Genomic DNA, 57,671 nt, shown 5'->3' with positions numbered 1-57,671 from the left:
CGTTGACGGTGATCTGGCCGCCCGCCATCACACCGCAGACCACCATGTCGCCGACGGTCATCTGGAAGCTCATGGCCACGTCGGCGACCGCGTCGCCGCGGAAGCAGGAGCGCAGGGACATGACCAGGCCGTTGACGGTGAAGACCTCGTCGGGCCGCGGCGCGCTGAGCGAGCGGGCGCCCCAGCGGCCGAAGGCGCGCATGACCTCGTCCAGCTCCTGGCCGTAGTCGGTCAGCTCGTAGCGCACGACGCTCTCCTCCGTGGTGGAGGCGACCGCCTGCACGACCCCGAAGTGCTGCATCTCCTTGAGCCGCGCGCTGAGGATGTCCGGCGACAGCAGGGGAAGGCCCTCGCTCAGCTCCCCGAAGCGCTTCGGCCCGACGAGCAGGTCGCGGATGATCAGCATCCCCCACCGCTCTCCGACCATCTCGGCGGCGTTGGACAGCCCGCAGTACTGGCCGTAGGTGCGGCGGTTGAGGTGCTGGAGCTCGCTGATGATCCCGTCGATCGCGGCCGGGTCCATCATGGCCACGTCCGCCTGCCCGTCGAGCAGGTCGGCGTCCCCGGCGCCGCCGGTGGCCGCGGTGAGCTGAAACTTGTCCCCGGTGATCGTGACGCCCTGCCGGTCCACGACCAACTTCCATTTGCTCTCAGTCATGCCAGCGTCCAATCCTCTCGTCCGCATTCCCGGCGCGCAGGCGGACTGCGACCAGGCGCTTTGCTCCTCCATACTCCCGGCAGGACGGTTCCGGACGCATCTCCCCGATTGCCTCGGCCCATTTCCCACGCAGGTCGGAGGCCATTTCTGGGGCCACGACAACACATTCCCGCAGTGCGCGTGAGCCATTCACGGACAGACCATGACGTCGTCATAAATCGGACAGAACACTGTAGTCCGCTCCCTTGTTCACAATGGCGGGAGCGGTTCTCGCCGCGCGGATCAGTTGGCGTCGGCCAAATCGAGCCAGCGCTCGGCCAGGGCGATCCGCGCCGCCGTCGTCGCCCGCCAGTTCGGCTCCTGCACCCGGTGCGGCCCCGTCGCCAGGGAGAGGACGACCGCGGCCGTGCGGCGGGCCAGGGCCACGCCGTCCATCTCGGCGGTGAAGCGGTCGAGCAGCGCCACGCCGAGGCCGCCGACGGCGTCGGCGCGGTCCGGGTGGATCTCGGCGAGGACGCTGAGGTGGGCCAGCAGGCACGCGGCGTCGTCCAGGCGCTCGCCGCGGCCCGCGGTGTCGATGTCGAGCAGGCCGGTCACCACGCCGCCCGCGACGAGCAGTTGGCTCTCGTAGAAGTCGCCGTGGACGGCGGCGTCGGGTGCCTGCGGGGCGGTGTGGCCGACGGCGGCGGCCACCCGCTTGGCGCGGACCCCGATGCCGGGGTCGGCGGCGGCGATGACGGCGGCGTAGTGGTCGGCCTTCTGGCCCCAGGTGCGCCTGCGCGCCCCGGTGGCCAGTTCGGCGGGCAGGCTCGTCAGGGCGGCGGCGATGCTCTCCACCAGCGGACCGGGCTCGCGCAGCGGGTCGTCGGCGCCCGGCCGCACGATGTGGCGGCGCAGGGTCCGGCCGGGCAGGCCCGCCAGCACCACCAGGCCGTCCTCCGACCAGCCCAGCGGCGGCGGCACCGGGCACCCGGCGGCCAGCGCCACCCGGTGCCGCCGGTGCAGGCCGCGCGCCCGGTCGGGGCGCACCGCCTTGACGTAGAGCGTCCCTCCCGAGGTGTCCACCCGCACCACCGCGCGCCGCCGGGGCCGGTAGGCCACGACCCTGGTCGCCACTCCCCCGTCCGCGGGCCAGCCGATGCCCGCGCAGACCCGCCGCATCCGCTCCGGGTCGGCGGCGACCGCCAGTCCCGGCAGGTCGGGGTCGTTCGGGAAGCGCCACAGGCCCACCTCGCCGATGCGCACCACGCCCCGCGGCAGCGGCGAGGGCAGCGTCCGCGACGTCGCGCCGAGGACCTCGTCGGCGGTGGACCCGTCCGCCCGGCGCAGCCGCGCCGAGTAGCCGACGGTGGTGCCCCGGCCGGGCTGGTGGTCGACCTGGGTGGCGGTCCAGCCGAGCAGGTCCATGCCGGAGCCGCGCAGCGCGGCGGTGATCAGCTCACCCGCCGCCGGTCCGGTGAGCAGCGCCAGGTCGGAGGTCACCTCACCAGCATGACGGGTCGCCGACCGCGCCGCCGGAAGTCCCGCCGTTTCGCAACCCGTCGCAAGGCGTTGCAACAAGTGGGCCTTGCGAGGTGCCCGCTGACGTGATTATGTGCACCAGCCTGCCGCATCTCCCCTGCAAGGTCTTGCGAGCAGCGCCCCCTGGCAGTACCACCCTTGCAGCACGACGAGGAGGTCGGCATGGGTCGACGCCTGATGGCCGCGGTGACCGCTCTGCTGGTCGGGACCGGGGTGATCGTCCCGGCCGCGGGCATCGCCGCCGCGCAGGCCCCCGCCGCCGACCGGCTGGCCGTGGGCGCGGTCACCGACATCGGCGCGGGCACCCGCCCCGGAGACGCCGCCCTGGCCAGGGACGCGCTGCGCGGCGACCTGTCCGGCGAGCGGTTCTACTTCGTCATGCCGGATCGCTTCGCCAACGGCGACCGGGCCAACGACCGCGGCGGCTCGCCCTCGCGCGACCGGCTCGTGCACGGCTTCGACCCGGCCGACAAGAGCTTCTACCACGGCGGCGACCTCAAGGGCCTGCGCCAGAAGCTCGGCTACCTCGACGGCATGGGCGTCACCGCGATCTGGATGACGCCGATGTTCGCCAACCGCTGGGTGCAGGGCGAGGGCGCGGACGTCTCCGCGGGCTACCACGGCTACTGGACCACCGACTTCACCCGCTTCGACCCGCACTTCGGCACCACCCAGGACATGAAGGCGCTGATCGCCGACGCGCACCGCCTCGGCGTCAAGGTCTTCTTCGACATCGTCGCCAACCACACCGCCGACGTCATCGACTACGCCGAGAAGAAGTACGACTACATCGGCACCGGCGCCCAGCCCTACCTCGACGCCGAGGGCAACCCGGTCGACATCGCCGCCGCCGCGGGCCGCCCGGACTTCCCCGAGCTGGACCCGGCGACGTCCTTCCCCTACACCCCGGTCTTCGACAATGACGCCGACCGCACGGTGAAGGTGCCCTCCTGGCTCAACGACCCGGTGCTCTACCACAACCGCGGCGACTCGACCTTCAGCGGCGAGTCCACCGAGTACGGCGACTTCGTCGGCCTGGACGACCTGATGACCGAGCACCCGGTCGTGGTCGAGGGCATGAAGGACATCTTCACCTCCTGGATCGACACCCTCGACATCGACGGCTACCGCGTCGACACGGTCAAGCACGTCAACATGGAGTTCTGGCAGGCGTTGGCCCCGCACGTGAAGCGGTACGCGGCGAGCAAGGGCAACAAGGACTTCTTCGTCTTCGGCGAGGTCTTCAGCTCCGACACCAGCCTCACCTCCAGCTACACCACCACCGGCCAGATGCAGTCCACACTGGACTTCCCCTTCCAGTCCGGCGCGCTGAGCTTCCTGTCCGGCAAGGGCGCCGAGCGCCTCGGCGAGGTCCTGGTCGAGGACGACCGCTACACCGACGCCGACTCCAACGCCAACTCGCTGCCGACCTTCCTCGGCAACCACGACATGGGCCGCATCGCCTGGCAGATCCGCCAGGAGCGGCCAGGCATCACCGACGCCGAGCTGCTGGAGCGGCTGCGCCTGGGCAACGCGCTGATGTACTTCTGGCGCGGCAACCCGGTCGTCTACTACGGCGACGAGCAGGGCATGGCAGGCGGTGGCGGCGACAAGCTGGCGCGCCAGAGCATGTTCGCCAGCAAGACCCCGGAGTTCGCGGGCGAGACGTTCGTCGGCGCCGGCCGCACGGGCGCGCAGGACAACTTCCGGCCGCAGCACCCGCTCTACAAGCAGCTGGCCTCGCTGGCCGACTTCGTCGACCGCGACACCGTGTGGCGCACCGGCAACCAGGTGCTGCGCGTGGCCGACGGCGACCTGATCGCCTTCAGCCGCATCGACCGCAAGGACTTGCAGGAGTTCGTCGTGGTGGCCAACTCGGGCACCGAGGCGAAGTCGGTCGACGTGCCGGTGGCCGCGCGCAACCTGCGCTACGACACCGTGTTCCCGGCCAAGGGCGCGGGCCCGACGTCTTCGGCCGACGCCACGGTGCGCGTCGAGGTGCCGCCGATGTCGGTGCTGGTGCTGGAGTCGGTCAACCGCGTGCCGTCCGGGCAGGTCGTCCCGACGCTGGTAGCGCCCGCCACCGGCACCGTGCTCGACAAGCGCGTCGAGCTGCGCGCCGACGGCGTCACCGCGCCGTTCGCCCAGGCCACCTTCGCCGCGAAGGCGCAGGGCCAGGCCGACTGGACCGTGCTGGGCACCGACGACGCCGCGCCGTACCGGGTGGAGGTCGACGTCGCCGGGCTGCCGGGCGCGGCCGACGGCAAGCGCGTGGAGTTCCGCGTGGTGGTCAAGGACGGGCACGGCGCGCTCGGCGCCGACGGCGCGGCGATCGGCCTGGTGCCCGCGCCGCCGTCGGGGGGCCCGCAGACGGGCAGCCCGGACTGGCTGGTCGTGCACTACCGGCGTCCGGCGGGCGACTACGACGGCTGGACCCTGCACACCTGGGGCGACGTCGAGCAGCCGACCGAGTGGTCGGGCGGGCACCCGTTCTCCGGCGAGACCGCCTACGGCCGCTTCGCGTGGGTGAAGCTGAAGCCGGGCGCGCGCAGCGTGGGGACGGTCGTGCACAAGGGCGACGAGAAGGACGGCGGGGACCGGGTCATCGACCCGGCGCTCACCCCGCAGGTGTGGGTGGACCAAGGGGACCAGGCCACCCACCCGACCGAGGTCGCCGCGACCGGACGGGTCACCGTGCACTACCAGCGCGGTGACGGGGACTACTCGGGCGCGGCCGTCAAGGTCGCGGGGCAGCCCGACGTCCCGCTGTCCGGTCGCGACGGCTTCGGCGCGGTCGCCGAGGTGCCCGCCGACGCCCTGCCGCTGGAGTTCTCGGTGGTCAAGGGCGGCGCTGCGGTCGCGGCGGGCCGGGCGAACAGCGGTTCGGCGTGGGTGAAGGAGGACAAGGTCTTCGCCAGCCGTGCGGCGGCGGAGAACAGGGCCGTCATCCACTACCACCGCCCGGACGGCGACTACACCGACTGGGTCCTCTACCACTGGACGGGCTCGCTGAACCCGAGCCCCGGCTGGACCCAGTCCCGGCCCAAGGACGGCGAGGACGGATTCGGCATCTCCTGGTCGGTCGAGCTGGCGGAGGGCGCACCCGGACTCAGCAACATCATCCACAAGGGCGACACCAAGGACCCCGGCGCCGACCAGTTCCTCGACGTGGGCAGCACCGGGTACGAGGTGTGGTTCGTCTCGGGCTCGGCCCGCCAGGACGGACAGGCCTCCTACGTGCTGCCCTCCTCCAGCGCGCCCGCCGCCGACGCCGACCTCGGCCAAGCGAAGGCCGTGTGGGTGAGCAAGGACAAGCTGGTCTGGGACGTGCCGGTGGCCGCGACCGACGGCTACCACGTGCGCTACGACGCCGCGGGCGGCATCAAGCTGGAGAACGGCGCGGTCGTCGGCGGAAAGCACCTGCGGCTGGTCCCGGCCGGTCGCCTCTCCGGCGACCTCGCGGCGAAGTTCCCGCACCTGGCCGACAAGCCGGTGTTCGGCGTCCGCGACACCGACCGCATCGATGAGGCGCTGGGCGCGCAGCAGGCCGCCGTGCACGTCGACTCCGGCGGCGCGCTGCGCCACGCGACCGGCACGCAGATCGCGGGCGCGCTGGACGACCGCTACCGGGGCGCGACCGCGCTGGACTACCGGCCGACGGTGTCCGGGGCGAACGCCACGGCCCGGCTGTGGGCGCCCACGGCGACCTCGGTCAAGCTGCGCCTGTTCGGCACCGCCGCGCCCGCGGCGGACGCCGCTCCGGAGCAGGTCGTGGCGCTGACCCGCGACGCGGCGACCGGCGCGTGGTCGGGCACGGGCGCGTGGAAGGACCGCTACTACCAGTACGAGGTGAGCGGCTACTCGCCCACCGAGCGCAAGGTCCGCACCGTCGTGGTGACCGACCCGTACTCGGTGTCGCTGGCGGTCGGCTCCACCCACTCCCAGTTCGCCGACCTGGGAGCGGCGGCCCCCGGCGGCTGGTCCGGCGAGGTGGCCCGGGGTCTGGGCGCCGACCCGACCGAGCACGGGATCACCGAGCTGCACGTGCGCGACTTCTCCATCGGCGACGCCTCGGTGCCCGAGGCCGAGCGCGGCACGTACAAGGCGTTCACCCGCCGCGACTCGGTGGGCATGACCCACCTGCGCGACCTGGCCGAGGCGGGCCTGGACACCGTGCACCTGCTGCCGACCTTCGACATCGCCAGCATCCCCGAGCGCCGCGCCGAGCAGCGCACGCCGGACTGCGACCTGGCGGCGATGGCCCCGGACTCCGAGGAGCAGCAGGCGTGCGTGGACGCCGTCCGCGACGCCGACGGCTTCAACTGGGGCTACGACCCGCTGCACTTCGACGTGCCCGAGGGCTCCTACGCCACCGACGACGCCCAGTCCGGCCCGGCGCGCGTGCGCCAGTACCGGGAGATGGTGCAGGCGCTGCACGCCAACGGGAACAAGGTCGTCGTGGACGTGGTCTACAACCACACCACGTCCTCGGGTGACGCGGCGTCGTCGGTGCTGGACAAGGTCGTCCCCGGCTACTACCAGCGCCTGGACGCCAACGGCGCGATCGCCACCTCGACCTGCTGCGCCAACACCGCGCCCGAGAACGCGATGATGGGCAAGCTGGTCGTGGATTCGGTGGTGCACTGGGCCAAGACGTTCAAGGTCGACGGGTTCCGCTTCGACCTCATGGGCCACCACCCGAAGGCGAACATGCTCGCCGTGCGGGCCGCGCTGGACAAGCTCACCGTCGCCGCCGACGGCGTGGACGGGCGCAAGATCCGCGTCTACGGCGAGGGCTGGAACTTCGGCGAGGTCGCCGACGACGCCCGCTTCGAGCAGGCCACGCAGGCGAACATGGCGGGCACGGGCATCGGCACCTTCAGCGACCGCCAGCGCGACGCCGTGCGCGGCGGCGGGCCCTTCGACACCGACCCGCGCGTGCAGGGCCTGGCCTCCGGTCTGGCGGGCGACCCCAACGGCGCTCCGGCCAACGGCACGCCGAGCGAGCAGCGGTCCCGGCTGGTCAACTACACCGACCTGGTGAAGCTGGGCATGGCGGGCAACCTGGCCGACTACCGCTTCGACGGCACCGGCGGCTCCCCGGTCACCGGCCGCGAGGTCGACTACAACGGCTCCCCCGCCGGCTACGCCGCCCAGCCGGGCGAGATCGTCAACTACTCCGACGCGCACGACAACGAGACGCTCTACGACGCGCTGGCGATGAAGCTGCCCCAGGGCACCGCGATGGCCGACCGGGTGCGGATGCAGAAGATCGCGCACGCCCCGGTGGTCCTCGGCCAGGGCCAGCCGTTCCTGCACGCGGGCGCGGAGTTCCTGCGCTCGAAGTCGCTGGACCGCAACAGCTACAACTCCGGCGACTGGTTCAACCGCTACGACCCGACGCTGACCGACAACGGCTTCGGGCGCGGACTGGCGCACGCCGTCGACAACCGCGACAAGTGGCCCTTCCACGGCCCGCTGCTGGCCGACCCGGCCCTCAAGCCCGCCCGCGAGCACATGCGGACGGCGGTGGACGACACGCTGGAGCTGTTCGGCCTGCGCGCGTCCTCCCCGCTGTTCACCCTCGGCGACGCGGACGCGATCCAGACCAAGCTCTCGTTCCCGCCCGCCGAGGCCGGGGTGGTGGTCGCGCACCTGGACGACACGGCGGGCGCCGACGTCGACCCGGCCAGGGACGGCCTGCTGGTGGTCGTCAACCCGTATCCGCAGGCCAGGACCGTCACCGCCCCGGCGTCGGGCTGGAGCGCCCACCCCCTGTCGGCCGACGCGGCCGAGGCGAGCATCGACGGTGTGTCGGTGACCGTCCCGGCCAGGTCAGTGGTGGTTCTGAGCAGGTAGCACCGCACGAGAGAAGGCCGCGCCCCCGCCCGGGTGCGGCCTTCTCTCGCGTTTGACCTGGGGCCGCTCTTCCTACGACCGCACCAGCCTGGCGATCGCCGCTGACGCCTCCTTGACCTTCTGGTCGGCCTCCGGGCCGCCCGCGGCGGCGGCGTGCACGACGCAGGTGGCCAGGTGCTCGTCGAGGAGTTCGAGGGAGAAGGACTGCAGCGCCTTCGTGGCGGCCGACACCTGGGTCAGGATGTCGATGCAGTACTTGTCCTCCTGGACCATCCGCTGAAGCCCGCGGACCTGCCCTTCGATGCGTCGGAGTCTTTTCAGGTAGGCGTCTCGGTTGTCGTTGTCGATGGCCACGGCCGTTCCTCCTAGGGTCCCACCAGCAAGGATACCGTGGTGGGGTACCTCGGGCGGGCCGCAGGCGGGTGACCACGCTCCGTGATTGTTCCCGCGTCCAACAATCATTGGTCTAGACCTTGACTCGTCCAGACCACTCCTGGTTCAGTAGCCGGGAGGCCTCTCCTGCGTACCCCTGCTCACGACAGGAGCCAACACATGTCCCGAAAGCTGGCCGCGTACCTGCTCGCGGCGGCCACCGCGATAGCGGTCGTGATCCCCATGTCCACATCCGCTTCCGCCGCGTCCTGCGTCGCGGGCTGGAGTTCGGGCACCGTCTACACCGGAGGCCAGACCGCCTCCCACAACGGCCGCAACTGGGCCGCGAAGTGGTGGACCCAGGGCGAGACCCCCGGTTCCTCCGACGTGTGGGCCGATCGAGGCGCCTGCGACGGCGGCGGGACGACTCCCCCGCCAGGCAACACCTGCAACGCCCCCAACTGGGTCGCGGGCCAGTTCTACCGCGCGGGCGCCATCGTCAAGTACACCGACGGCCGCTACTACATCGCCGAGCACGACAACCCGGGCTACGACCCGGTGATCAGCACCTGGTACTGGAACCCGCACACCTGCGGCGGCACCAACCCGCCGCAGCCCGGCGGCTTCGTCGTCAGCGAATCCCAGTTCAACCAGATGTTCCCCAGCCGCAACCCCTTCTACACCTACGCGGGCCTGACCGCCGCCCTCAGCTCCTACCCCGGCTTCGCCAACACCGGCTCCGACACCATCAAGCGCCAGGAAGCCGCCGCGTTCCTCGCCAACGCCTATCACGAGACCGGCGGCCTGGTGCACATTGTGGAGCAGAACCAGAACAACTACCCCCACTACTGCGACCCCGGCCAGCCCTACGGCTGCCCCGCGGGCCAAGCCGCCTACTACGGCCGCGGCCCGATCCAGCTCAGCTGGAACTTCAACTACAAGGCAGCAGGCGACGCCCTCGGCCTCCCCTTGCTGACCAACCCCTGGCTGGTCCAGCAGGACCCGGCAGTCGCCTGGCGAACCGCCCTCTGGTACTGGAACACCCAACGCGGCCCCGGCACCATGACCCCCCACGACGCCATGATCAACAGCCGCGGCTTCGGCGAGACGATCCGCAGCATCAACGGCTCCATCGAATGCAACGGCGGCAACCCCGCCCAGGTCCAGAGCCGAGTCACCCGCTACCAGCAGTTCACCTCAATCCTGGGCGTCAGCCCGGGCGGCAACCTGTACTGCTGACCCCCTCCCCCACAGCGGCCTCGTCCCCAGGACGGGGCCGCTGTTCCGCACCGGCCACAGCTCCCACCCACCCTCCCGACGCCAGACCCGCCTTCGAGCAGAGCCGGTGGCGCCACGCCTCGCCCGCGGCACCACCGGCTCATGCCCGGACGGCCGACCGGCACCGTCCCCGGTCAACCCCACTCCGGGTCACCACACGTCGCCCCCGGCCTCGACCACCGCACGACCTCTCCCCCAGAGTCGCGCGCGCGGCCACCCGCGTTAGGGCGAACCGCGAAACCGGAAACCCCGGGAGGGCCTGCGCGGCCCCGGCCCGCCGTAAGAGCCGGGGACGCGCAGGGGATCACGTGCCCGAGTCGCGCGCCGCGGCGTAGCGCGAGCGCACCTCGGGCGTGGGGTCGGCCTCATGGCGGGTCGTTCCCGCCAGGTGCCATGAGGGTGGGGTCGGGCCGCCCGCGAGGCACCAAGCTGCCTGGCGGGCGGCCCCGTCCGCGGCGTACTCGCCGGGTTCGGGGACCAGGACGGGACGGCCGAACACGGCGGGGGCGATCTCGCGGACCGCTCGGGAGCGGGCGCCGCCGCCGACCAGGATGACCCGGTCGGCGCGGGCGCCCGCGGCGACCAGGGCGTCAACGCCGTCGGCCAGGCCGCAGAGGACGCCTTCGACGGCGGCTCTGGCGAGGTTGGCCGGGGTGGTGCTGGTGAGGGTGAGTCCGTGCAGGGTGCCGGTGGCGTCGGGGCGGTTGGGGGTGCGCTCGCCCTGCAGGTACGGGATGAACACGACGCCGCCCGCGCCCGGGTCGGCCGAGAGCGCCAGGTCGCCGAGGCGGTCCAGGGACACGCCGAGGAGGGTCGCCGTCGTGGTCAGCACCAAGGCGGCGTTGAGGGTGCAGACCAGCGGCAGGTAGGCGCCCGCCGCGTCGGCGAAGCCCGCGACCAGGCCGGACGCGTCGGCGGCCGGGGTCGAGCTGGGGGTGAACGCCGTGCCCGACGTGCCGATCGAGACCACCACGTCGCCTTGGGCCGCTCCCACGCCGAGGGCCACGGCGGCGTTGTCGCCCGCGCCCGGCCCCAGCTGCGTGCGGCCGAACGCGCCGACGGTCTCGCTCGGACCGGCGACGCGCGGCAGGGCCGCCCGGTGTCCGAGCGCGGCTTCCAGCAGGTCGAGCCGGTACTCCCCGGTCGCGGGCGAGTAGTAGCCGGTGCCGCTGGCGTCGCTGCGGTCGGTGGTCAGCTCGCCGCGGCCGAGCTGCCAGGTCAGCCAGTCGTGCGGCAGCGCGACCGAGGCGGTGCGCGCGGCGTTCTGCGGCTCGTGGGCGGCCAGCCAGCGCAGCTTGGAGACCGTCAGCGAGGCCATCGGCACGGTGCCGACCGCGTCGGCCCAGGCGCGCGGGCCGCCGAGTTCGGACACCAGGTCGGCCGCCGCTGCCGCCGACCTGGTGTCGTTCCACAGCAGCGCGTCCCGCACGACCGCGCCCCTGTCGTCCAGGCAGACCATGCCGTGCTGCTGGCCGCCGACCGACAGCGCCGCGACGTCGTCGAGCCCGCCCGCCGCCTGAACCGCCGCGGTGAGCGCGGTCAGCCAGTGGGCGGGGTCGACCGCGGTGCCGTCGGGGTGCGGGGCCGACCCGGACCGCACCAGCGCGCCGGTCTCCGCGTCGCGGACGACCACCTTGCACGACTGGGTGGAGGAGTCGACTCCCGCGACGAGGGTCATGCCCGCGCCCCGAGCAGGTGCTCGACGGCGAGCTGGTTGAGCGCGACGAAGCCGTAGCCGCGCTCGGCGGCCTTGTCGGCGTCGAAGTCCTCGAAGGCGGCCCGGTCGGCGAGCAGGTCGGCCAGGGACTCGCCCGCGCCGAGGGTCGGGGCGCGCAGCTCGTCCAGGCCGGAGACCGCGAGCGCCTCCTGCACGCGCGGGTCGGCCCGGAAGGCCTGGGCGCGCTCGCGCAGCAGCAGGTAGGTGCTCATGTTGGCCGCCGCGCTGGCCCAGACGCCCGCGCCGTCCTCGGTGCGCGCCGGCTTGTAGTCGAAGTGGCGCGGGCCGGTGTAGCCGCCGTGCTCCAGCAGGTCGACCAGGAAGAACGCGGAGAGCAGGTCGCCGTGGCCGAAGACCATGTCCTGGTCGAAGCGCGGCCCCTTCTGCCCGTTGAGGTCGATGTGGAAGAGCTTGCCCGCCCACAGCGCCTGCGCGACGCCGTGCACGAAGTTCAGGCCCGCCATCTGCTCGTGCCCGACCTCGGGGTTCACCCCGACGATGTCGCCGTGCTCCAGCTCGGCGATGAACGCCAGCGCGTGGCCGATGGTGGGCAGGAAGATGTCGCCGCGCGGCTCGTTGGGCTTGGGCTCCAGCGCCAGGCGCAGGTCGTAGCCCTTCTCCTTGACGTAGGCGGCGACGGTGTCGATGCCCTCCCGGTACCGGTCGAGGGCGGCGGCGACATCCTTGGCCGCGTCGCTCTCGCTGCCCTCGCGACCGCCCCAGAGCACGTAGGTCGACGCGCCCAACTCGGCGGCCAGGTCGACGTTGCGCAGGACCTTGCGCAGGGCGTAACGGCGGATGGAGCGGTCGTTGTTGGTGAAGCCGCCGTCCTTGAACACCGGGTGGGTGAACAGGTTCGTCGTGGCCATGGGCACGACGATGCCGGTCTCCTCCAGCGCGGCCTTGAACCCGCTGACCGTGTCGGCGCGCGCGGCGTCGTCGGAGCCGAAGGGGATCAGGTCGTCGTCGTGGAAGGTGACCCCCCACGCGCCCAGCTCGGCGAGCCGGTGCACGGACTCGACCGGGTCGATGGCGGGCCGGGTGGCGTCGCCGAACGGGTCGGCCGCCCGCCAGCCCACCGTCCACAGGCCGAAGCTGAAGCGGTCCGCCTTGGTCGGCTGCGGTGCCACGGGAGCCTCCTCGGATATTTTGGTTCGGCCACTGAACTTAATCGCGTGCCCGGCCCCCGTCAAGCACTAGAGTCACCGGCGTGCAGCCGACCTCACCAGCGGGCAACAGCGACGTGCGCAGGCACAACACGGCCATCGTCCTCGCCGAGGCCACCCGAGGACCCGGCCGCTCGCGCGCGGAGATCGCCGCGGCGACCGGCCTGGCCAAGGCCACCGTCTCCAGCCTCGTCGACCGGCTGGTCGCCGCCCGCCTGCTGGACGAGACCGGGCCCCAGTCCGCCACCGGGCGGGGCAGGCGCGGCACCGCCCTGATCCCGTCACCCCGCGGACCGCACGGCCTCGGCGTGGAGATCGGCGTCGACTACATCGCCACCTGCCTGGTCGACCCGACGGGCGGCGAACACGCCCACCGCGTCCACCCCGCCGACAACCGCGACCGCGCCCCGGCCGACGTCCTCGCCTCGGTCTCCGCCGCGATCACCGATGCCGAGTCCGACGCGGCCCGCCGGGAGGCCCCCATCGGGGGGCTGGCCGTCGCCGTGCCCGGCCTGGTGGACCACGACACCGGCATCGTCCGCGCCGCACCGAACCTCAATTGGTCCGATGTGGACGTGCCGGCCGCCTTGGGGCGCCAGGCACTGGTGGACAACGAGGCGAACCTCGCCGCCGTCGGCGAACTGACCGTCGGACTGGACACCCGCGACTTCCTCCTGGTCTCCGCCGAGATCGGCGTGGGCGCGGGTCTGGTCCTGGACGGCCAGGTGCGCCGGGGGACCAACGGATTCAGCGGCGAGATCGGCCATGCCTGTGTGGACGCCGCCGGGCCGCTCTGCTCCTGCGGCGCACGAGGCTGCCTGGAACGGATGGCGGGCCCCGCCGCGATCCTGGCCGACGCGGGCGTGCGGACGCGCGCCCCACTGGACCTGGCGATCACCGAACTGGTCGACCGACTGTCCACAGGAGATGCCCGCGCCGTGGCGGCCGTCGCTTCGGCGGGCACCCGACTGGGCCTGGCCCTCGCGGGCGCAGTGAACGTGCTGGATGTTCCGGTGGTGGTGCTGGGCGGCGGCTACGCCAAGCTGCACCCCTGGCTGGCCGAGTCGGTGGCGGCGGAGCTGACCTCCCGCGTGGTGGCGAACCGCTGGTCCCCCACCCGCGTGGTCCCCTCAGCCCTCGGCGCCAAGGCCGCCGTCCGCGGCGCGGGCCAAGCCGCCCTCCACCAGATCCTCGGCGACCCGGACACCTACATCCGCGGCATCCTCCACTAGGTCCACACCATGCGGTCCACACCATGCAGTCCACACCATGCAGTCCACACCGTGCAGTCCACACCGTGCGGAAACGACCGAGGACCGACACGCACCTCGACCCTAGAAGCGACCCCGGCCCTCAAGGAAGTCCGCCAGCAGCTTGTCCACAGCGACCATCCCGGCAGCCCCCTCCACCGCCAGCGGCGCGGCCACGACCTCCCACCCCGCGATCCGCCCGGTCACGGCCTGCACTCCCCCACCCCGGCGCGACACCGGCGGCAGCGCGGCGTCCTGCGCCTTGCCCACAGCCTCATACACCGCCCGCATGACCGTCCCGTGGATCGACACCGCGACGCCGTCCAGCAGCCACCCCCGCACCTCTCCCGGCACCTCGACAAGCTCGAACCGCACCACGTGCCCGGAGCCCAGCGTCACCCGACGGGCCCTGGGCAGCTTCTCCACCCGTTCCAGCGGCAGCGGCACGGGCAGCACCGACGCCGCGTAAGCCGAGACGGGGAACTCCCGGACAGCCCTGTCGACCCTGTCCACACGGTCGGGATCGGTCGTCTCGGCCTCCCGTCGCTGCAGGTCGTACCGCGCCAGGAGATGCGCCTGCCGGGCAGCTTGATCCAGTGGCGCGTCCGCACCCATCGACATGGTCCACATCGTACTTCCACCCGGTCGGGTTAATCGCAGTGCGGGCACCTGTCCGAGGTCGGACGATGTTGGGAACCGGACGCGAGGAGCCGACCATGATCCAGGATTTGGCCCGCCGGTGGCCGCTCGTCACCGCCCGTGGAGCGGTGGCGATCCTGTTCGGGGTGATCGCGCTCGTCTGGCCCGGGGTCACCCTGCTCACGCTCGTGCTGCTCTGGGCCGCCTACACCGTGGCCGACGGGGTGATCGCGCTCGTCGTCGCGGCGCGGGGGGCGACCGACCACCGGGTGGCGATGGGGCTGGTCGGGCTGCTGGGCGTCGGGGCGGGGCTGGTCGCGTTCCTCTGGCCCGGCATCACCGCGCTCGTGCTCCTCGTGGTCATCGCGGCATGGGCGATCACCGTGGGGGTGCTCCAGGTGGTCGCCGCCGTCCGGCTGCGCAAGACGATCACCGACGAGTGGTTCCTCGCGGTCAGCGGCCTGCTCGCCATCGCACTCGGGGTGCTGCTGCTCTTCCGGCCCGAGGACGGCGCCGTGGCGCTGGTCGTGACGATCGCGATGTTCGCCCTGCTGTGGGGCGTGGCCCTCGTGCTCTTCGGGCTCCGGCTGCGCAAGGTCAACCGCGACGGAGTGTACGCACCCTGAGCAATTTTACCCACTGGGCACATTGATGTGGCCGACTGCGTGATCGCCTGGCTACAGTGGGTGGTGAGGGTCAATCACCACTGACGAGTAGGGGAACCTCACATGACTGGGGCGACAGCCACCCAGCAGGAAGCCACCCAGCAGGAAGCCACTCAGCAGGAAGCCACCCAGCAGGCAGCCGCCCGACAGGAACCAGCCCACACCGAGCAGGCCTCGTTCCGGCTCCCGCTCCCGAGCGGGTTCTTCCAGCGCCGCAACCCCTTCGACCCGGCCGCCGCGCTCATGGAGCAGGCCGGGCGCGGGCCCGTCAACAAGATCGAGTACGCGGGCAAGACCACCTGGCTCGTCACCGGGCACGCCGAGGCGCGGGCCGTGCTCAGCGACACCCGCTTCAGCTCCGACTTCCGCAGGCTCGTCGCCCGCATGGACAAACTCACCGACGAGCAGCGCGCCGAGTTCACCTCGCGCAAGTCCACCGCGGGCTCGTTCATCTCCATGGACCCGCCCGAGCACACCCGCTACCGCAAGCTGCTGACCGGCCAGTTCACCGTCCGGCGCATGCGGGCGCTGGAACCGCGCGTCGAGAAGATCGTCGACGACCACATCGACGCCATGCTCGCCGCGGGCACATCCGCCGACCTGGTGCCCGCCTTCGCGCTGCCGGTGCCGTCGCTGGTGATCTGCGAGCTGCTCGGCGTGCCGTACGAGTCCCGCGAGGAGTTCCAGGAGACGACGGCGACGCTGCTGCGCCTCGACGTCGGCTTCGACGAGGTGATGCGCCAGCGCACGCGGCTCCAGGAGTTCATGCGCGGCCTGATCACCGCCAAGCGCGCCGAACCGGGCGAGGACCTGCTCTCCGGGCTGATCACCGACTCCGACCTCACCGACGACGAGCTGGTCAACATCGCCAACCTGCTGCTCATCGCCGGGCACGAGACCACGGCCAACATGCTCGCCCTCGGCACGTTCGCGCTGCTGGAGCACCCCGACGAGCTGGCCGCGCTGCGCCGCGACCCGGGCCTGGCCGACCGCGCCGTCGAGGAACTGCTGCGGCACCTGTCGATCATCCACGCGGGTCCGACCCGCACCGCCACCGAGGACATCGAGGTCGGCGGCACCCGCATCCCCGCGGGCTCGGCGGTGATGGTCTGCGTGCCGACGGCCAACCGCGACGAGGGGCACTGGCCGGACCCGGACGTGCTCGACCTCTCCCGCGAGCGCGGCCCGCACCTGGCCTTCGGACACGGCGTGCACCAGTGCCTCGGCCAGCAGCTGGCCAGGGTCGAGATGACGATCGGCTTCACCAGGCTGCTGGCGAGGCTGCCCGGCCTGCGCCTGGACACCGCGGCCTCCGCCGTGCCGCTGCGCACCGACATGGGGATCTACGGGGTCCACAGCCTCCCGGTCGCCTGGGACGCGCGATGAGCGTCAGGGCGGACGCGGACATCTGCATCGGAGCGGGCCTGTGCGCCCTGCGCGCCCCCCGGGTGTTCGATCAGGACGAGAACGACGGCACCGTGGTGCTTCTGGAGCAACCGGACGCGGCCGATCTTCCCGCTGTGCGGGAAGCCGTGGACCAATGTCCCTCGGGGGCGATCGGGCTCGACGCCGGTTGACCTACGATCCCACGGGTGGAACCCGGTGGAGGCTTGCGCGAGCGCAAGAAGGCGGCGACGCGGCGCGCGTTGCACGAGGCGGCTGTCGCCCTGACCCTCGAACACGGCCTCGACCGGGTCACCGTGGAGGCAATCGCCGACGCGGCGATGGTCTCGCGGCGCACCTTCTCCAACTACTTCGGCGGCAAGGAGCAGGCGCTCCTCTACGACGACCGCTGCCAGATGGACCGCCTGGTGGGCATGGTGCGGGCCCGCCCCGAGACCGACTCGGCCTGGCAGGCCCTCACCGCCGCCGCTGTCGAGCTGTGCGCCGACCTCGGCGACCCGGAGCGGCTGGCCCGCATGCGCGCGATGCGCAGGCACCCGTCCCTGCTCTCCGAGCAGATCGCCCTGTTCGCCGCCACGGAGGCCGACCTGGCCGAGGCGGTCGCCGCCCGCCTCCCCGACCCGGACCCGCTGCGCGCCCGCCTCATGGCCGCCGCCTACATGGCCGCCCTGCGCGTGGCCAGCCACCGCTGGCTGGAGGAGCACCCCGACATCCCGCTGACCGACGAGGTCACCGCCGCCCTCGCCACGATGGCCGAGCCATTCGAGTCAGGACCGCCCGAGCCGGGACCGCCCAGATCCAGCCCATCCGGGTCCGGGTCATTCGAGTAGGACCGTTCGCAGGTCCAGCCGCCGCAGTACCCGGTCGGCGGCCTCGGGGTCGACGCCGGGCTCGCGGCGGGCGGCCAGCACCTCGGCCCTGGCCGCGGCGAGCGCGGCGGCCTGGACGTCGCGCACCACCTCGCGGCCCTGGCGCAGCGCCGCCAGTCGGTCGCGGTCCTCGGCGGACTCCGGCTCGCCCTGCAGGACCGCGGCGAGCCTGCCGAGGCGCTCGCGCACGACGGCCGCCATCTCCTCGGGCAGGTCGTGCTGGGCCACGGTGCGCATCGCCGCCTTCTTGGCGCGTACGGCGACCACGCGCTCGGCGGCCTCCTCGGCGTCGCACTCGTCGGCCACGCCGACGAGCTTGACCAGCGTCGGCAGGGTCAGCCCGGCGAACAGCAGCGTGACCACCAGGACCGAGCAGGCGATGACCGTCAGCTCCGCGCGCGCCGGGAACGGCGCGCCCGACGCGGTGGTGGCGGGCAGCGACAGCGCCAGGGCGAGCGTGGCCAGGCCGCGCATGCCGCACCAACTGAACACCACGACCTCGCGCCCCGTGCGCGGCGCGGCGTCGGGGTCACCGCGCCTGCGCAGGCCGCGCCAGGCCAGCAGCATCCACAGCACGCGCACGGCGACGACGACCGCGCACACCACCGCGGCGTCGGCGAGCATCCCGCCCAGCGCGGGTCCGGCCTCGGCCACCACGGTGCGGATCTCCAGGCCCACCAAGCCGAACGCGACGCCGGTGACGAGCAGCTCGACCACGTCCCAGAAGGACCGCTGCACCAACCGTTCCGCGGCGGCGTCGGCCTCGCTGCGCGAGCGCAGTTGCAGCGCGAGCACGACGACGGCGACCACACCGGACGCCCCGACCTCCTCAGCGAAGACATACACCGCGAACGGCAGCACCAGCGTCAGCGCGCTGCGGCCGGTGGTGTCGGTGAACCGGGCCAGCACCCTGCCCCCGACCCACGCCACCCCGAGTCCGATGAGGACAGCGGCCGCCGCGCCTGCGACGAACCGCAGCAGCAGCCCGCCGAACTCCAGGTCCTCCCCCGCCACCGTCGCGGCGATGGCCACCTGGAAGATGACCAGCGCGGCCGCGTCGTTGAACAGCCCCTCGCTCTGCAACACCGAGAGCATCCGGCGGGGGATCTTCACCCGTCCGGCCACGGACTCCACCGCGACCGGGTCCGGCGGCGACACCATCGCCCCGAGGGCGACCGCCGCCGTCAGGGTGATGCCGGGGATCAGCAGGTACGCAGCCGCCGCCGTCGCCGCGACCGTCGCCACCACCAGCGCGACAGCGAACGCGAGGATGGCTCGCCACCGGGCCCGGAACAGCGCCCACGACGTGCGCTGCGCCGTCGCGTAGAGCAGCGGCGGCAGGAACAGCGGGAGGATCAGCTCGGGGTCGACGTGCACGCCGTGCGGCAGCGGCACCAGCGCCACCGCGCCGCCGAGCAGCACCATCAGCGCGGGCCACGGCAACCGCAGGCGGTCACCGACCCCGACCAGCACAACGGCGCCGAGCATCAGCCCCAGTCCGACGAGGAGGGTTTCCACCCGCCCAGCATGGACCAGCGCGCGGGATTACTCGAACCGGGACGGATCACCCGCGCCGACGCGCAGGATCTGCGGCTCGTCGTCGGCGAAGTCCACCACGGTGGTCGGCTCGGTGCCGCACTCGCCGGAGTCCACGACCGCGTCGAGCACGTGGTCGAGGGCTTCCTTGATCTCCCAGCCCTGCGTCATCGGCTCGGGCTCGTTCGGCAGCAGCAGGGTGGTCGACAGCAGCGGCTCGCCCAGCTCGGCCAGGATGGCCTGCGCGACGACGTGCTCGGGGATGCGCGCGCCCACCGTCTTCTTCTTCGGGTGCATCAGCCTGCGCGGCACTTCCTTGGTGGCGGGCAGGATGAACGTGTACTGGCCGGGCGTCGCGGCCTTGATCGCGCGGAACACCGTGTTGCCCACGTGGACGAATTGCCCGAGCTGGGCGAAGTCGCGACACATCAGGGTGAAGTGGTGACGGTCGTCGAGGTTGCGGATGGACCGGATGCGGTCGATGCCGTCCTTGTTGCCCAGCGCGCAGCCGAAGGCGTAGCAGGAGTCCGTCGGATAGGCGATGAGCCCGTCGTTGCGCAGCAGATCGACCACCTGCCCGATGGCCCGCTTCTGGGGGTTCTCCGGGTGCACGTCGAAGTACTTCGCCATGTGGGCAGCTTACGGACCATGACACGTTCGTGCGCCCGACCCGCCGGGATCGTCGGAAGCGACTACCCAAGGTTGATCAATTAGGCGGTTCGGGTGGCGGGGAGACATCCGATCCGGCGACTACTCCCCGCAGTCACCCGCTGCTAGCTTCGTAACGGTTCGAGCGGCCAGCGCAGCCGCGACCCTCCAACCCGCACGCGTCCCCACCGCACAGCGGTGGCTGAGCCGTGTGCCGACGACCACGCAGAATTGGCGGAATCCCCTGTGACCGACACGGTGAACCCACCGCAGCTCGACGCCCGGCAGAGCCTGAGCACGCAAGCCGCCCGCAATCTCGCGACGACCACCAAGTCGGTCCCGCAGATGCAGGAGATCAGCTCCCGCTGGCTGCTGCGGGCCCTGCCCTGGGTGCAGGTCAGGGGCGGCGCCTACCGGGTCAACCAGCGGCGCACCTACACCGTCGGCGACGGCCGCATCGCCGTGGACGGCGCCCGTGTCGTGTCCGGCGACCTCAGGGAACTGGCCTGCCTGCGCGAGTTCGCCGACGACGACACCCTCGCCGAGCTGGCGGGCCTGTTCGCCGAGGAGCAGGTCTCCGCGGGCGAGACGATCGTGGAGTGGGGGCACGCGGAGGACCGCTTCGTCGTGGTCGCGCACGGCCGCGTCGAGCAGCGCGCCGCGGGCCGCTACGGCGACGAGCAGGTCGTCGGCGTGCTCACCGGCGGCGACCACTTCGACCAGTGGGGCCTGCTGGAAGAGCGGATCTGGGACTTCACCGCCACGGCCGCCACCGCCTGCACCCTGCTCACCCTCTCCCGCGCGGAGTTCCAGCGCTTCGTCGAGCGCAACCCGGTCCTCCAGGCCCACATCGAGGACTTCGCGGGCAGCGGCGCGCGCCCGGACGCCGACGCCGCCCCGATCAACCTGTCCGCGGGCCACGAGGGCGAGGTCGCCCTGCCGGGCACCTACGTGGACTACGAGCTGCACCCGCGCGAGTACGAGCTGAGCGTCGCCCAGACCGTCCTCAAGGTCCACAGCCGCGTCGCCGACCTCTACAACGAGCCGATGGACCAGGTCCAGCAGCAGCTGCGCCTGACCATCGAGGCGCTGCGCGAGCGCCAGGAGCACGAGCTGGTCAACAACCGCTCCTTCGGTCTGCTGCACAACACCGCCAGCAGCCAGCGCATCCACGCGCGCGAGGGCGTGCCGACCCCCGACGACATGGACGAGCTGCTGTCGAAGGTGTGGAAGGACCCGTCGGTGCTGATCGCGCACCCGCGCGCGATCGCCGCCTTCGGCCGCGAGTGCAACAAGCGCGGCATCTACCCGGACACCGTCGACCTCGGCGGGCACCGGGTGCCGTCCTGGCGGGGCATCCCGCTGCTGCCGTGCGGCAAGATCCCGATCTCGGAATCGCGCACCACCTCCATCATGCTGATGCGCACCGGCGAGGAGAACCAGGGCGTCATCGGCCTCAACCAGGTCAACCTGCCCGACGAGTTCGAGCCGGGCCTGTCGGTGAGGTTCATGGGCATCGATGAGCGGGCACTCATCTCCTACCTGGTGACCGTGTACTACTCCGCCGCCGTGCTCGTGCCCGACGCGCTCGCGGTGCTCGACGACGTCCAGATCGGACTCTGACATGACCGAACTGCTCGATCCGCCCGCGGCCCCGCAGAGCCTGAGCACCGCCGCCGCCAGAAACCTGGCGACGACGACCAAGTCCGTCCCGCAGATGCAGGAGATCAGCCCGCGCTGGCTGGTCAGCTCCCTGCCGTGGGTCAACCTGGCGGGCGGCACCTACCGGGTGAACCGCCGCATGGTCTACAACCTCGGCGACGGCCTCATCAGCGTCAGCACCACCGCGGGCCAGGTCGGCGTGGTGCCGCCGGAGCTGCGCGAGGTGCCGCTGCTGCGCGGCTTCGCCGACGACGAGGTGCTCGCCGCGCTGGCGGGCGCCTTCGAGCGCCGCGACTTCACCGCGGGCGAGGTGCTGGCCCCGGCGGGCGCGCCCGCCGACGGGCTGATGCTGGTGGCGCACGGCAAGGTCATCAAGTCCACAGTGGGCGCCTACGGCGAGAGCAGCGACGTCGACCGGATCACCGACGGCGAGTTCTTCGGCTCGCCCGCGCTGCTCGACGCCGCGACGTGGGAGCACACCTACACGGCGAAGACCAGCGGCATCCTGCTGGTGCTGACCCGCCAGGCGTTCACCACCGTCCTGGAGCGCTCCCCCGAGCTGGCATCGCACATCGAGTCCGTGCGCGGTCAGGCGGGCTCGGCGCGCAACAAGCACGGCGAGCAGGAGATCGCGCTCTCGTCGGGGCACATGGGCGAGGCGGTGCTGCCGGGCGCGTTCGTGGACTACGAGCTTTCCCCGCGCGAGTACGGCCTCAGCGTCGCGCAGACCGTGCTGCGGGTGCACACCCGCGTGGCGGACCTGTACAACGAGCCGATGGACCAGGTGCAGCAGCAGCTGCGCCTGACGGTGCACGCGCTGCGCGAGCGCCAAGAGGACGAGCTGTTCAACAACCGCGAGTTCGGCCTGCTGCACAACGCCGACCTCAAGTCCCGCCTGCACACCCGCGACGGCGCCCCCACCCCGGACGACCTGGACGACCTGCTGTCCCGCAGGCGCCGCACCGACGTCATGCTCGCCCACCCCCGGGCGATCGCCGCCTTCGGCCGCGAGTGCACCAAGCGCGGCCTGTACCCGGCGACGACGACCGTCGGCGGGCGCGCGGTCCAGGCCTGGCGCGGCGTGCCGCTGCTGCCCTCGGACAAGATCCCGGTCTCGGCGGCGAACACGACCTCGATCGTGGCGATGCGCCTCGGCGAGGACGACCAGGGCGTCATCGGCCTGCACCGCACCGGCCTGCCCGACGAGTACGAGCCGGGCCTGTCGGTCCGCTTCACCGGCATCGACGACCGCGCGATCCTGTCCTACCTGGTGAGCGCGTACTACTCGGTGGCGGTCCTGGTCCCCGACGCCCTCGGCGTCCTGGACGACGTCCAGCTGGGGAGGTGACCGTGGACCCGGCGATGACCACCGAGACCCGGCCCAGCGCCCGCGACGTGCTGACCCACAGCCGCGCCGCCTTCGACCCGGCCCTGCGCACGGCCGTCGACAGCCTGCCAGGATCGCTGCGCCACATCGCCGGATACCACTTCGGCTGGTGGGACGCCGACGGCACGCCCGCCGACGCCGACCACGGCAAGGCGATCCGCCCGGCGATGACACTGCGCGCGGCGGCGGCGGTCGGCGGCTCGGCCCTGGCCGCCGTCCCCGCCGCCGTGGCGGTGGAACTGGTCCACAACTTCACCCTCCTGCACGACGACGTGATGGACCGCGACCACACCCGCCGCCACCGCCCCACGGCGTGGACCGTCTTCGGCGTCGGCCAGGCCATCCTGGCAGGCGACGCCCTGCTGACCCTGGCCTACGAAGTCCTGGCCACCGACTGCAGCCCCGCCTTCCGCGACGCGGCCAAGGCCCTCTCCCAGGCGGTGCTCGCGGTCCAGGACGGCCAGGCCCTGGACCTGTCCTTCGAGTCCCGCACGGACGTCACCCTCCCGGAGTGCGTCCGCATGGCGCACCTGAAGACCGCCGCCCTGCTCGGCTGCGCCACCGGCCTGGGCGCCCTCTACGGCGGCGCGTCGCCTGACCGCGTGGCACTGCTGCGCACCTTCGGCGAGAAGATCGGCCTGGCCTTCCAACTGGTGGACGACCTCCTGGGCATCTGGGGCGACCCCGACGTCACCGGCAAGCCTGTCCACTCAGACCTGGTGAGCCGCAAGAAGTCGCTGCCCGTCGTCGCCGCGCTGGGCGCCGACAACCCGACCTCGACCCGCCTGCGCGAGCTGTACTTCTCCCCCGGCGCCCTGTCCCCCACCGACGCCGCCGCCTGCGCGGACCTGGTGGCGGACGCGGGCGGAAGGGCCTGGTGCCAGAGCGAGATCAGCGCTCTGTTCACCACGGCGCGGACCGCGTTGCGTGACGGCTCGACCAGGGAGCGCCCGATCGCGGAACTCACCGCCCTCGCCGAACTGATCGTCCGCAGGGATCACTAGAGCCCGTATGGGTGGCCTCCACAGCGAGGCCACCCCCTGTGGTGGGATCGACGCGTCCGCACAGTCACACCTCGGGGGTCGGTCGCGTGGATTCGCCGTTTCTAGGGCTGCTCGCCCTTCCCATGTACCTCCTCATCTACTGGCCCCTGGTGGTAGCCGCCCGGCGAGTCCTCGGCGTCCGGGTCGGCACCCTCCGTGCCCTGATCGGGGCGGCGGTCGGTTGGTCGGTCGCGACCGGCATGGTCTTCGTCCTGCCCTTCAGCGAGTTGGAGGACACGCCAGGCGCCTTCATCGGCCTCCTGGTGACCGTGGCCGGAACAGCCTTCCTCGCCACCCTCGCCTTCCTGTTCGTCGCGGAGATGGCCTCCCCCAGCGGAACCGGCCTTGGCGTCATCGGCCGCGTCCGGGCCATTCGCCGGAGCTTCTCCCGGACCCGCCGCTACTCCCGCATCTCGCGCATCATCGTCAAGCACGGCTTGGCCCCCTACCTCTACGGTCGCCGAGACCGTCGCGCGGGCGTGCACCGGGAAGCCGCTCTCGCCCGCAGCCTCAGGCGGGCCATGGAAGAGGCGGGAGTCACCTTCGTCAAGCTCGGCCAGGTCCTCTCCACCCGCCCCGACCTGCTGCCGCCCGCCTTCATCGCCGAGCTGAGCACACTCCAGACCCAGGTCGCCGCCGTCTCGGCCGCCGACATCGAGCGGGTCCTCACCGACGAACTGGGTGTCGCGCCCGCCGAGGCCTTCGCCGAGTTCGACCCCGAGCCGATCGCCGCCGCCTCCGTCGCCCAGGTGCACCGGGCGCGGCTCAAGGACGGCACCGAGGTCGTCGTGAAGGTGCAGCGGCCCGGTATCAGGGAGGTCGTGGAGCGCGACCTCGACATCCTGCACCGCGTCGTGGCGGCCATGGACACGCGCGCCGCGTGGGCGCGCTCGCTGGGGGTGGTGGACCTGGCTTCGGGGTTCGCGGCGGCGCTGGTCGAGGAGCTGGACTTCCGGGTGGAGGCGCGCAACATCGCGGCGGTGCGGGCGGCCACGCCCGATCACACGGTGGGGCTGCCGGTGGTGCACGAGGAGCTCTCGACCGACCGCGTGCTGGTGATGAGCCGCATGGTCGGAGTCCCGCTGGCCGACGCCGCCGCCCTGGCCCCCGAGGCCAAGGCGGATCTGGCCCGGTCGCTGCTGGAGTGCGTGCTGCGCCAGATCACCCAGCACGGGGTCTTCCACGCCGACCCGCACCCCGGCAACGTCCTGCTCCTCGACGGCCCATCGCTGGGGCTGCTCGACTTCGGCTCGGTCGGCCGCCTGGACGCGGGCCTGCGCGGCGGCATCCAGGCCCTGCTCGTCGCCCTCGACCGAGGCGACGCCGCCGGTCTGCGCGACGGGCTCCTGCAGATCGTCGACCGCCCCGAGCAGATCGATGAGGCCCGGCTGGAGCGCGCGCTCGGCGCGTTGGCCGCCAAGCACTTCGGCCACGACCAGGCCCCCGACGCGCAGATGTTCACCGAGGTCTTCCGCGTGGTGACGGAGTTCCGCCTGGCCGTTCCGCCCCCGGTCGCCGCCGTCTTCCGCTCCCTCGCCACCCTGGAGGGCACACTGGCGCTGCTGGCCCCCGGGTTCAACCTGGTCGTCGCCGCCCGCCGGTTCGCCGCCGCCCAGATCGGCGAACAGCTCAAACCGGACACCCTGCGCCAGAGCCTGACCCACGAGGCGATGGCGATGCTGCCGGTCCTGCGCCGCCTGCCGCGCAGGCTGGACCGCATCGGCGGCGCGATCGAGGAGGGCAGGCTGTCGGTCGGCGTGCGCCTCTTCGCCGACGAACGCGACCGCGACGTGGTGACCGGCCTGCTGCACGAGGTGCTGCTGGCCTTCCTCGGCCTCGGCGCGGGCCTGATCGCCGCGATCCTCATCGCCTCCGACAGCGGCCCGGTGGTGCTTCCGCAGCTCACGCTCAACCAGCTGATCGGCTACAACCTGCTCATCGTCAGCGCCATGGTGGGCCTGCGACTGCTCTACACGGTCTTCCGAGCCCAGTCGAGACGGCGCTAGGCCGTGTCGCAGGCTCAGGGCCGCAAGGCTTTGCGGACGCTGTAGAGGCACATGTCGAGCGCGTGGTGGCGGGAGACCTGCGCCTCCTGCACGTACTGCCAGGCCGAGTACAGCAGCGACCACAGCAGGTTCTGCACCCACAGCGGGGTGAGGCGGGAGTCGATGCTGCCGTCCTCGTGGCCGCGCTCGACGGTTTCCAGGAAGGCCGTGTCCGCCGGGGTGCAGGTGTCCCACTCGGCGCCGACGTACTGCTGGGGGTCGTTGAAGACGAGGGTGAGCATGCTGCCCAGGTCGAAGTACTCCTGGCAGGCGCGTTCGATGGCCTCGATGCCGGTGCCCTCGGCGATGCGGGCGCGCTCGGTGGCCTCGGCGATCTGCTCCACCGCCGCGCAGCTCAGCGCGGAGACCAGGTCGGCGCGTTCGGGGAAGTAGCGGTGGACCGTGGTCCGGCCGACTCCGGCGGCTCCGGCGATGTCGGCGAGGGAGGCGGCGGGGTCGGTGGTGAGCACCTCGACGGCGGCTTCCAGGATCGCGCGGCGGGTGCGCGCCTTGGCGCCGGATTCGGTCGGTGCGCTGGCCATGCGCCCACAGTAAGCCATCGTGACCCGGTTCGGAATCTCAGTTGACCGTCGCGGAACACTCATGTTCCACTAGTAGGCATGAGCGTTCCGACAGTGAACACCGGAGGCCGGTTCCCCCGGTTACGCGTGCTGTGGTCCTTCGCGAGGCCGCACCGCGGCGCCCTCGCCTTGGGGCTCGTACTGGCCCTGGCCGGGTCCGCGGCGGGCCTGGCCACCCCGATGGCCACCAAGTGGGTGCTGGACTCGCTGAGCGCCTCGGCGTCGCTGTCCGGGCCGATCGTGCTGATGCTGTCGCTGCTGGTCGTGGGCACCGGCGTGTGGCTGTGGCAGTGGATGCTGCTGGGCACCCTCGGCGAGCGGGTCGTGCTGGCCGCGCGCGAGGCGATGGTGCGGCGGTTCTTCCGCGCCACGGTTCCCTCGGTGACCGGACGGCAGTCCGGCGAGCTGGTCACCCGGGTCACCTCCGACACCGTGCTGCTGCGAGAGGCGGCCACCTCCAGCGTCATCGGCCTGATCAACGGCGCGGTCATGCTGGTCGGCACGCTCGCCCTGATGGCGGTGCTGGACCTGGTCCTGCTGGCCACCACGGTCGCCGCGGTGATCGTCATCGCGATCCTGTTCGGCGTGCTGATGCCCGCCATCGCCGTCGCCAAGGAGAAGGCCCAGGCGCACATCGGCGCCCTGGGCGGCTCGCTGGAGGGCGGGCTGCGCGCGGTCCGCACGGTCAAGGCCAGCCGCGCCGAGGACCGCCAGTCCGAGCGGATCGTCGCCGACGCGCGGGAGGCCGCGCGGCACAGCATCCGCGCGGTGCGCCGCGAGGCGGTGGCCTGGAGCACGGCGTGGACGGGCATCCAGCTGGCCATCATCCTGATCCTGGGCCTGGGCGCGTGGCGGGTCGCCGACGGCGAGCTGGCCGTCTCGGCGCTGATCGCGTTCCTGCTCTACGCCTTCGGCCTGATGGACCCCATCACCACGCTGAGCCAGAACGTCACCGCCCTGCAGGACGGCATCGCCGCGGCAGCGCGCATCCGCGAGGTCGAGGCGCTGCCCATCGAGGACGACGGCGCGCTGAGCACCGGGGCGCGCTTCTCCCCCGACTCCCCGGTCCTGGAGCTGCGCGGGGTGAGCGCCGCCTACGGCCCGGACGCCGAACCCGCCGTGCGCGGGATCGACCTGGCGGTGCCGCGGGTCGGGCACACCGCGATCGTCGGCCCGTCGGGCGCGGGCAAGACGACGCTGTTCTCGCTGATCCTGCGGTTCCTGGAGCCGCAGGGCGGCACGCTGCTGCTCGACGGCGTCCCGTACGGGGAGCTGACCCACGCCGACGTCCGCTCCCGGCTGGCCTACGTCGAGCAGGAGACGCCGGTCGTGCCCGGGACGATCCGGGACAACCTGCTGTTCTCCCACCCCGGGGCCACCGAGGAGCAGCTGCACCGGGTGCTGCGCGCCGTGCGGCTCGACACGCTGGCCGACGGCCTGCCCGACGGCCTGGACACGCCGCTGTCGGCGACGTCGGTCTCCGGCGGGCAGCGGCAGCGCATCGCGATGGCCAGGGCGGTGCTGTCCGCGCCGGAGGTGCTGCTGCTGGACGAGGCGACCGCGCAGGTCGACGGTCTCACCGAGGCCGCGCTGCACGACGTCATCCGTGAACACGCACGCACAGCGGCAGTCGTGACGGTTGCTCACCGACTGTCCACGGTGGTCGATGCCGACACCATCCTGGTCATGCAGGACGGCCGGGTGCGCGCCCGCGGCACGCACGCCGAGCTGCTCGCGACCGACGAACTATACCGGGAACTGGTGGAATCCCTGCGCATCCCGGACGACGAGGCCGTCCTCACCTCGTGACACCGAGGGCCCGTCTGCCGTCCTTTCAGGCACGGCGACGGGCCTTCCGGCCTAACCTGATCGGTGCACGCGCGCCTGACGCTGTGTGGCGCGCACCCTCCCCCCGCTGAGCCAATGGGGTTCAGCCTGATCCACCGGCAGCGTGCACTGCGGTCCTGCGCGTTGTCGCCGCTCCCGCGGCCTCACAGGATGGTCGGGTTCAGCGATTCTGGGAGGACACATGCGAAGACGATCCGCCGGGTTCCTGGTGCTCGCGCTCACCGCGGGTCTGGTCGTGCTGCCCGCCACCACGGCGGCGGCGGCGCCGCCCGGCGTCACACCGTCCACAGTGGATGTGACGTTGGGGCCGGGCCAGTCCACGACGGTGGCCAAGTCGGTCACGACGGCGGCCGTGCCGCCCAACCCCGACCTCGTGCTGCTGGCCGACACCACCGGCAGCATGGGCGGCGCCATCGCCAACGTGAAGGCCAACGCCGGCGAGATCACCTCCGATGTGCTCGGCGCGCAGCCGAGCGCGCAGTTCGCCGTGGCGGAGTACAAGGACTTCACCGACCCGTTCGCCTTCCGGGTCAACCAGAACACCACGGCCGACGAGGCCGCGGTGCAGACCGGCATCAACCAGTGGACAGCCTCCGGCGGCGGCGACGCCCCCGAGGCCTACATCAACGCCCTCTGGGAGATCGCCACCGACGAGATCGCCTTCCGCGAGGGCAGCAGCCGCATCGTCGCGGTCTTCGGCGACGCGCCGTCGCACGACCCCAGCGGCGGGCACACCCTCGCCGACGCGATCGCCGCGCTCCAGGCCGCCGAGGTGCGGGTGATCATGGTCAACGTCGGCGCGATCGACGCGTTCGGCCAGGCCACCGCCATCACCGAGGCCACCGGCGGCGTGCTGCTCAACAACGTCCCCGCCGACCAGGTCTCCGAGGCGATCCTGGCGGGCCTCGGCGCCATCGAGGTGACCGTCACCCCGACCGTGGGCGCCTGCGACGACGAGGTCGACGTCACCAACACCCCGGCCGGCCGCACCGTCGAGGGCGGCGGCACCGCGGCCTTCACCGAGACGATCGCCGCCGCCCCGAACGCGGCGCCGGGCGTCTACACCTGCTCGGTCGACTACCTGGTCAACGGCGTGTCCGCGGGCTACGTCCAGTCGATCACCGTCCGGGTGCCGGGTTTCTCCGTGGACGACGTCACCGTGACCGAGCCGAACCTGGGCACCGTGACGGCGACCTTCACCGTCACCCAGTCGATTCCGGGCACCTCGGCGACGTCGGTGCGGTACGCCACCGCCAACGGCACGGCCGTCGCCCCCGGCGACTTCGCCGCAGCCTCGGGCACCCTCACCTTCGCCCCGGGCGAGACCACCAAGACCTTCGGCGTGCAGGTCGCCGGTGACACGGTGGACGAGCTGACCGAGAACTACGCGGTGACCCTGTCCAACCCGGTCGGCGCGGGCCTGATCGACCCGACCGGCAAGGGCACCATCATCGACGCCGACCGCGACGGCGCCTTCTCCTGCACCGCCACCGCCCTGCGCGTGGCCTCGGTGACCGTCGCCAGGGCCAACCCGGCCAACATCCCCTGCGTCGACGACGCCGAGACCGTGGTCGACGCCGGCCTCAACGCGGGCCTGATCCGGGTCGGCGCCCAAGCGCTGACCGCCACCACCGACCTGACCCCGGACGACCAGCAGATCGCCCCGGAGCCCGGTGACGGCGTGCACTCCCGCGCCGCGGTGGAGACCACCGGCATCAGCACCCTGGGCCTGAGCATCGAACTGGGCGCCATCGAGTCCAACGCCACCGTCACCTGCGTGGCGGACGACGATGGCCTCAAGCCGGTCTTCTCGGGCAACTCGCACGTGGCGTCCCTGCGGATCAACGGCCTGCCGGTCACGGTCGGCTCGGCCCCGCTGACGATCCCGCTGGTGATCGGCTCCCTGAAGCTCAACTCCCAGACGCTGGTCAACGGCGTCCTGACCCAGCGGGCCGTCGCCCTGGAGACCCCGCTGACGAGCATCGTCATCGCCGAGGCCAAGGCGGACATCCACGGCACCTCGGCCCACCCCGGCGGAAACCCCTGCGTCCGCTAGCGGGTGCCGCCTGAATGAGCGGTGGCGGGCCACGGACCCGCCACCGCTCACCTTTTCGCCCGGAGCAGCCCCCACTGCAGCAGTGCGACCACGGCGGCGGCGAGGAAGTTGGGCGCCAGTTCGCCCGCGTCCGCCCCGTCGTCGCCGAACCACCGCACGGTCGTCACGACGACGACCGCGATCCCGGCCACGACGACCAGCGCCTGGGTGACGCCCGAGTCCGCGACGCGGGTCACCCGGTTGATGAACCCGCCCGCGGCGTTGAACCACGTCGCCGACCGGCAGCGCTGCGCGACGCGGCGCATGAGGTCGAAGACGATCCCGTAGGTGCGGGTGGACTGCGCGTGACCTGACTGCGCGTAGACGAAACCCTCCGGCGAGTTGATCCGCTCCACCACGCCGAGGAGCTGCTTCTGCCAGAACGCGGAGAAGAACGCCAGTCCGGAGGAGAGCCCGAGCACGACCTGGATGAGGTACAGCTGCCACGGGACCCGCACGTAGTACTGGCGCTTGCCGATCGTGTACTCGAAGTTGGCTTCGGCGTAGGTGCCGCACTGCTCCCGGAGCTGTCCCACAACCCGGGCGAACTCGGCACGGACCAGCTCGGTGTGCTCACCGCCGCCGATGTCGAGCAGGACGGACATCAGGAACGTCCTCGCGTACGGGTCTCCTGGCGTGGCCAGCGCGTCGACGAGGGTGCGGACGTCAACGGGGTCCATCGGCGCGCCGACGGCGTGCAGCGCGCGCAGGACGTGCGCGGTGGCGAACGGGTCGTGCGTCCGGTCCGCGGCCAGCTGGGTCGCCCAGCCGCCGGCGGGCAGCCGCGCGGCCTGGACGCGGTCGACCAGCTCGCGCAGGAGCGCGTCCTTGCCGGAGACGATCGCCGGGACGAACGACAGCGCGTAGACGACATCGGCGGTCTTGAACGTGTCGATCCGCTCCAACCGGATCTTGCGGCGCATGTCCGCGCGGTCGTGCTCGTCGCGGGCCAGCGCGGGTTCGACCTCCGGCCGGGCCCTGAGGTACTCGATGAGCGCCCGGGCCGCCTTCAGGGACGCGTCGTCGGGCCGACCGCCCGCGTGCACCAGGATCGCCGCCGCGGTGCCGAACAGTCCTCGCTGGTCGAAGTCGGGCTGGTCGAGGTACTGGCCCGCCGCGAGCAGACCGTCGGGCAGGGCGCCTGACTGGGCTCCGGTGCTCAGCAGGGTGGCGAACTTCTCCCGGATCCTGGCCATCGTGATGGTCGCCAGCTCGTCGTCCACGCATCGGTAGACCTTGTTCGCCGGGAGGATGAGCGGACTCATCTGCGCGCGGCTCCGGTGAAGTTGCCCAGCAGCAGCCGCATCGTCGCCTCGGCATGCTCCTCGCCGCGCACCGCGGCGTAGTCCCAGTGGTCCGGCTTGCCGACGGCGTGGGCGAGCTGCCGCCGGTAGTACTGCGGCACCGCGGGATCGTCGGTGAGGACGCAGTCGCGCCCGGTCCCGCCGTGCAGCAGGTACGGCGCGGTCCCACGCCCCTGCCGGACGGTGTCGATGAGCAGTCGGCCGCGGGCGCGGACCGGCGCGCCGGTGACGAACTCGAAGGAGCCCGCGGCGACGTGCAGGTGCGCGTGTTCCACACAGGCCGATGACGGCACCTCGGCCAGCACGCCGCCGTGCTCCCAGAAGGTGATCTCGCCGAAGCGCTCCTCGACGAAGCCGACGGCGTCGTCGAGGAACCGGAGGAACCGGCGGTCGGTCACCGCCTCGGCCAGACTGCCGACGTGCGCGCGGGGGGCGACCAGCGCGTATCCGGGGACCAGCGCGCCCGCGCCTGCCAGCACCACGCCCGCGCGCGGGTCCAGCAGCAGCGGCCGGTCAATCCAGTCCAGTGTGGACACGCCGCGGACCGCGACGCAGAGGAAGCAGCCGTCGTGATAGCTGTCCGACAAGGGTCCCTCCCGTCAGAGCCGTCTTCGGATGTGATCCATCAGCGCGGGGTGGCCGAGCCGGATGCCGCGGTCGGACGCGGCGACGGTCGGTTCGGCGATGTGCGCGGAGTTGTCGAAGCGCACGGAGAACGTCCCCGGGTCGTAGCCGAATCGGACGCCGTACAGCTCGCGGAACCGGCGCCGGGAGAAGGTGTCCTTGTCCTCCAGGTCTTCCAGCAGCCGGTTCGCACCCGGCGGGTCGACCGGCGACCCGCGCCGGACAGCGGACACGAGGCACTTCATCGCGCGGCTGCGGAAGCTGGACTCGACCCAGACGGTGAGCGTGCCGCGGCGGGGAACCAGCCACGGCTGCAGCCACGCGTCCACGACGACCTCGACGGAGTCACCGACCAGTGCGGTCATCCGGGCGTCGGCGCGCTGATCGATGGTCGGGTCCTCGGCGCGGGCGCGGTCGAGCTCCGGCGTCCAGCGGGGTTCGGCGAACCCGGCGACCTCGGTCAGCACCTCAGCCATGCCGAGGTAGCGCCAGCCGAGTTCGTCCGCGACGAGACGGGCGTGTGTCGTCTTCCCCGCGGCCGTATAGCCCGAGAACACGATCCTGTTGGCCACCGTCGGCGCGGACACGCTCACCCCAGCCCGACGACCAGGTCCGTGAGGACGGCCTTCTGACTGGGGATGAGATCGCGGTCGAGCACCTGGTCGAAGGGGACCCACTCGGCGGCGTCGATGTGGTCATCGATGTCGCGGTTGTCGCCGGTCAGCGTGCCCGACACCGGCGAGCACCGGCGCGCCACCGCAACCACCGTCGTGACGTCGCCGTCGCGTTCCATCAGCCAGGACCACAGCGCGACCGGTTCCTGCGGGGAGACGTCGAGTCCGACCTCTTCCCATATCTCCCGCCGCAGGTGCTCGTCGACGCCTTCACCGTCTTTCATCCGACCACCGGGCAATTCCCAGCAGCTCGGATTGTGCGGGTCGGTGACGCTCTTGCGGACCAGGAGTATCGATGCCCCCGAGACGATGATCGCCTTCTGCGCGAATTGGATCGACATGACGCCCCTTCTCGACAAGGAGCACCATTATGGCAGCAAGATCACCGCCACAGAATGAAAGGCGCACATAGGAAACGCGTAGTTCCGGCTTCCCCCACACGGGGCACGCGCGTGCACGTGTACTGATTAGCTGAATCCTGCTCATTGATTAGCGGCTTCTTGGGATTTTCCCGAAGCGGGTCCACTGTCGCTCATTTTCCAAGGCGAGCTCCACCGGGAACTCGGCTGTTATCTCACTCGAATGGCGGTAACTCACCAGTGTTGCCCCGACACGATCTCACCTGAGACCACCGTGCTGACGACCGTGGTGTCGAACGTCTCCAGCGGATCGTCGGCGAGGACGGTGAAGTCGGCGTGCTTGCCCGGGGTGATGCTGCCCAGGGTGTCCTCCCACCCGCACGCCCACGCCGCGTCGACGGTGTACGCGCGCAAGGCCTGCTCCGGCGTGATCCCTTCAGCGGGCCCCACCACCGCTCCCGACGACGACCGCCGATCGACCATGAACCGCATCGCCACCAGCGGAGCCCCCACCGTCACCGGCCGGTCCGAGCTGCCCACCAGCCGCACCCCCGCCTCCAGGAACGAGCGCCCCCGGTAGAGCCAGCCCGCGCGCTCCTCACCCATGATCCGCGCGTAGTCGTCCCCGAACGACCACAGGAACGCGGGCTGCACCACCGCCGCGACCCCCAGGTCGGCGAAGCGCGCCAGCTGATCCGGTCGAACGAGCCCGGCGTGCTCGACGCGGTGCCGCAGCCACGGCCGCGCGGCCGCCGCCCGCGCCTTCTCGAAGCCGTCCAGGGCGACGTCCACGGCACGGTCCCCGATCGCGTGCACGGCCAGCTGCCACCCCGCCATGTGGGCATCGCGGATGACCGCGTGCAGGTGCTCCGGGTCGGCGTACAGCTCGCCGGAGCCGGAGCCGTCGGCGTACGGCACCGTGAGGGCGGCGGTGCGGGCCATCATGCCGCCGTCGGTGAAGACCTTGAGAGCGCCCAGCGACAGGCGCTCGCCGCCGAAGCCGGTGCGCAGGCCCAGGTCCATCGCGCGCGGGGTCGCGTCCGACGGGTGCGCTGCCGACGCGCGCAGGAGGTCGGCGGCGACCATCAGGCCGACGCGGACGCCGAGCCTGCCCTGGCGCTCGGCCTCCAGGTAGGCGGCGGCCTCGATCGGGCTGTGCTTGATCAGCCCGCCGCCGACGCCCGCCTCGGCGCAGGCCGTCACGCCCTCGGACAGGCACTGGCCGCTCGCGCGCTCCAGCGCGTCCACCAGCTCCGGCAGCGAGTACGGCTGGCGCAGCTCCCGCACGGCCGCCGCGCCGCTCTCCACCAGCAGGCCGTCGCGGTGCGGAACGCCCGGGAGCAGGTCCAGCACGGTCGAGGTGACCACGCACGCGTGGCCGGAGTCGTGGATCAGGTGCACGCGGCGGCCGTCGGCGACGGCGTCCAGCTCGGCGGCGGTGACGTGACTGCCGATGCGGCGCTGGTCGTAGCCGACGACGTCGACCCACTCCCCCGCGGGCCGCTGGGCCGCCGCCCCCGCCACGACCGCGAACAGGGTGGCGCGGTCGGGGCAGGCGGCGACCGATGGCGTGCCCATCGCCAGCCCGGCCCAGGCCAGGTGGGTGTGGGCATCGATGAAGGCGGGGACGACCCACGCCCCACCGAGGTCGACCCGGGTCGCGGCGGGGAGCCCGCGCACCGCGTCGCCGACACCGAGGACCCGGCCCCGCCAGACGCCGATGGCGTCGGTCTCGGGCAGGGCCGGGTCCATGGTCCGGACGCGTGCGCCCGTGATCAGCAGATCAAGCACGCACGCCACTCTAGTGAGCGGGGCCGCCGGGACGGCCCCGCTCACCGTCCTACGGGGTGAACAGGTCCACGTGCGACATGAAGGCGGTCGCGATCTCCGCCTGCGCCCAGAACCGGTGGTAGGTGAACGTCGGCGCGGGGCCGCCGTCCAGGTACGCCTGCACCTTCGGCCAGTCCGGGTCGTCCTCGTAGAAGGACCGGATCGACAGGAAGGTCGAGCTGGAGTTGATCGGGTCGCCGTTGGGCATGGTGCCCGTCCAGCCCGGCGGGACGTACGTGCCGTCGCCGCCCGCCACGTACGGGTCGTCGAAGCGGCTGTAGTCGCCCCGGGTCTCGACCGTGGCGATGCCCTTGGCGGTCTGGTTCTCCAGCAGCGCGTCCAGCAGCGCCTCGCCCGTGGTGCGGGCCGAGGCGTTGCCCGACCTGGCCGCGTAGTGCAGCAGGGTCTTGGCGAGCGCGGCGGCGACGCCGACGTCCTGGCCCTGCGTGTCGACGGTGACGCGCAGGTTCGGGTTGGCGGCGGGCCAGTTGGTCCCGCTGGAGGTGAAGCTCGCCGACGGCGTGCCCGTCCAGGTCATGTCGGACGGGACGGCGAAGTCGCCGCCGGTGCCGACGTCGGTGTTGGCGATGGCCCACGGCACCCACTTGTCGAGGATGTCCTTGGCCTGGGCGTTGCCGGTCTCGGAGTAGAGGGCGGCGACGCGCTCCATGCCCCAGACCTGGAAGCCGAACCAGCGGTTCGACGGCGGGTCGTGCCAGACGGGCCGGTAGTCGTAGAACATGCCGTTGAAGGTCGGCAGACCCGTCGGCGGCGTGCCGTACTGGCCGTTCCAGCTGTTGGTCGCGCCACCGGCGATGCCGCCGTCGGCGGCCTGCAGCCACTTGATGAACTGGAGCTGGCGGGTGAGGCTGGTCGCCCAGTCCTGCTGGCCGGTGGCCGACCTCGGCTTCATCGCCGGGTCGTTGGCCAGCGCGTAGGCCGCCAGCGGGTTCTGGTAACCCTGGTGGTTGGCCGAGCCGCCGATGCGCCACGCCCAGCCCGCGGAGGAGTCGGTCGCGCCGCCCCACGCGTAGTACCAGGACATCAGGTAGTGCGCGCTGTTCTTGCCGGAGCCCGCGGGGCACGACGACGGGCTGGTGCAGTTGCCGACGCGCTTGAAGTACTTGTCGAACATGGCGTAGCGCAGGTAGTCACCCATCTTCGTCGCCTTGGCGACGACGTCGGCGACCTGGCTGCCCTTGCCCTGCTCGGTGGCCCACTTGTTCGCCATGTAGGCGATCTGCACGGCGCGCGCGTCGGCGTCGGGGGCGTTGGTGTACTTCCACTGCTTGGCGTACTGCGAGTCCCCGGTGAACAGGTCGAGGTAGCCGTTGGCGCCACCGTGGGCGAAGGTGTCGCACGAGGGCTGCGGGATGGTCTCCCACACCGACTCCTGCGAACCGCGCTGGTAGGTGTTGATGTAGGCGGGAGCGGCGTCGGACTCGTCGCCGCAGCGCCCGAAGCCGAGGGTGTTGTCGACGTCGAGCAACCAGTGCATGCCGTAGATGTGGTCCTGGTTGTAGGCCGACTTCAGCTCGGCCGCCAGCGGGTCCTGGCCGACCGCGACGCTGCTGTCCAGCCGCGAGGGGTAGGACGACGGGTGCGGGTGCTCGGGGGCGTAGGTCGCCGGGGAGGAGGGGTTGTGCCTGCCCGCGTTCGGCTGGTCGGCCGCCGACGGGATGATGTACTTCTCCAGCGAGGCCCACGAGGCGTTGAACGGCGCCCAGTTGCCGGTGATGCGGCCGTAGGCGGCTTCCAGCCACACGTAGTAGCTGTAGGCCTCCGAGGTGGTCTGGTGACCGTGGTCGGGCGCCTCGACGAGCAGCGTCTCCACCGAGTGGTAGGGGACGAGCACGCCGCCGATGTCGCGGAAGTAGCCGCTGGCCGGGTCCTTGATCTTGTTGTACTGGTCGAGGAACGCCTGGGTGTAGTCCGAGGCGTCCGCCGAGATCTCGGTGACCGCGACGCTGGCCGCGGTGTGCCCGGTGGCGGTGGCGGTGAACGTGGCCGAAGCCAGCGCGCCGCCGTTGTTCGCCGAGGTGACCGTGACGTTCTTCGCCGTGTTCCAGTCGGAGGTGGAGAACGTCAGGCTCGTCGGCGACGCGGACAGGTCGGTGCTGCCCGCGCTGCGCGCCACGGCGACGGTGACCGAGCCGGTGGGCTGGGTGGCCAGCTTGATCCCGACCGTCGCGGTCTGCCCTTGGCGGACCGACACGCTCGACGGCGAGGCCACGATGGTCGGCGCGCCGACGACGGTGACCGCGATGGGGGTGGACAGCGCGGAAGCGCCGCGGTTGTCGTAGGCGCGCGCCGCGAGTGAGTGCTGCCCGACTGGCGCGTTGGCCCACGCGACGCTGTACGGCGAGGTGGTGTCGGTGCCGATCAGCGTGGTGCCGTTGTAGAACTCCACCCGGTCGACGGTGCCGTCGGTGTCCGAAGCGGACGCCGAGAGCGTGATCGGCGTGCCGGACTGGTGGCTGGAGTTGTCGGCGGGCGCGGTCAGCGAGACGGCGGGCGGACGGTTGGCGCCGGTGCAGGGAGTGCCGTTGACCGCGAAGTCGGTCGGCGTGCGGTTCTGACCGGACCAGCTGGCGTTGAACCCGAAGGAAACCGACCCCCCGGTGGCGACGTTGCCGTTCCACGCCTCATTGGAGATGGTGACGGCCGATCCGCTCTGGGTGTACCTGCTGCTCCAGGCCTGCTGGATGCGCTGGCCGTCTTGGAAGGTCCAGGTGAGGCGCCAGCCGGCGAGCGCGTCACCCTCGTTCTTCAGGGTGACGTTGGCGGTGAAGCCGCCTTGCCACTGGTTGGTCGTGTAGGTCACCGAGCAGGCCACGGCGGCGTGCGCGGTGCCGGCTAGCGGAACCAGCGTGCCGGCCGCCAGGGCCGTCGCCGCCAGGGCGACACCCAGCGGCCCTGGCCGGGCTCGGCGGGACAGGACGGATCGCATCGTTGCAGGTCCTCCTTCGCAGGACACAGGGACAACCCGCGGGAGCGCGCGGGGACTTCCGCTTTGGGAGCGCTCTCAGTCCAGGGTAGACCTCTGGGGCTGGGATGGGAATACGCAAGCTTGAGGGGAAGAGGGACGAGCCCCTGGAGGTCAAGCGCCACCGAATGCGGGACGATCCGTCGGGGATCCGCGGGAAGTGGCGTCGCGATCACCGCGAACCTCACCCACGTCCCGCCCGACTCCCCCGGACAATGGCGGGACCGCCCGCCGTGTAAGAGCGCTCCCAGTCTCTTGGCGGGCGGTCCCGGTCAGTGGGGCCGATCAGAGTCGGCCGTCAGGTTCCCCCGTGGTGGTCGAAGGCGGCGAACACGCAGCCCTCCACATCGGACGCCACAACCTCGGCGCCCGGGATCTCGCCTTCCTCGCACATCAGGTAGCGCAGCCCCAGTTCCTCAACACCCAATGCCCCGGCCGTCACCGCGAAGCCGTTTCCGAACGCCCAGTCCGGGTTGCTGCGCTCCTCGCCGGAGCGCAGCGCGGTGATCCAAGATTCCTGGAAGGCCTTCTGCGCGTCCGGCTCGAACACCACCAGGCCGATCTTGTCGTACGGCGCCACCTTGCACGTCGCCCACTGGGCCACGTAACCGGAGTACCACTCGAACCGCTGTGGCCCCAGGTACTCCGCGAGCTGCTCCTCGCTGGCCGGGGACGCGTCGTCACACTCGTCGGTGGCCTTCTGGACCCAGGACACCACTCGGTCGAGGTCGGTGTCGGTCATCGGTTGGCCGAGGGCGGCCGTGCCGGTGGAGCCGGACGGGATCAGCATGGGGTCGTCGTGGTGGCCGCCGGACGAGCACGCGCCCAGGGTGAGCACGGCCGCCAGGGTCGTGACCAGGCGCTTCATGGTGGCTCCTCGGACTAGCGGGGGCGGGGCGGACCCGGGCAGGTCCGCCCCGCCATCCATCAGGAAACGGCGCACGCCGATCCGTTGAGCGTGAACCCGGACGGCGCCGAGGCACCCTGCTGCCCGGAGCCGTTGAATCCGAACTCGACGGTCGCACTCGGCGCGATCGAGCCGTTCCATGCCACATTGCGGGCGCTCACCTGCGTGCCGGACTGGGTGACGGTGGCGTTCCACGCCGAGGTCACCTGCTGTCCGCCGCCGTAGGTCCAGCCGAGCGTCCAGCCCGACACCGCGCTCGTCCCGGTGTTGGTGATCTTGACGGTGGCCCCGTACCCGCCCGACCACGACGAGGTGATCGTGTGGGCGACGCGGCAGGCGCCGCCGCCGGAACCGCCTTGTGATGTGGTGAAGCCGGCCGCCGTCGAGGCCGCGGAGCGGTTGCCCGCCGCGTCCTTGGCGACGACGTACACCTGGTACGCCGTGCTGGCGGTCAGGTTGCTCAGCGTGGCCGCGTTGGTCGTGACCGAGGCCAGCAGGGTGTCGTTGGCCCCGTTCTCCCGGTACACGTCGTACCCGGAGACACCGGTGTTGTCGGTGGAGGCCGCCCAGCTCAGGTTGGCGGAGGAGGCGGTGACACCGCTGGCAGTCGGCGTGCCGGGCGCGGAGGGCGCTGTGGTGTCACCGCCTCCGGTTCCGCCGCTGAACACGACGTCTGAGCAGTTGTAGAACGCTTCGGGGCTGTCCGAGCGCTGCCAGATCGAGTAGATCACGTGCCTGCCGGTCTTGTTCGGCAGCGTGACGGGCCAGGTGTACTCGGCGCCGTCGGGGCCGCTGCCGTTGATCGGCGGGTTGGTGACCTCGTTGAACGGCACGGACTCCAGGTCCGACCACTTCAGCGGCTGGCTCGGGTTGTAGCCGTCGCGGGTGACGTACTGCGACCAGGTGCCCGGGTGCGGGGCCCAGGCGTTGTAGCGGAAGGTCACCTGCGAGTTGGCCCGCAGGGAGGTGGTCGGCCACGCGGTGTGGCCGAGGTTGTAGCCGTCGTACTTGGTGGTGGGGCCGCAGAGCTTGCCGTCCGGGATGATCTCCCGGTGCCTGCCGCCCGCCAGGCTGATCAGGTTGCCGAACCAGTCCCACAGGGGCTGCTTGCCGCTGACGGCGACGGCCGCCTTGCAGGCCTCGTTGGTCGGGTTCAGGTCGCCGCCGCCACCGGCCTTGCCGTCCAGGTAGCAGGTGTAGGTCCGGGTGGCCGGGAAAGTCATGCCGCCGTGGGCCTGCGCGACCTGCTGCGGGACCAGGATTCCCCCAGCAGCCAGCACGCCGACCAGGCCCGCGAGCAACGCACCGTTGCGCCGTGTTCGCACGGGTCATCTCCTCTGATGTCCAGGAGCGGTCTCTCGGGACTGAGAGCGCTCCCAGAACTAGGGGAGCATCCCCCACCCGATCTAGTCAAGGGTGAGTGTCTTCCTCACCAGAGCCGAAAGTCCTTCGGCGGCTGAGGTCAGGAGGGCACGGCGGCGCGGCCGTACCCCGCCGAAGGCACGGCCGCGACGCTCTGTGACCGGTCCCGGATCAGCTCAGCGAGCAGATCGGGACCGGCGTCCACCCGGTGCTGTCACCGGTGACGATCATGCCCGCGGTGGTGCTGCCGCCGGGCGGCAGCGACCTGTTCCAGGCCACAGTGGACGCCGTCACGTCCAGCCCGGCCGTGGTCACCGCGGTGTTCCAGGACTGGGACACGGCCAGGCCGGAGCGCAGGGCGAAGCGCACCGCCCAGCCCGGGATCGTCCCGGTGGTCGGGTTTGTCACCACGATCTCCAGCTGGGCGCCGCCTTGCCAGCGGTTGGCCACCCGCACGGTCACCGCACAGCTCCCGACAGGCGGGGGCGTGGTGGTGGTCGTGGTGGTGGTCATCGTGGTGGTCATCGTGGTGGACGTGGTGGACGTCGTCACCGGGGGTGGCGCGCCGTCGATGGCCGTCAGCAGCGGCGAGTACCATCGGTCGGCGATCTTGCGGTCGCCCGAGGCGTTCGGGTGCACGCCGTCGTAGGTGTCCGACGCGGTGCTGAAGCCCGTCCACTGGTCGACCACGGTCACTGGCGACCGGCTGGTCGTCTTCCCTGCCGCCCAGGCGGGCAGGGCGGCGTTGAGGGCGACGACCCGCTGGGCGCACTCGCCGCAGTTGGCGGCGTTCATCGGCAGGATCTGCGCCACGAGCACGCGCATCGACGGGTTGCCCGCCCGCATCTGGGCGACGAGGGTGTCGAACGCCGACAGGATCGCCGCCGTCGGCCGGTTGCTCCAGACGTCGTTGGTGCCGAAGTGCATCAGCACCACGTCGGGCCTGCTGGTCGACAGCCAGCCCGGCAGCAGGTTCTGCGAGGCGACGGTGGTGGCCAGGATGCCGCCGTGGCCCTCGTGCTCGCCGTCGAAGGCGAAGCCGCAGCCGTCGGGGCTGCGCGACCCGACGAAGTCCACATCAGACGATCGACCCGCCTGCCTGAGCTTGTCCCACAGCAGCGCTCGCCAGCAGCCGGGACTGCCGGTGATCGAATCGCCGAGCGCCATCACCCGCACCGGCGCGGCGGCGGTCTGCGCCGCCGTCCCGGGCAGCGCGAGGAGTGCCAGCACCACGGCGAAGGCGGCCGTCAGCGCGGGCAGCAGGGCTTTGCGGAGCACGGATTCCTCCACTGGGTAGGCCGGTTCCGGGATGGCGGGACACCACCCCGGAACCGGAGTTGGGACTAGCCGACCGTGCAGGCCGCGCCGTTGAGGGTGAACGCCGTCGGAGCGCCGTTCGACCCGTTCCAGGAGCCGATGAAGCCGAAGCTCGTGGAGCCGCCGGCCGGAATGCTCCTGTTCCAGTCGACATTGCCCGCGGTCACCTGCGCACCGGACTGGCTCGCCTGTGCGTTCCACGCCTGCGAGACGGTCTGGCCGTTGGCGAAGGACCAGCGCAGCTGCCAGCCCGAGACCGCCGCCGTGCCGGTGTTGCGCACGACGACGTCGCCCTGGAAGCCGCCCTGCCACTGCCCGGCGACCTTGTAGGTGACCGCGCAGGAGCCGCCGCCGGTTCCGCCGCCGGTGAGCACGTTGACCGTGCCGGATCGGGTGGAGCGGTTGCCCGCCGCGTCCTTGGCGTACACCGCGAAGGTGTAGGCGGTGGAGGCGGCAAGGCCGGATACGGTCGCGGAGTTGGCGCTCGACGAACCCGCCGCCGTCTCCGTCCCGCCCGCGACCCGCACGATGTCGTAGCCGGTCACCCCGACGTTGTCGGTGGACGCGGTCCAGGACAGTCGCACGCTGGAGCCGGTGACCTCGCTCGCGGTGGGCGTGCCGGGCTGGCTCGGGGCCGTGGTGTCACCCGGGTCGGTGCCGCCGCCGTAGATGGTGGCCTGCCGCGAGGTCGCCTTGATGCCGTTGGCGCCGTTGACCGCCCGCTGGCCCCACGAGGTCAGCGAGTTCGGGTTGAACGACTGGACCATGTCCAGGTACTCGACGCCGCCGCCGTTGCCGCTCCACGACCACGTCAGGTAGCCGAGGCCGAGCGACTGGGTGGTGGCGAAGATGGCGTCCTCGTCGGGGTTGCCGTCGGAGTGGTCGTGGCCGAACTCCCCGACCAGGATCGGCAGCTTCCTGCTGACGAAGGAGTTCAGGTAGGCCGAGACCTCGGCGGCGGTGTCGAACACGCCGTACATGTGGATGGAGAACATGGTGTTGCCGGTGGTGTCGGCGGCGTAGACCTGCGCGGCGTTGTCGCGCATGGTGAACGACCAGTCCTGGCCCCAGTTCGGCGCGTCGACCATGATGACGTGCTGGTAGCCGCCCGCGCGCAGGCGCTGGATGGCCTGGCTGGTGTCGGTGGTCCAGTTCTGGTAGCCCTGGTTGCCGTGCGGCTCGTTGCCGATGTTCAGGATGACGTAGTTCTCCTGGCCGGCGAGCGCGCTCTTGATGTCGGCGCTGAGCCAGTAGTCGGCGGCCTGCGACAGCGACGCCGCGCCGCTCTGCTCGCCGTAACCGGTGGTGTCGTGCACCTCCAGCACGCAGATCAGCTTGGTGGTCTTGCACAGCGAGATGACGGTGGAGACGTCGGAGCCGCTGTTGCGGGTCCAGCGGGTGCCGTTGGACAGCACCACGCGGACGGTGTTGGCGCCAGTGGCCTTGATGTTGGCGAAGGAGCCGGTTTCGCCCGGGTACCACGTGTGCGCGTGGTTGACCCCGCGCATCACGAACTCGTTGCCGTTGCCCTCGAAGAGCTTTCCGTTCTGCACGCGCAGGCCTACGGCCGCCGACGCGCTGGGCACGACCACGAGCAGGGTAAGGACCAAGGCGGCGAGCGTGGTCAGGGCCACGGCCAGCCGTTTCCTCATGGGACACCTCTCGGTGGAGAAATCGTCGTTGATCGATCCGGTGTGCTGCACGACCAGTGACGTCCACAAGGGACGCTCAGGGAGCGGCGGTCTGCTCGGACGCACGGGTGTGCTGTCCGCCTGACCGCGGAGCCGCTCCCACACCGGGTGCCCGGTGTGTCTCCGCCGAGAGGAAGGACGTCATCACTTAAGCAATTAAGCGGTTAAGCGTCAAGCGCGTGACTTTCCGTCACCACCGCGGCCGTCACCACCGCGGCCGGTCAGCGGCGGCGCGGCGGCCCGGTGGTCCCCCTGGGCACCAACACGGCGTTCTCGGTGACGCGGTGGCCGACCTGGACCCCGGCGACCACGTCGAGCAGCATCCGCACCGCCTCCGCGCCGCGTTCGGCGATCGGCAGGCGGACGGCGGTGAGCGCGGGCCGGACCAGCCCGCACAGCGCCGAGTCGTCCCAGGCGACCAGCGACAGCTCACCCGGCACCGACAGGCCCAGCTCGTGGGCGACGCCCAGGGCGGCGACGGCCATGACGTCGTTGTCGAAGACCAGCGCGGTCGGCGGGTCCGGCGCCATCAGCACCGAGCGCGTGGCCCGCGCGGCGTCCTCGGCGCTGTAGTCGGCCGTGGCGACGGGCGCGGCGTCCAGGCCCAGCCGGGCGGCGCTGTCGGCGAAGAACCGCGTCCTGGAGCGGGTGTGCACGAACTCGGCGGGTCCGGCGACCCGGCCGACCCTGCGGTGGCCGAGCCCGGCGAGGTGGGCGAGGGCGGCGTCCATGGCGGCGGCGTCGTCGGTCCACACGCACGGCGGCCTGCCGTCGGCGGGCTCGCCGAGCACGACGGCGGGCAGGCCGAGACTGGTCACCAGGTCGATCCTCGGGTCGTCGACGCGGATGTCGACCAGCAGCACGCCGTCCACCCGGCGCTCGGCCCACCACCGCCGGTAGAGCGACAGCTCGGTCTCGGCGTTGTCGGTGACCTGGAGCAGCAGCGCGACCGTGCCGTCGCCCAGCGCGTCCTGGATGCCGGAGACCAGCTGCATGAAGTACGGCTCGACGCCGATGCTGCGCGCCGGCCGGTCGATCACCAGCCCGATCGCGCCGGTGCGGCCGTCGGAGAGGGCTCGGGCGGCCTGGTTGGGCGCCCAGCCCAGCTGCTCGGCGATCCCCTGGATGCGCGCGCGGGTCGCCGCGGAGACGCCCGGCCGGTTGTTGAGCGCGTAGGAGACGGCTCCGGTGGACACCCCCGCGGCGCGGGCGATGTCGGAGATGGTGGGCCGCTTCACCGGCTCGCGGGCGCCGTGCTGCCGCGCTCGTCCAGCCGGGCGGCGGGCGACCAGCGCTCGGGCACCGCCGCGCCCGCGAGCAGGTCGAGCACGGTGTCGGCGACGACGCCGCCGAAGCTGTGCACGTCGACGCTCATGGTGGTGAGCGCGGGCGTCGCCATCCGGCACAGCGTCGAGTCGTCCCAGGCGATGAGGCTCAGCTCGCCCGGCACGGCGACGTGCAGCTCCTTGGCCGCGCCGAGGCCCGCGACGGCCATCACGTCGTTGTCGTAGAGGATCGCCGTCGGCGGGTGCTCGGAGGTCAGCAGCTCGGTGGTGGCCTTGGCGCCGGACTGCTCGGTGTAGTCCGCCTCCACGGTCACCAGCTCCGCCCCCACCTCGGCGCAGGCGGCGGCGAGCGCCGCGCTGCGCGCCCGGGTGTGCAGCAGGGCGGCGGGGCCGCTGACCCTGGCGATGCGCCGGTGGCCCAGGTCCAGCAGGTGCGCGGCGGCGGCGCGGACGGGGCCCGCGTCGTCGGTGCGCACGGCGGGCAGGCCGGCGGCGGGCTCGCCGACGAGCACGGCGGGCAGGCCGATGCGGGTCAGCTCGGCGGGCCGCTGGTCGCCGTCGGTGCGGTTGACCACGACGGTCGCGGCGACCATGCCGTGCTCGGCCCAGCGCCGGTAGGCGGCGATCTCGGCGTCGTGGTCGGCGACGACGTGCAGCAGCAGCGACAGGTCGTGCTCGGCCAGGCGCTCCTCGATGCCCGCGATGAACTCCATGAAGAACGGCTCCACGCCGAGCAGCCGAGCGGGGCGGGCCAGCACCAGGCCGACGGGGCCGGTGGGGCGCGCTTCGGACAACGGGACTCCTGGGGACTCCTGGTGGCGGCTGTGGGGTGCACGGAGTGTAGCGAGCGGCGGCAAGCTGGGGCCGTCGCCACCGCGCGCGGTGAGGTCGCGGGTGTAGGAACCCGCTCGCTGGGTACTCCACCGAGGTGACCGAATGGATGCAGCCGAACTGGTGGCCGGCGCCGAGCGGCGGGACCGCCCGCACCGAGACCGACTTGGCGGACGCCATGATCCAGGGGGAACTCGTCGAGCTGCGCGTCGACGCGGACCTCGCAAGCCTGGCGCTCGTGCGCACGATGGCCACCGCGGTCGCCATGCGCGGGGACCACGACATCGACGCCATCGCCGACCTCAAGCTGGTGGCCGACGAGATCTGCACGACGCTGATCCGCCGCTCGACCGCTGGTGCCCGGCTGCTCTGCCGGTTCTCCCTGCTGCCGAGGTCGCTGGCGTTCACCGTGTCGGTACCCGTGTGCGATGTCTCCCCGGTCCGGCAGGACTCGCTGAGCTGGCGGCTGCTGACCGCTCTGGTCGACTCGATCGCCACCACGGTGCGCACCGACGGCGCCACTCCCGAGCTGGTCATCGAAGTGCTGATGACGAGGAAGGTCGGCGAGCTGTGACGCAGCCGCACCTGACGTCGCGGGCGCGCCGCGAGTCCGCGGACTACGCGGACCTCGCGCCCCTGTTCGACAAGCTGGTGTCTCTGCCTGAGGGCGACCCCCACCGCGCCTCGGTGCGCGCGCAGCTGGTCACCGGCTACCTGCCGGTCGCCCAGCACATCGCCCAGCGCTTCGCCAACCGCGGCGAGCCCCACGACGACCTGCTCCAGGTCGCGACCGTCGGCCTGATCAACGCCGTCGACCGGTTCGACCCGGCCCGCGGCACCGACTTCCTGTCCTTCGCGATCCCGACGGTGATGGGCGAGGTCCGCAGGCACTTCCGCGACACCTGCTGGTCGCTGCGGGTGCCGCGCAGGCTCAAGGAACTGCACCTGGCGGTCAGCACCGCCGGCTCGGAGTTGGCCCAGCGGCTGGGCCGCGCGCCGACGCCCAGTGAGATCGCCGAGCACATCCAGGAGCCGATCGAGGACGTCTACCAGGGCTTGGAGGCCGCGGGCGGGTACCGGTCCCAGTCGCTGGACGAGGTGCTGGGCCCGGACGAGGACTCCGCGTCGGTGGGCGACCGGATCGGGATCGAGGACGGCGCGCTCGCCGACGTCGAGCGGCAGGAGACGCTGCAGCCGCTGCTGGCCGAGCTGCCCGAGCGCGAGCGCCGCATCCTGGTGCTGCGCTTCTACGGGAACATGACCCAGACCCAGATCGCCGAGAAGGTCGGCCTGTCGCAGATGCACGTCTCGCGCCTGCTCAGCCGCACGCTGCGCCGCCTCAGGGACCGCATCGAGGACTGATCCGCACTCGGTTGAGCCTCACCCGATCCGGGTACCTCGTCGGCACATCGCCGGTGACCGAGGAGGACCAGTGGACGAGGAGTCGCACGACGCGCGGTTACGCAGGAACCTCAACGAGTTGTTGCAGGAGCTGCGGGTCGTCCAGGCGGGTGTGCAGATCCTCTTCGGCTTCCTGCTGGCGGTCACCTTCACCGAGCCCTACCTGCGGGCGTCGACCTTCACCCACACCGTGCACATGGTCGCCGCCGGACTGGCCGTCGTCGCCGCGGCGCTGCTGACCGCACCCGCCGCCTGGCACCGGGTGCTGTTCCGGCAGGGCCAGCGCGATCGGATCCTGCGCATCTCCAACCGCTTCGCCCTCGCCGGCCTGGCCTGCCTGGCGGGCGCGCTGTCGGGAACAGTGCTACTCCTGGTGGACGTCATCATCGGGATGACGCCCGCCATCATCGCTTCGGCGATCGCGGCGGCCGGGTTCGCCACGGTGTGGTTCGCCATGCCGATGCGCCACCGCGACCCCGACGACGCGAACCCGGAGCCGGTCGACAGCCCGGCCGCCGAGGGCGCGCCGGTGGCGGGGAGCGCGGTGTGAACGGAGTGGACGCCATGCGGGATCGCGCGGTGGTCGTCGGATACGACGCCTCCCCCAACTCGCGGGATGCCGTCCGGTGGGCGGCGCGGGAGGCCCGCCGGACCGGTGGGCCGCTGATCGCGGTCTACTCCATCGACCCGAACCCGGTCGCGCCGTCCTTCACCGGGGCGGTGGCGCCGGAGGGCTTGGACGAGCAGACCCTGCGCAAGGCCGCCGAACAGGTACTCGGTGAACTCGAACAGGTGCTCAGCGAGAAGGCGGGCGACATCGAGGTGCGCACCAGCATCCCGCTGGGGCACGCCGCGCCCGGTCTGCTGGCCGTAGCCGACCAGGAGAACGCCGAGGTCGTCGTCGTGGGCGCGACCGGGCACACCGCGGTGGCCAGGGCGGTCCTCGGGTCCACCACGGACGCCCTGCTGCGCGCCGCCCGCAGGCCGGTCGTCGTCGCGCGCGGCGCGGGCGACCCGGACGGCGACGTCGTCGTCGGCATCGCGGGCGACGGCTCCAGCAACGCCGCGGTGGCCTTCGCCGCCGAGTACGCCACCCGGCACGGCAAGCGGCTGCGCGCCGTGCACGGCTGGACCGCCGATCCGCTGCCCGGTCTCGGCCCCGGGCCCGGTCTGGGCGCGGTCGAGGTGTGGGGCACCCACCCCGAGCGCGGCGACGAAGTGGCCGACGAACTCGTGCGCGGCCCGCTCGCCCCCGTGCTGGCCGCCCACCCGGCGATCTCCGTCCAAGTGGAGGCCGTGCCGGAGCCACCGGGGCAGGTGCTCATGGAGCGCGCGGCCTCGGCGAGCCTGTTGGTCGTCGGCACGCACGGGCGCGGGGCGCTGCGGCGCATGCTGCTCGGTTCCGTCAGCCACCACGCCGCCCACGTCGCGCCGTGCCCGGTCGCGGTCGTGCACGGCAAGTGCGAACTCTGACCCCCGGCTGACCCCCGACAACCCCCGGCGCCGTGCGTCGGGGCTGTCGGCGGCCACGTCAGCCGGTGGGCTGGATCGGATTGCGGCGCAGCGCTTCGGCCACGGAGTACAGGTTGTGCGCCATGGCCTCGCCCGTCGAGTGCGACCACTCATGACCCTCGTCGGTGTCGCTGTAGTCCGAGCCGGGGCCGGGCCCGCGGTTCCAGTACGTCCACGCCTGCCCCGGGATCGTGTACCCGATGTCGACGAGGGCGCCGCTGATCTCGCTGATCACGTGGTGGGCGCCGTCCTCGTTGCCGGTCACGACGACGCCCGCGACCCGGTTGAAGGCGACCGGGTTCCCGTCGTCGCCGGTCTCGGAGATCATCGCGTCCATCCGCTCCAGCGCCCGCTGGGCCAGCGAGGACGGCCTGCCGACCCAGGTCGGCGAGGCGACGATGAGGATTTCGGCGCTGAGCAGGTCCTCGTGGACAGCGGGCCAGCCGTCACCCTCGCCGACGTCGGTGACCACGCCCGGCGGGATGTCGAGATCGGCCAGCCGGTGCACGGTGGTCGCGCAGTCCTTCTCCGCCAGCGCTTTGATCACCACGTCGGCGAGCAGCTGGGTGTTGGACGACTCCGGGGAACTCTTGAGCGAGCAGTTGAGCACTACGGCACGCACAGCGGCGTCCTTTCATTCGGAGCCTGCGGAATGCCCTGCCGCCGCACCGGGCAAACCAAGTCCACTTCGGACGACTACATCGTCAGCCCGCGGACGAGCGCGCCGATGGCCCCCGCGCCCAGCAGCGCGCCGACCGCGATCGGCACCGGGTCGCGCTTGACGACGGTGACCGCGCGCGTGCGGATGCCGTCGATCTTCTCCGAGGCGCGGCGCTTCACGTCGGTCTTGGCGACCAGCTGCTCCACGGTGTCGGCGAGTTCGACCCGGGCCTGCTTGATGTCCTCGCGGATGGCTTCTTCCCTGCGCGTCATCGGTGCGCTCCTTCCTTGACCGCGGCGATGTCGCGCCGGGTGCTGTCGATGGCCTGTTCCGGAACCGGCGGCGTGGCCTTCTTGATGTCGCCGACGCCCACCGCGGCGCAGACGCCCGCGGTCAGCAGCAGCGCGGCGGCCACGATGAGCGCCGCCGCCCAGACGGGCAGCACCAGTGCCAGCGCGGCGCCTGCGGCAAGGAACAGCGCGGCGACGCCGAACCACGCCAGCACGCCCGCGACCCCGCCGAGGGCCACGCCGAGGCCGAGTTTCTTGCCCTTGCGCTGGATCTCGGCCTTCGCCAACTCCAGCTCGTCCTTGACCAGCCTGCTCACCTGGTCGCCGACCCGGCTGATCAGCTCGGCGGTCGACGGTTCCTGGGTCGGTGCGTTCATGTCCGGGGACTACCCCGTTCGGGCGCATCCCGAACCCGACTCACCCGACCGTCCGATTGGGCCGCGCCCGCAGCGGGTACGAGCCGGGTGTGGCTACCGCGGTGATCACCAACGACGACGGCATCGACTCCCCCGGCCTGGCCGCACTCGCGGTCGCCGCCGCGAAAGCGGGCTTCGACGTGGTGGTGGCCGCACCTGCCAGCGAGGCCAGCGGCACCTCCGCCGGGCTGACCGCCGCAGCGGAAGACCGGCGCGTGGTGACCAAGGAGGTCACCCTCCCCGACCTGCCGGACGCCGCCGCCTTCGCCGTGGAGGCGCATCCGGGCCTGATCTCCCTGGCCGCCTGCCACGGCGCCTTCGGGCCGCGGCCGGACGTGCTGCTCTCGGGCATCAACCGCGGCGCCAACATCGGCCGCGCCGTGCTGCACTCCGGCACGGTCGGCGCGGCGCTGACCGCGGGCATCAACGGGGTGCGGGCGCTGGCCGTCTCACTCGATGTTGCGCTGCACCCCACCGAGGACCCGCACTGGGAGACGGCCGCGCACGTCGTCTCCGAGTTGCTGCGCACGCTGCTCGACGGCCCCGAGGACACGGTGCTCAACATCAACGTGCCGGACGTGCCGGTGGACGCGCTCGGCCCCACCCGCTGGGCGCCCCTGGCGCCGTTCGGCTCGGTGCGCGCCCGGGTGGCCCGCACGGACGACGGGCTCATCGAGGTCGGGCAGGTCGAGGGCGACGAGCCGCCCGCCGAGGGCACCGACGCCGCGCTCCTCTCCGGCGGCAACGTCACGGTGACGGCGCTGCGGTCGGTCTCCGAGGACGACCGCGTGCAGGGCGAATTGACCTCTTAACCGATTGAGTCCTATCGTCCAGCCGTGACCTTCGCCCTCGGTTCCGCGGACCACCGGTCCTGGCTCGCCGACCAGCGGCGCTCGCTGGCCTCCTTCGCCGCCGGATCGCCGGCGCCCGGGGGTTTCGCCTGGCTGGACCCGGCGGGCACCCCGGACCCGGCGCGACCGGTCGCCACGTGGATCACCTGCCGGATGACGCACGTCTTCGCCCTGGCCGACGGCCTCGGCGAGCACCCCGGCGCGGACCTGGTCGACCACGGCGTCGCGGCGCTGCGCTCGGGCCCTCTGCACGACGCCGAGCACGGCGGCTGGTTCACCGACACCGGCGACCCGGTCAAGGACGGCTACGCGCACGCCTTCGTCGTGCTGGCGGGCGCGGGCGCGGCGGCGGCGGGCAGGCCGGGCGGGGAGGCCCTGCTGGCCGAGGCGCTTGAGGTCATCGACACCCGCTTCTGGGACGAGGACGCGGGACTGGCCCGCGAGTCCTGGGACCCGGCGTGGACGTCCACCGAGGACTACCGGGGCGCCAACAGCAACATGCACCTGGTCGAGGCGTACCTGGCGGCGGGCGACGTGACCGGCGACCGGGTCCTGCACCAGCGGGCACTGCGCGTCGCAGAGCGGATCGTGCACGAGTTCGCCGCGGCGCGGGACTGGCGGCTGCCCGAGCACTTCACCAGCGCGTGGGCCGTCGACCCCGAGTACAACCGCGATTCCCCCGAGCACCCCTTCCGGCCGTACGGGGGCACGGTCGGGCACTGGCTGGAGTGGGCGCGGCTGCTGCTGCACCTGGAGGCGGCTCTGGGCGCGGACGCGCCCGCGTGGCTGCTGGGCGACGCGCGGGCGCTCTTCGACTCAGCGGTGACCCGGGGCTGGTCGGCGGACGGCCACCCTGGCTTCGTCTACACGCTGGACTGGCAGGACCGGCCGGTGGTCGCGGCGCGCATGCACTGGGTCGTCTGTGAAGCGGTGCTCGCCGCGTGGGCTCTGCACGCCCGCACGGGCGAGGCGGCCTACGGCGACTGGTACGCCCGGTTCTGGGAGTTCGCCGATGCCCGCCACATCGACCACGACCTCGGCGGCTGGCGGCACGAGCTGACCCCGGACGGCAGGCCCGCAGGCGGGACCTGGCCGGGCAAGCCGGACACCTACCACGCCTACCAGGCGGCGCTGTTCCCCGTGCTGGGCCTGGCCCCCGCGCCCGCGGTGGCGGTGCGTCAGCGGTAGACCATGCAGGTCGTGGTGCCGTGCGCGACGAGCTTGCCGTCGGCGTCGGTCACCCGCCCCTCGGCGGTGGCCGTGCTGCGCCCGACGTGGATGGTGCTGCCCGCGGCGGTGAGCAGGCCGCCGTCCACCCGGCCCGCGCGGATGTAGTTGACCTTCAGCTCCAGGGTTCCGTAGCTGGCGCCCGCGGGCAGCGTGGAGTGCACGGCGCAGGCCATCACCGAGTCGAGCAGCGTGGCGCAGATGCCGCCGTGCAGCGTGCCGAGCGGGTTGGCGTACTCGGGGCGGGTCGGCAGCGTGAAGACGACGTCCCCCTCCTCCAGGCGCTCGACCCGCATGCCGAGGAAGCTGCCGATGTTCGGCGGCGGGTCGGGCAGCGCGAACATCGCGCGCAGCGTCTGCAGCCCGGTCATCGTCGCGAGATCCAGCACGGCGGTCCCCCGTCTGTCGATAGAACGTTCGGTCTACGGCGGCTACTATAGACCGATCGGTCTAGGAGGTGCGATGGGCCCGCGGGAACGCTTGATCAGCAGCACGATCACCCTCATCCGCACGCGCGGCGTGGCCGCCACCGGCGTCGCCGACCTGCTCGCCCACAGCGGCGCCGCGCGCGGCTCCCTCTACCAGCACTTCCCCGGCGGCAAGACCGACCTGGTCGTCGCCGCGACCGAGGCCGCCGGGGACTACGTGCGCCGCCTCATCGAGCGCGTCACCGCCGACCGCTCCCCCGCCGAGGCGGTCGCCGCCCTGGTCGAGTGGTGGCGTCCCGCCCTCTCCGACGGCGGCGACGGCGCCAGCTGCCCGATCGCCGCCGCCGCCGTCGCCGAGGCCCCGGTCCGCGCCGCCGCTGCCGCCGCCTTCGCCACCTGGGAGGCGGCCCTGGCCCGTGCCCTGCACGGCACCGCCGACCCGGACTCCCTGGCCGCCTTCGTCGTCGCCGCCCTGGAAGGCGCGGTGCTGCAATCCCAGGCCGCGGGATCGATGCGCCCGCTGGAGAACGCCAGGGACAACCTCATGCGGCTGCTGCCCTCCTGATGCGAGACTGCCCGTCGGGGAGGAGGACACCGATGGCGCCACGACCGCTCGACCGCACAGCAGGCCACCCGCTCTGGCAGCAACTCCAGGACGACCTGCTCGCCCGACTGCGCCTGGGCGAGTTCACCCCGGGCTTCCCCGGCGAACTCGCCCTGGCCGACGACTACGGCGTCAGCAGGCACACCGTCCGCCAGGCCCTCCGCCAACTCCGCGCCGACGGCGTGATCACCGCCGAACGCGGCCGCCAGCCGAGGGTCTCCCCCGCCGCCGACATCGTCCAGCCCATCGGCGTGCTGTACAGCCTCTTCTCCTCGGTCGAGGAGTCCGGCCTGGCCCAGCGCAGCTCCGTCCAAACCCTGGGAATCCGCGCCGACGCGGTCGTGGCGGACCGCCTGGGCCTGGAGGGCTCCACCCCGCTGGTCCACATCGAACGAATCCGCTACGCAGGCGAGGACCCCTTGGCCATCGACCGCGTCTGGCTCCCCGCCGACCTGGCCGCCCCCATCCTCACCGCCGACTTCACCCGCACGAGCCTCTACGCCGTCCTCATAGCCAAGGCCGGAATCCGCCTGGACCGAGGCGAAGAAACAATCCGAGCCGTCCTCCCCACCCCCGCCGAACGCACCCACCTCAACATGCCCCCCGACCAAGCCGCCCTCTCCATCCACCGCTTGGGCTACGCCGCCGCCCGCAAACTCGAATGGCGCCACACCCTGGTACGCGGCGACCGCTTCGCCCTCAGCGCCGAAACCAACGCCGCCTACCGCCTAACCACCAGCTAAATCACCACGCGAGCCACACCCCACCCCCACCCGACAACGCCACCACCCCATCGGACACCCCCACACCACCACGGAACACCACCCCACGAACCCTAACTCACCATCACAGTAAGCGCGGCAGTCCGCAGAACCCCACCCACCCGAAACTCCAGAAACAACCGATACTCCCCCCGCTCGGCGAACGCCGCCCGAAACGTCAACTCACCATCCACCAGCGCCACCCCAGCAGGCTCCACCGGATGCAAATGCGTAGCAGACAACAACAGCGTATTGAACCCGGTCATATGCCCACTAGCCCCCAGATGCGGATCAAGACGCCGCACCGGAACCCCATCCACCCCCTCAATCCTCAACCGCAGCAAAGCGGCCGTCCGCACCGGAATCACCGACACCCCGCCCACCCGACTGACCACAAACCCATCCACCGGATCAGCGGAAACCGCAGGAGCCGGAACCGGCGTCAACTCCGTATCCCCCGAGATCGAGAACGGCACCCCCAACACGATCGGATGCGCCGGATCAGCCGAATCGAACGGAATGAACTCCACAAACATCCGATAAGCACCCCCATCCACCAGGTCGACCGACGTGTGCCAGGTATCCCCCCGCAACTCAGGATGCACATGCGAGAACACCGCCATGTCATCCCGCACCACAAAGAAGTGAATCTTCTTGGTCTGATTGACCTGGAAGTCGGTCACCGCCTTGCCGCCCACCCCGAGAACCCGAAACGCGACCTCCCTGTCCACCCCCCGCGACGACGGAACAACCACCGGATCAAGCCGATAACCGTTCTCGGCATCCGACAGCCCGTCACTGTGCGCCGCGGGAACAACCCCCATCGGCATCACATGGCCGGCAGGCGCGCCAGGACTCAGCACATACATCAGCAGCAGCCCGACAGCCACCACCCCGGCAACTCCGACCGCCACCCACTCATAAGCCCGCAACCGCACCGGAAACTCCTCACCACCAGCGGGGACCCGGGCGAACCCGGGCCCCCGACCAGCATCAGAACTGCAGGCTCCACGAGTTGATGTATCCCGTGTCCCCCCGGTACACATCCCGCACCTGGAGCTTCCAGGTCCCATTGGCCGTCTCGGACGACGCGTTCACCGTGTACGTCGCGACCACGTTGTCCGCCGAGTCCGAACTGCTGGAGTTCTTCAACCGGTAGGCGGTGCCGTCCGGCGCGACCAGATCGATCACCAGGTCACCCCGATAGGTGTGCCTGATGTCCACACCCACCTGCAGGTCCGACGGGGCGTTGCCGGACAGCCCGGTCACCGCGATGTTGCTCGCGACAGCCGCGCCCGCGTCCGGGATCGTGACGTCGGCCGGGTTCTCGAAGCGCTCGACGGGCTCGGGCTCGGACCCGCCCAGGTTCGGCCGGACCACGACCAGCCCCTGCTCGATCCCGTTGACGACCACGACGCCGCTGCCGAAGTACGGGTAGGTGCTCCACGCCCCGTTGAACTGCGCGCCGTCGGAGGACTCGTAGATGTCGAAGTACCCGACCTCGGTGAGCTGCCCGGCCCCGACGTTGGCCACGTCCAGGATGCGCAGCCCCGCCCGGTAGTTGGCCTGGTAGGCGTACCCGTCGCGGATGTAGAGGTTGTGGTCGATCGCCTGCGCGGGCGAGTTGTAGGTCCCGATGTGCACCGGGTTCTCCAGGTCCAGCAGGTCCCAGATGTAGGTCTTGGTGCGCTTGTCGGTGCCCCGCTGCTCGTCCAGCTCGTCATCGAGCAGGAAGTAGCGCTGGTCCTCGGTCAGCCACCCCTGGTGGGAGTACTGCGCGCCGCTGTAGCCCTTGCGCGAGATCTGCACCGGGGCCGACTTGGTGGTGACGTCGACGATGGTGAGGGTGTCCTCGTTGGAGTTGAAGCACAGCTCGCGGCCGCGGTGGGCGGTGTCCGGGCCGGTGTAGTTCACGCACTGGGTGTCGTGGGTGTAGCCGTCCTGGCTGACGCACCCGGCGTAGACCGGCGACTTCGGCGTGCGGATGTCGACCATGTGCGGGCCGCCGCTGCACGTGTTGGAGCCGATCGCGTAGGCGTAGCCGGTCTGCTCGTTGATCGCGATGTTGTGCGCCGGACCGAAGCGGGTGTAGAGGGTGTCGGCGCTGAAGGTCTGCGGCGTGGTGATCGTGCGCAGGCGGGTCAGGTCGAAGACCTGCATGCCGTGGCCGGAGATCATGTCCGCGACGATGAAGGCGTGGTCCTTGTAGACCTTCATGTCCCGCCACGTGCTGCTGCCGCCGTTGGACGGCAGGTTGCCGAGGTAGCGCGGGCTCGTCGGGGTGGAGATGTCCACGAACGACGTGCCGTTGGTGCGGCCGACGATCGCGTACTCCTTGCCGGACTGCGGGTCGGTCCAGCCCCAGATGTCGTTGCCGTTGCCGCCGCCGATGCTCGCCAGCGGCAGGACGCTGAGCAGGTCGACGTTCTTGCACGGGTACTTGTCGGCCTTGCCGTTGACGCACGGGACGCCGTTGGCGGTGCCGACCACCGGCGCGCGCCGGTCGGCGGGCTCGTGGTCGGCCATGAACTTCTGCATCGCCGCGATGCCCTCTGGCGTATTCGGGTCGTGCGCCGCCGCCGGGGTCAGCGACAGCGCCACGGCCGCGGCGGCGAGAACCGCCAATCCGGCCGAACGCAGGTATTTCATAGTGGGGACCTCTCGTGGAGTTATCCGGACGCGGTGCACGCCCGGACGCAGGGACTCCGTGGTCGCACGCGACCACGCCACGAGGGTAAGTTCGCAGCTCACGGCGGCGACACCGACGATCTGGCAAAGTTCCCCGGAATCCGGAGGAGAATTCACCAGTTGCCGGCTGCCGTCATCCGGCCGCAATTCACCGAATGGTCAGAACGGGGTCCGCGCGAGGAATCCGGTGACCACGTCCTCCGCGCCGAAGCGCTCGACCCGGCCGAGCGGGAAGCGGCGCGTCAACACCAGCAGCAGCTCGGCCGCCGGACCGCGCAGCGCCGCCGTGGCCGTGGTGTGCTCGGCCGTCCAGCGGATACCCGTCTCGTCGCGGAACACCGTCCACTCACCGCCGGTGTCGGTGGCGTGCAGGTGCAGGGAGGCGCCCATGTCGAGAGCGGGCGCGCGAGAGCCGGTGACCAGGCCCAGCCACTCGCCGACGCCGTCGGCGGCCAGCGCCGGATCGAGTTCGACGGGCAGGCCTGCCGCGATGAGGGCGTCGGCGGTGTGGACGACGGCCTCCTGCAGGCGCCTGCGCACCCACCAGGAGGCGACCTGCGGGCCGATGAACGTCCACACCGGGGCGCCCGGGGCGGCGGCGGCCGCCTCGATCAGCAGCGCGGGCGCCGCGGCCAGCCAGTCGAGCGCACCCGCGTGGTCGGCGGGCGGCTTGCCGTCGGCGACGGTGGCGGGGTCGACCGGGCCGGTCGACCGGGTGGACACGATCGTGGCGGCCCAGCGGTCGCCGCGGCCGACGTGGGTGAGCAGCTTGCGGAGCGTCCAGCCCGGGCAGGTAGGCACCGGCAGGTCCGGATTCGCCTCCGCGAGCACCGCCGTCAGCTGGGCGTTGCTCTGCTGGAATGCAGCCGCGTAATCCATGTGCACCAATCCATCCGTCGATGTGATCAGGACCACGATCCCGATCGTCCGATACGCCGGTTTAGCTACGTGTGAATGTCAGCCGAGTGGTTGATCACATCAATACATTCGTTCGGGTGAATGACCTTAACCGCCGAACACTGTTCGGAGTCACCGCGGGCGTGGCCGCCACAGCCGCCATCGCCCCCGCCATCGCCCCCGCCGCCACGGCGGCCCCGTCGGCCCCGCCATCCGGGGACCGGGCCGAAGAGTCCTGGCGAAAGCTCGCCAAGGGGAACAGACGCTTCGCCGAAGGCAGACAGCAGCACCCGCACGAGTCGCTTCGCTGGCGCGAGAGCCTGGTGAACGGCCAGGCGCCGTTCGCCGCCGTGCTCGGGTGCGGCGACTCGCGCGTCCCCCCGGAGCTGGTCTTCGACGAGGGCCTCGGCGACCTGTTCACCGTGCGCTCGGCAGGCGAGGTGCTCGACACCGCCATCATCGGCAGCATCGAGTACGCCGTCGAGCACCTGAACGTCCCGCTGGTCGTCATCCTCGGCCAC

General features: G+C 71.9%; 50 protein-coding genes (2 of these 50 running past the window's edge). 22 read left to right on the top strand and 28 right to left on the bottom strand.

Translation table 11 applies throughout. The features are described from left to right. Both ACFPM7_RS13740 and ACFPM7_RS13735 read right to left on the bottom strand, forming a co-directional pair. Nucleotides 1-658, bottom strand: partial view of a winged helix-turn-helix transcriptional regulator gene (locus tag ACFPM7_RS13740; RefSeq protein WP_378247738.1) — the 5' portion only. 167 nt of this gene lie to the left of the window's left edge; the window shows 658 of its 825 coding nt (coding positions 1-658); its start codon is at nt 656-658; its stop codon lies off the left edge, out of view. 282 nt (nt 659-940) lie between these two features. Beyond that, nucleotides 941-2,140 (bottom strand): phosphotransferase, encoded by a 1,200-nt coding sequence (locus ACFPM7_RS13735; protein WP_378247737.1) that lies wholly within the window; start codon nt 2,138-2,140, stop codon nt 941-943. A 201-nt stretch (nt 2,141-2,341) separates the two neighbouring features. Here ACFPM7_RS13735 and pulA point away from each other — a divergent pair, with 201 nt between their 5' ends. Then, on the top strand, nt 2,342-8,038 hold the full coding sequence (gene pulA, locus ACFPM7_RS13730) for a pullulanase-type alpha-1,6-glucosidase (protein ID WP_378247735.1): 5,697 nt from the start codon (nt 2,342-2,344) through the stop codon (nt 8,036-8,038). 72 nt (nt 8,039-8,110) lie between these two features. On the opposite strand, the gene ACFPM7_RS13725 is transcribed toward pulA, so the two are convergent. Further along, nucleotides 8,111-8,392, bottom strand: coding sequence for a metal-sensitive transcriptional regulator (locus ACFPM7_RS13725; RefSeq protein WP_378247733.1), 282 nt, complete (start codon nt 8,390-8,392; stop codon nt 8,111-8,113). Between the two features lie 198 nt (nt 8,393-8,590). On the opposite strand from ACFPM7_RS13725, the gene ACFPM7_RS13720 reads away from it, so the two are divergent. Continuing rightward, nucleotides 8,591-9,649 (top strand): glycoside hydrolase family 19 protein, encoded by a 1,059-nt coding sequence (locus ACFPM7_RS13720; protein ID WP_378247731.1) that lies wholly within the window; start codon nt 8,591-8,593, stop codon nt 9,647-9,649. A gap of 343 nt (nt 9,650-9,992) precedes the next feature. On the opposite strand, the gene xylB is transcribed toward ACFPM7_RS13720, so the two are convergent. Further along, complete coding sequence (gene xylB, locus ACFPM7_RS13715; protein ID WP_378247729.1) at nt 9,993-11,366, bottom strand: xylulokinase; 1,374 nt, start codon at nt 11,364-11,366, stop codon at nt 9,993-9,995. Continuing rightward, nucleotides 11,363-12,535, bottom strand: a complete 1,173-nt coding sequence (xylA, locus tag ACFPM7_RS13710; RefSeq protein WP_378247727.1) for a xylose isomerase — start codon at nt 12,533-12,535, stop codon at nt 11,363-11,365. The genes xylB and xylA overlap by 4 nt, the downstream gene beginning before the upstream one ends. Before the next feature lie 80 nt (nt 12,536-12,615). Between xylA and ACFPM7_RS13705 the strand changes: the two genes are divergently transcribed. Continuing rightward, entirely contained in the window at nt 12,616-13,803 is a 1,188-nt protein-coding gene (locus ACFPM7_RS13705; protein ID WP_378247725.1) for an ROK family transcriptional regulator, read from the top strand. 102 nt (nt 13,804-13,905) lie between these two features. On the opposite strand, the gene ACFPM7_RS13700 is transcribed toward ACFPM7_RS13705, so the two are convergent. After that, nucleotides 13,906-14,442, bottom strand: coding sequence for a hypothetical protein (locus ACFPM7_RS13700; RefSeq protein ID WP_378247723.1), 537 nt, complete (start codon nt 14,440-14,442; stop codon nt 13,906-13,908). A gap of 95 nt (nt 14,443-14,537) precedes the next feature. Here ACFPM7_RS13700 and ACFPM7_RS13695 point away from each other — a divergent pair, with 95 nt between their 5' ends. From ACFPM7_RS13695 to ACFPM7_RS13680, 4 genes are all read left to right on the top strand, one after another. Then, complete coding sequence (locus tag ACFPM7_RS13695) at nt 14,538-15,086, top strand: HdeD family acid-resistance protein (RefSeq protein WP_378247721.1); 549 nt, start codon at nt 14,538-14,540, stop codon at nt 15,084-15,086. A 102-nt stretch (nt 15,087-15,188) separates the two neighbouring features. Beyond that, entirely contained in the window at nt 15,189-16,511 is a 1,323-nt protein-coding gene (locus ACFPM7_RS13690) for a cytochrome P450 (protein ID WP_378247719.1), read from the top strand. Then, on the top strand, nt 16,508-16,702 hold the full coding sequence (locus ACFPM7_RS13685; RefSeq protein WP_378247717.1) for a ferredoxin: 195 nt from the start codon (nt 16,508-16,510) through the stop codon (nt 16,700-16,702). The genes ACFPM7_RS13690 and ACFPM7_RS13685 overlap by 4 nt, the downstream gene beginning before the upstream one ends. Before the next feature lie 15 nt (nt 16,703-16,717). Beyond that, a complete protein-coding gene (locus tag ACFPM7_RS13680; RefSeq protein WP_378247715.1) occupies nt 16,718-17,359 on the top strand; it encodes a TetR/AcrR family transcriptional regulator in 642 nt (213 codons plus the stop codon). On the opposite strand, the gene ACFPM7_RS13675 is transcribed toward ACFPM7_RS13680, so the two are convergent. Next, entirely contained in the window at nt 17,348-18,916 is a 1,569-nt protein-coding gene (locus ACFPM7_RS13675) for a Na+/H+ antiporter (protein ID WP_378247713.1), read from the bottom strand. The two genes, ACFPM7_RS13680 and ACFPM7_RS13675, sit on opposite strands and share 12 nt — an antisense overlap. Nucleotides 18,917-18,943: 27 nt before the next feature. After that, the gene (locus ACFPM7_RS13670; RefSeq protein WP_378247711.1) at nt 18,944-19,564 is read right to left on the bottom strand and encodes an L-threonylcarbamoyladenylate synthase; all 621 of its coding nucleotides are present in this window, start codon (nt 19,562-19,564) and stop codon (nt 18,944-18,946) included. A gap of 264 nt (nt 19,565-19,828) precedes the next feature. On the opposite strand from ACFPM7_RS13670, the gene ACFPM7_RS13665 reads away from it, so the two are divergent. The 4 genes from ACFPM7_RS13665 (at nt 19,829) to ACFPM7_RS13650 (ending at nt 25,680) form a co-directional block, all read left to right on the top strand. Next, a complete protein-coding gene (locus ACFPM7_RS13665) occupies nt 19,829-21,205 on the top strand; it encodes a family 2B encapsulin nanocompartment shell protein (RefSeq protein ID WP_378247709.1) in 1,377 nt (458 codons plus the stop codon). 1 nt (nt 21,206) lies between these two features. Beyond that, nucleotides 21,207-22,592, top strand: a complete 1,386-nt coding sequence (locus ACFPM7_RS13660) for a family 2B encapsulin nanocompartment shell protein (protein WP_378247707.1) — start codon at nt 21,207-21,209, stop codon at nt 22,590-22,592. Nucleotides 22,593-22,606: 14 nt separating this feature from the next. Next, complete coding sequence (locus ACFPM7_RS13655; RefSeq protein ID WP_378247705.1) at nt 22,607-23,635, top strand: family 2 encapsulin nanocompartment cargo protein polyprenyl transferase; 1,029 nt, start codon at nt 22,607-22,609, stop codon at nt 23,633-23,635. A 122-nt stretch (nt 23,636-23,757) separates the two neighbouring features. Further along, complete coding sequence (locus tag ACFPM7_RS13650) at nt 23,758-25,680, top strand: ABC1 kinase family protein (protein WP_378248008.1); 1,923 nt, start codon at nt 23,758-23,760, stop codon at nt 25,678-25,680. 14 nt (nt 25,681-25,694) lie between these two features. Here ACFPM7_RS13650 and ACFPM7_RS13645 read toward each other — a convergent pair whose 3' ends face one another. Then, nucleotides 25,695-26,261, bottom strand: coding sequence for a TetR/AcrR family transcriptional regulator (locus tag ACFPM7_RS13645; RefSeq protein ID WP_378247703.1), 567 nt, complete (start codon nt 26,259-26,261; stop codon nt 25,695-25,697). A gap of 78 nt (nt 26,262-26,339) precedes the next feature. Here ACFPM7_RS13645 and ACFPM7_RS13640 point away from each other — a divergent pair, with 78 nt between their 5' ends. Together ACFPM7_RS13640 and ACFPM7_RS13635 are read left to right on the top strand one after the other, a co-directional pair. After that, nucleotides 26,340-28,109, top strand: a complete 1,770-nt coding sequence (locus ACFPM7_RS13640; protein ID WP_378247701.1) for an ABC transporter ATP-binding protein — start codon at nt 26,340-26,342, stop codon at nt 28,107-28,109. A 220-nt stretch (nt 28,110-28,329) separates the two neighbouring features. Further along, nucleotides 28,330-30,204, top strand: coding sequence for a Calx-beta domain-containing protein (locus ACFPM7_RS13635; protein WP_378247699.1), 1,875 nt, complete (start codon nt 28,330-28,332; stop codon nt 30,202-30,204). Nucleotides 30,205-30,251: 47 nt separating this feature from the next. On the opposite strand, the gene ACFPM7_RS13630 is transcribed toward ACFPM7_RS13635, so the two are convergent. From ACFPM7_RS13630 to ACFPM7_RS13575, 12 genes are all read right to left on the bottom strand, one after another. Continuing rightward, nucleotides 30,252-31,508, bottom strand: a complete 1,257-nt coding sequence (locus ACFPM7_RS13630) for a hypothetical protein (protein WP_378247697.1) — start codon at nt 31,506-31,508, stop codon at nt 30,252-30,254. Next, nucleotides 31,505-32,134: a hypothetical protein gene (locus tag ACFPM7_RS13625; protein WP_378247695.1), complete on the bottom strand. Its 630-nt coding sequence runs from the start codon at nt 32,132-32,134 to the stop codon at nt 31,505-31,507. Before ACFPM7_RS13625 ends, ACFPM7_RS13630 begins: the two co-directional genes overlap by 4 nt. Nucleotides 32,135-32,146: 12 nt before the next feature. Continuing rightward, on the bottom strand, nt 32,147-32,758 hold the full coding sequence (locus tag ACFPM7_RS13620) for a hypothetical protein (RefSeq protein ID WP_378247693.1): 612 nt from the start codon (nt 32,756-32,758) through the stop codon (nt 32,147-32,149). 2 nt (nt 32,759-32,760) lie between these two features. Next, a complete protein-coding gene (locus ACFPM7_RS13615) occupies nt 32,761-33,186 on the bottom strand; it encodes an NUDIX domain-containing protein (protein ID WP_378247691.1) in 426 nt (141 codons plus the stop codon). A 252-nt stretch (nt 33,187-33,438) separates the two neighbouring features. Beyond that, the gene (locus ACFPM7_RS13610; RefSeq protein WP_378247689.1) at nt 33,439-34,995 is read right to left on the bottom strand and encodes an amidohydrolase; all 1,557 of its coding nucleotides are present in this window, start codon (nt 34,993-34,995) and stop codon (nt 33,439-33,441) included. A 49-nt stretch (nt 34,996-35,044) separates the two neighbouring features. Then, a complete protein-coding gene (locus tag ACFPM7_RS13605) occupies nt 35,045-37,984 on the bottom strand; it encodes a glycoside hydrolase family 48 protein (RefSeq protein ID WP_378247687.1) in 2,940 nt (979 codons plus the stop codon). A gap of 334 nt (nt 37,985-38,318) precedes the next feature. Continuing rightward, on the bottom strand, nt 38,319-38,888 hold the full coding sequence (locus tag ACFPM7_RS13600) for a hypothetical protein (RefSeq protein WP_378247685.1): 570 nt from the start codon (nt 38,886-38,888) through the stop codon (nt 38,319-38,321). Between the two features lie 59 nt (nt 38,889-38,947). Then, nucleotides 38,948-40,252 carry a lytic polysaccharide monooxygenase gene (locus ACFPM7_RS13595; RefSeq protein WP_378247683.1) on the bottom strand — a complete coding sequence of 435 codons (1,305 nt, stop codon included), beginning with the start codon at nt 40,250-40,252 and terminating at the stop codon, nt 38,948-38,950. Between the two features lie 208 nt (nt 40,253-40,460). Continuing rightward, entirely contained in the window at nt 40,461-41,567 is a 1,107-nt protein-coding gene (locus ACFPM7_RS13590; RefSeq protein ID WP_378247681.1) for a GDSL-type esterase/lipase family protein, read from the bottom strand. Nucleotides 41,568-41,632: 65 nt separating this feature from the next. Further along, a complete protein-coding gene (locus ACFPM7_RS13585; RefSeq protein WP_378247679.1) occupies nt 41,633-43,258 on the bottom strand; it encodes a cellulase family glycosylhydrolase in 1,626 nt (541 codons plus the stop codon). Nucleotides 43,259-43,518: 260 nt separating this feature from the next. After that, complete coding sequence (locus ACFPM7_RS13580; RefSeq protein ID WP_378247677.1) at nt 43,519-44,535, bottom strand: LacI family DNA-binding transcriptional regulator; 1,017 nt, start codon at nt 44,533-44,535, stop codon at nt 43,519-43,521. Beyond that, nucleotides 44,532-45,377 (bottom strand): LacI family DNA-binding transcriptional regulator, encoded by an 846-nt coding sequence (locus ACFPM7_RS13575; protein ID WP_378247675.1) that lies wholly within the window; start codon nt 45,375-45,377, stop codon nt 44,532-44,534. Before ACFPM7_RS13575 ends, ACFPM7_RS13580 begins: the two co-directional genes overlap by 4 nt. Nucleotides 45,378-45,511: 134 nt before the next feature. Between ACFPM7_RS13575 and ACFPM7_RS13570 the strand changes: the two genes are divergently transcribed. From ACFPM7_RS13570 to ACFPM7_RS13555, 4 genes are all read left to right on the top strand, one after another. Beyond that, the gene (locus ACFPM7_RS13570) at nt 45,512-45,988 is read left to right on the top strand and encodes an ATP-binding protein (protein ID WP_378247673.1); all 477 of its coding nucleotides are present in this window, start codon (nt 45,512-45,514) and stop codon (nt 45,986-45,988) included. Continuing rightward, complete coding sequence (locus tag ACFPM7_RS13565; RefSeq protein ID WP_378247671.1) at nt 45,985-46,776, top strand: SigB/SigF/SigG family RNA polymerase sigma factor; 792 nt, start codon at nt 45,985-45,987, stop codon at nt 46,774-46,776. The genes ACFPM7_RS13570 and ACFPM7_RS13565 overlap by 4 nt, the downstream gene beginning before the upstream one ends. A gap of 70 nt (nt 46,777-46,846) precedes the next feature. Continuing rightward, entirely contained in the window at nt 46,847-47,365 is a 519-nt protein-coding gene (locus ACFPM7_RS13560; protein ID WP_378247669.1) for a DUF6328 family protein, read from the top strand. After that, a complete protein-coding gene (locus ACFPM7_RS13555) occupies nt 47,362-48,288 on the top strand; it encodes a universal stress protein (RefSeq protein WP_378247667.1) in 927 nt (308 codons plus the stop codon). The genes ACFPM7_RS13560 and ACFPM7_RS13555 overlap by 4 nt, the downstream gene beginning before the upstream one ends. 58 nt (nt 48,289-48,346) lie before the next feature. Here ACFPM7_RS13555 and ACFPM7_RS13550 read toward each other — a convergent pair whose 3' ends face one another. The 3 genes from ACFPM7_RS13550 to ACFPM7_RS13540 form a co-directional block, all read right to left on the bottom strand. Next, nucleotides 48,347-48,949 (bottom strand): flavodoxin family protein, encoded by a 603-nt coding sequence (locus tag ACFPM7_RS13550; protein WP_378247665.1) that lies wholly within the window; start codon nt 48,947-48,949, stop codon nt 48,347-48,349. 74 nt (nt 48,950-49,023) lie between these two features. Then, nucleotides 49,024-49,260, bottom strand: a complete 237-nt coding sequence (locus ACFPM7_RS13545; protein WP_378247663.1) for a DUF3618 domain-containing protein — start codon at nt 49,258-49,260, stop codon at nt 49,024-49,026. Next, the gene (locus ACFPM7_RS13540; RefSeq protein ID WP_378247661.1) at nt 49,257-49,655 is read right to left on the bottom strand and encodes a phage holin family protein; all 399 of its coding nucleotides are present in this window, start codon (nt 49,653-49,655) and stop codon (nt 49,257-49,259) included. Before ACFPM7_RS13540 ends, ACFPM7_RS13545 begins: the two co-directional genes overlap by 4 nt. Nucleotides 49,656-49,744: 89 nt before the next feature. Between ACFPM7_RS13540 and surE the strand changes: the two genes are divergently transcribed. After that, nucleotides 49,745-50,506 (top strand): 5'/3'-nucleotidase SurE, encoded by a 762-nt coding sequence (gene surE, locus ACFPM7_RS13535; RefSeq protein WP_378247659.1) that lies wholly within the window; start codon nt 49,745-49,747, stop codon nt 50,504-50,506. 24 nt (nt 50,507-50,530) lie between these two features. After that, on the top strand, nt 50,531-51,733 hold the full coding sequence (locus ACFPM7_RS13530) for an AGE family epimerase/isomerase (RefSeq protein ID WP_378247657.1): 1,203 nt from the start codon (nt 50,531-50,533) through the stop codon (nt 51,731-51,733). On the opposite strand, the gene ACFPM7_RS13525 is transcribed toward ACFPM7_RS13530, so the two are convergent. Further along, entirely contained in the window at nt 51,724-52,161 is a 438-nt protein-coding gene (locus tag ACFPM7_RS13525; RefSeq protein ID WP_378247655.1) for a PaaI family thioesterase, read from the bottom strand. The genes ACFPM7_RS13530 and ACFPM7_RS13525 overlap by 10 nt on opposite strands. A 73-nt stretch (nt 52,162-52,234) precedes the next feature. Here ACFPM7_RS13525 and ACFPM7_RS13520 point away from each other — a divergent pair, with 73 nt between their 5' ends. Both ACFPM7_RS13520 and ACFPM7_RS13515 read left to right on the top strand, forming a co-directional pair. Then, the gene (locus tag ACFPM7_RS13520; protein ID WP_378247653.1) at nt 52,235-52,765 is read left to right on the top strand and encodes a TetR/AcrR family transcriptional regulator; all 531 of its coding nucleotides are present in this window, start codon (nt 52,235-52,237) and stop codon (nt 52,763-52,765) included. A gap of 32 nt (nt 52,766-52,797) precedes the next feature. Beyond that, nucleotides 52,798-53,547, top strand: a complete 750-nt coding sequence (locus ACFPM7_RS13515) for a GntR family transcriptional regulator (protein WP_378247651.1) — start codon at nt 52,798-52,800, stop codon at nt 53,545-53,547. Nucleotides 53,548-53,639: 92 nt separating this feature from the next. Here ACFPM7_RS13515 and ACFPM7_RS13510 read toward each other — a convergent pair whose 3' ends face one another. The 3 genes from ACFPM7_RS13510 to ACFPM7_RS13500 form a co-directional block, all read right to left on the bottom strand. Next, complete coding sequence (locus tag ACFPM7_RS13510; protein WP_378247649.1) at nt 53,640-54,503, bottom strand: hypothetical protein; 864 nt, start codon at nt 54,501-54,503, stop codon at nt 53,640-53,642. Nucleotides 54,504-54,558: 55 nt separating this feature from the next. Continuing rightward, nucleotides 54,559-56,214 (bottom strand): choice-of-anchor B family protein, encoded by a 1,656-nt coding sequence (locus ACFPM7_RS13505; RefSeq protein WP_378247647.1) that lies wholly within the window; start codon nt 56,212-56,214, stop codon nt 54,559-54,561. Between the two features lie 198 nt (nt 56,215-56,412). After that, nucleotides 56,413-57,132 carry a maleylpyruvate isomerase family mycothiol-dependent enzyme gene (locus ACFPM7_RS13500; RefSeq protein ID WP_378247645.1) on the bottom strand — a complete coding sequence of 240 codons (720 nt, stop codon included), beginning with the start codon at nt 57,130-57,132 and terminating at the stop codon, nt 56,413-56,415. Between the two features lie 116 nt (nt 57,133-57,248). Between ACFPM7_RS13500 and ACFPM7_RS13495 the strand changes: the two genes are divergently transcribed. Continuing rightward, nucleotides 57,249-57,671, top strand: the 5' portion of a protein-coding gene (locus tag ACFPM7_RS13495) for a carbonic anhydrase (protein WP_378247643.1). Its footprint extends 291 nt past the window's final position; the window shows 423 of its 714 coding nt (coding positions 1-423); the start codon lies at nt 57,249-57,251; the stop codon falls past the right edge of the window.

The sequence above is a fragment of the Actinokineospora guangxiensis genome, assembly GCF_042657845.1.
Classification (GTDB): domain Bacteria; phylum Actinomycetota; class Actinomycetes; order Mycobacteriales; family Pseudonocardiaceae; genus Actinokineospora; species Actinokineospora guangxiensis.
Note: the sequence above shows the minus strand (reverse complement) of the source record. Positions and strands in the feature narration are given on the sequence as shown.

Excerpts from the sequence above, each read along its gene's own strand:
- pulA (WP_378247735.1), top strand. The coding sequence starts at position 2,342 with ATGGGTCGACGCCTGATGGCCGCGGTGACCGCTCTGCTGGTCGGGACC.
- ACFPM7_RS13720 (WP_378247731.1), top strand. The coding sequence starts at position 8,591 with ATGTCCCGAAAGCTGGCCGCGTACCTGCTCGCGGCGGCCACCGCGATA.
- xylB (WP_378247729.1), bottom strand. The coding sequence starts at position 11,366 with ATGACCCTCGTCGCGGGAGTCGACTCCTCCACCCAGTCGTGCAAGGTG.
- ACFPM7_RS13700 (WP_378247723.1), bottom strand. The coding sequence starts at position 14,442 with ATGTCGATGGGTGCGGACGCGCCACTGGATCAAGCTGCCCGGCAGGCG.
- ACFPM7_RS13695 (WP_378247721.1), top strand. The coding sequence starts at position 14,538 with ATGATCCAGGATTTGGCCCGCCGGTGGCCGCTCGTCACCGCCCGTGGA.
- ACFPM7_RS13690 (WP_378247719.1), top strand. The coding sequence starts at position 15,189 with ATGACTGGGGCGACAGCCACCCAGCAGGAAGCCACCCAGCAGGAAGCC.
- ACFPM7_RS13685 (WP_378247717.1), top strand. The coding sequence starts at position 16,508 with ATGAGCGTCAGGGCGGACGCGGACATCTGCATCGGAGCGGGCCTGTGC.
- ACFPM7_RS13670 (WP_378247711.1), bottom strand. The coding sequence starts at position 19,564 with ATGGCGAAGTACTTCGACGTGCACCCGGAGAACCCCCAGAAGCGGGCC.
- ACFPM7_RS13660 (WP_378247707.1), top strand. The coding sequence starts at position 21,207 with ATGACCGAACTGCTCGATCCGCCCGCGGCCCCGCAGAGCCTGAGCACC.
- ACFPM7_RS13655 (WP_378247705.1), top strand. The coding sequence starts at position 22,607 with ATGACCACCGAGACCCGGCCCAGCGCCCGCGACGTGCTGACCCACAGC.
- ACFPM7_RS13650 (WP_378248008.1), top strand. The coding sequence starts at position 23,758 with ATGTACCTCCTCATCTACTGGCCCCTGGTGGTAGCCGCCCGGCGAGTC.
- ACFPM7_RS13645 (WP_378247703.1), bottom strand. The coding sequence starts at position 26,261 with ATGGCCAGCGCACCGACCGAATCCGGCGCCAAGGCGCGCACCCGCCGC.
- ACFPM7_RS13640 (WP_378247701.1), top strand. The coding sequence starts at position 26,340 with ATGAGCGTTCCGACAGTGAACACCGGAGGCCGGTTCCCCCGGTTACGC.
- ACFPM7_RS13635 (WP_378247699.1), top strand. The coding sequence starts at position 28,330 with ATGCGAAGACGATCCGCCGGGTTCCTGGTGCTCGCGCTCACCGCGGGT.
- ACFPM7_RS13630 (WP_378247697.1), bottom strand. The coding sequence starts at position 31,508 with ATGAGTCCGCTCATCCTCCCGGCGAACAAGGTCTACCGATGCGTGGAC.
- ACFPM7_RS13615 (WP_378247691.1), bottom strand. The coding sequence starts at position 33,186 with ATGTCGATCCAATTCGCGCAGAAGGCGATCATCGTCTCGGGGGCATCG.
- ACFPM7_RS13605 (WP_378247687.1), bottom strand. The coding sequence starts at position 37,984 with ATGCGATCCGTCCTGTCCCGCCGAGCCCGGCCAGGGCCGCTGGGTGTC.
- ACFPM7_RS13600 (WP_378247685.1), bottom strand. The coding sequence starts at position 38,888 with ATGAAGCGCCTGGTCACGACCCTGGCGGCCGTGCTCACCCTGGGCGCG.
- ACFPM7_RS13585 (WP_378247679.1), bottom strand. The coding sequence starts at position 43,258 with ATGAGGAAACGGCTGGCCGTGGCCCTGACCACGCTCGCCGCCTTGGTC.
- ACFPM7_RS13545 (WP_378247663.1), bottom strand. The coding sequence starts at position 49,260 with ATGACGCGCAGGGAAGAAGCCATCCGCGAGGACATCAAGCAGGCCCGG.
- ACFPM7_RS13540 (WP_378247661.1), bottom strand. The coding sequence starts at position 49,655 with ATGAACGCACCGACCCAGGAACCGTCGACCGCCGAGCTGATCAGCCGG.
- ACFPM7_RS13520 (WP_378247653.1), top strand. The coding sequence starts at position 52,235 with ATGGGCCCGCGGGAACGCTTGATCAGCAGCACGATCACCCTCATCCGC.
- ACFPM7_RS13515 (WP_378247651.1), top strand. The coding sequence starts at position 52,798 with ATGGCGCCACGACCGCTCGACCGCACAGCAGGCCACCCGCTCTGGCAG.
- ACFPM7_RS13505 (WP_378247647.1), bottom strand. The coding sequence starts at position 56,214 with ATGAAATACCTGCGTTCGGCCGGATTGGCGGTTCTCGCCGCCGCGGCC.
- ACFPM7_RS13500 (WP_378247645.1), bottom strand. The coding sequence starts at position 57,132 with ATGGATTACGCGGCTGCATTCCAGCAGAGCAACGCCCAGCTGACGGCG.